The following is a 57671-nucleotide window of genomic DNA, read 5'->3' as shown; positions in this document are numbered from 1 at the left end:
CTGCTGCGGCTGAAAGACCGGCTGCCGTCCCTGGCGGATGTCTTCTCGTCCTTGGCTTGAGCGGAACCGTTACCTGGAACAGGCGTCTTTTCTTGGGTGCGGCGTCATACCGATGCCGGGACCGAAAAGGAGAGGGGTCATGGGTTTGTTCAAATTCATCAAGGAGGCGGGAGCCAAGATTTTCGGCGGAAGCGCCGAGGCGGCGACTCCGGATAAGTTGAAGCAGGAGGTTCAAGGCCAGGGCTTCGATGCCGGCAAACTCGGCATCGATGTCGATGGAGATAAGGTGAAATTGTCCGGTCAGGCCGTAAGCCAGGATGAGGCCGAGCGGATCATTCTCGCTCTCGGCAATACCTTCGGCGTCGCCGAGGTCGACACCACGGGTCTCCAGATTCAACAGCCTGAAAAGCAATCCGTCATGTATACGGTCGTGAAGGGCGATACCCTTTGGACCATCGCCGAGAAGCATTACGGCAAGGGCAAGGGCGCCAAATACACGGAGATCGTGAAAGCGAATTCTCCGCCCGTGAAAAATCCGGACATGATTCAACCCGGTTGGGTTCTGCGTATTCCGGATCTTCCGTAAGCCATTCGATTGCGAGCCTCCGTGCCAAGCCGATATGCTCTCTTATTGAAGGAACGCATTTTCTCTTCGCAGAACTGGAAATCCAATTTTGCGGAAAATGCTTTAGACAACGGAGCACGGAGGTTCTCCCATGAATGGTTCAGCACCCATCGTCGATCTCAGCCGGGACGACATCAAGCAGGGGCTCAGCGACGGCTCCATTCTGCTGGTCGATGTCCGCGAGCCGCAGGAATTCGCGGCCGGCCATATTCCAGGGGCGGTTTCTCACCCCCTCTCGACCTTCGACCCGGCATCACTGCCGACAGGCAAGCGAATCGTTTTCTCCTGTGCCGCAGGGGTCAGGTCTGCCCGGGCAGCCGAGTTTGCCCAGGCGGCCGGACGCGACATCCGGGAGCATTACAAAGGCGGCTTCAAGGATTGGATCGGTGCCGGCGAGCCCGTGGAATAGGCCCGCTCCCCCTCCGTTATCCCATCACAGAGATGTGTTTGCCCCCTGATTGCGGGGTCAGGAAAAAATATGCGCTAATGTTCGTTCGCCGATGATGGGCCGAGGGAAGCCTTCCATCGGACCAACAAGGGGAAGATACCATATGAAGCGTACCGTTTTCGTCGCCAGCCTCCTGGCGCTTGGAGTGACTGCGGCGATCGCACAAGCCAATGTCATCGAGCAACGTCAGAAGCTCATGAAGGACAATGGCGAACACTCACGCGTGATCGGCGCCATGCTGCGCGGCCAGGCTCCGTTCGACCTTGCGCAGGTGCAAACCGCACTCAAGGCCTATTCTCACAATGCAAAGGAAGCGCCCTCTCTCTTCCCGGAGAATTCGAAGTCCGGCGGCAACACCAAGGTTCTGCCAGCGGTCTGGGAGAGCAAGGCCGATTTCAATGCCATTTTCGTCAAGTTCGAGCAGGACGCGCAGGCCGCGCTGACTTCGATCAAGGACGAGGCGACCTTCAAGGCCGAGATGCCGAAGGTTCTTCAAAACTGCGGCACCTGCCATAAAACCTTCCGCCAGCCGGTCGGGTAGGGGTTTTGTCGGAGAGCGGTGCGGGCGGCTTGATAAAGCCGCCCGTTTTGTTGTGAGGGGGGAGAGAATGCGAAAAACGGTTGTGGTGCTCCTGGGGCTGGTAGTGCTCGGAGCCTTGGGTTTCTTCGCTCTCACCTCTCCGACCGCGTGGCGCGTCATCCATGGCGAGACGGCTGCCACTCCCGGCACGCCGGCTGCCTTTGCACACAACCCCGATCCTGAGAAGGGCCGCATCCTGTTCCTCGCGGGCGGTTGCTCATCCTGCCACGCAACACCGGGCCAGGACGACAAGACGCGGATGGGCGGTGGTTATGCTCTGAAATCGCCTTTCGGCACGTTCCACGTCCCCAATATTTCACCGCACAAGCAGGATGGAATCGGAGCCTGGAGCACGGCGGATTTCGTGCGCGCCATGCGCGAGGGTGTGTCGCCGGATGAGCAGCACCTTTATCCGGCTTTTCCCTATTCGTCCTATCAGCGCATGTCCGCTGCGGACCTTTCCGATCTCTTCGCGTTCCTGATGACGCTGCCGCCGGTCGAAGGACGTGCGCCTCCGCATGAGCTGCCTTTTCCCTTCAATATCCGCCGCGGCATCGGCCTCTGGAAGCTGGCCTTCCTCGACGGGCGCGTGTTCGTTCCCGATCCCGACCGGTCGACGACCTGGAACCGTGGTGCCTATCTGGTTGAAGGACCCGGCCATTGCGCCGAGTGCCACAGCGAGCGCAATCTCGCGGGCGCCATCATTCCTGACCGTCGCTTCGCCGGAGGGCCTAATCCTGAAGGAAAGGGCACTGTCCCCAACATCACGCCGAGCCCGAGCGGGATCGGCGGCTGGTCGGCCGCCGAGCTGGTGACGCTTCTCACGACAGGGGAGACGCCAACTTTCGACACGGTCGGCGGGCCGATGGGCGCGGTGGTTCACAACATTGCGCAACTGCCGGAATCCGACCGTCAGGCCATGGCGGAATACATCCTCTCCCTGCCTCCGCGGCAGGCCTATAAGAAGCCGCAAGAGAAATAGATTTCAATATAACGTTATATATATTAAAGGCAGTTTTCTTCACTCACGTAAGAGTAAGAGATTGCCACCGTGAATCATGCCAACATCGATATTAAGGCAATTCTGTTGGAGCATGGTCTCGACATGGCAGGCTCCTTCGAGACCTGTTTTACCTGGGAGCAGCCTGTCAGAATCTATCCGGCCGTCGAGCTGATGAATGTTTTCATGGGCGCCTATTCTTATGCGGCGCCCCGTGCCAGCCTCGCCTATGCTTCGATCGGGCGATATTGCTCGATCGGCAATGAAGTGCTCATGCGGGGGAGCGCTCATCCTACCCAATGGCTGACCACTCACCCTTTATCCTACCAGAACATCTACCGGACATTCGCGGATTACCAGCCACCATTTCAATTCGATGGCTACAGCAAAATCACCCAGGTTGGACATGATGTCTGGATCGGAAACCGGGCCGTCCTCCTTCCTGGCGTCAAGATCGGCCACGGGGCGGTGATCGGTGCGGGGACGGTGGTCGCCAAGGATGTTCCCGACTACGCGGTGGTCGTCGGTAATCCCGGGCGGGTCGTGAAATACCGCTTTGACGAAAAAACCATCGCCCGGCTCCTAAAAGCGCAGTGGTGGCAATACGACATGCCCAAGATGATGGCTGCTCATGCAAGCCTTCCGCTCAATGATCCGCTGGCGATGCTGGATCTTCTCGAAAGCCAAACCATCCCGTTCGTTCGCTTCGATCTCCTTCGAAAGCAGATCGTTTCAGATTCCAAAGGCGTTCAGCTCCGGACACTGCAGCCAGCAAGCGCGCAAGAAGTGTCAAGCAAAGAAGGCGCCGACTTGTCCGAAAATGCGGCGTAAGAGCCGGACGCGTCGAGGCAGCGAGAGGCGCTAATCCATCACGGCCGCTTTCAGGATGCAGACCATGGTTGCGTGACCAGGCGTATCGCCGACCGCGCGGATCGTGTGACGGCGATCGCAGCGATAGCGCAGGGTCTCGCCGGCTTTGGCGCGCTGGACCACATCGCCCACTTCGACCTCGAACTCGCCTTCGAGGACTGAAAGGCACTCGACGGAACCACGCTGGTGGCCGTCCGAGTCGAGGACGCCACCCGGCTCCGCCTGCACATCATACCATTGCAGCCATTCGATGGTCTTGAGCCAGCCGATGATCGCCAGCCGGACCTTGCCATCCTCGGACAGCAGGATGGGCGTATCGGCCCGGGTCGATTTCTCGATGAACGGCTCCTCGTCGCTCGTGGCGAGCACACGCTCGATGGAGACGTCGAGGGCCTGACTCAGGCGCCAGATGGTGGCAAGCGTTGGGTTGGTCTCGTTTCTCTCGATCTGGCTGATGATCGATTTCGCCACGCCGGACTGCTCTGCCAGTTCCGAAAGGGACAGGTTATAGGCCTTGCGCAGCCGCTGGATCGTCTTGCCCATATGGCCGGAGAGAACCTGTGCGCCTGCGTCCAGTTCCCGGTGACGCTCTTTGCCTTCAACGCCCATCTGACTCGCCTCTGTTCTGAAAGACAGAACGTTCGTTCCACAAAACGGTTGTGGGGTAACAGAGGAGATGGGTCAAGCAGGCGCGCCGTCCAAGCCCGTCTTTCGACAAAAAGAACAGGGAGGTCCGGCCTAGCGCATCGTGCGGAAAAGTGGACCCGGTTTTCTGCTCAGAACGATGCGCTCATCCAACGAGAGAGCATCGGATTGATCCCAAAAATGGAGTCCACTTTTGGGTCCGATACTCTAGCCGCCGGGCCTCTGGGCGGCGGTTTCGAGTTCCTTGGCACGGGCCAGACCGAGTCGGCGCTCCCGCCAGATGATGAAAAGCCCCGTGGCAGCAACGATGGCGGCGCCGATCATGACGGCAAAGGTCGGCAGGTCGCCGAAGACGAACCAGCCGAGCAGGAGTGCCCAGATCATCGTGGTGTATTCGAAGGGCGCCAGGATCGAGGTGTCGGCATAGCGATAGCTCTGGGTGATCAGAATCTGCCCGATGCCGCCCAGGGTGCCGACCAGCATGAAGAACAGAAGGTCCGTGAGGGGCGGGATCTTCCAGCCGAAGGGGATGGTCAGCAGAGACAGGGCCGACGCCAGGACGAAGAAGTAAAAGACGATGGCGCCCGTCCGCTCGGTCATGGTCAGGCGGCGCACCTGGATGGTCGCGCCCGCGGAACACAAGGCTCCGACCAGAGCGAAGAGGGCCCCGATGGTCGGTCCGGCATCCATGCCTCCGCTGAAGGTGCCGAACTTCAGATAGGGCGAGAGCATGATCAGGACGCCGATGAAGCCGATTCCGACGGCGGACCAGCGATAGGCGCGAACCTTCTCCTTCAGGAGGAGAGCGGCCAGGATGACGACGATGAGGGGCGATGCGTAGCCGATGGCGATGGTGTCGTGCAGAGGAAGATAGGAGAGGGCGGCGAAGCCGAGATACATGCCCGAGGTGCCGATCAGGCCGCGCAGGAAGTGGCCGGGCACGTTGTCGGTGCGCACCGCATTGATGAGATCGCCCTGCCAGGACAACCAGATCAGGAGCGGGATCATCGCGAAGATCGAGCGGAAGAACACGATCTCTCCGACAGGGTAGAGCGCGGTCAACGTCTTCAATCCGGCCGACATGAGCGTGAAGACGAAGGCGGAGAGGACTTTGAGGGAAATCCCCAGGAGAGGTTTCACGATGGGAAAGATTTCATAGGCTTTGAGTCGCGTCGATGATGATTGCAGCCAACCACGAGCAGGCGTCCGCGTGAACCCCTCTTTTGGAGAAAATGCCTGCGTCTGGTGCATGCTTGCGGCGTGGGCTGTCACATTTTCGCAAGAAGAGCGTCACAGGGGTGAGATGCGAATCCGGTTTGGCTTTGGCGATCCTCCAAGAAAGGACGCTGCATGGCCCAGGATCTTGCCGCCATCCGCGTGCGTACATTGTTTCTGTCGGATACCCATCTCGGTACCAAGGGCTGCCAAGCCGGCCAGCTTCTCGATTTTCTGAAGCATTATGATGCCGATACCATCTATCTCGTCGGCGACATCGTCGATGGCTGGCGGCTGAAATCCGGATGGTACTGGCCGCAGGCCCATAACGACGTGGTCCAGAAACTCCTGCGCAAGGTGCGCAAGGGAACGCGCCTGATCTACATTCCCGGCAATCACGACGAGTTCCTGCGGGACTATCTCGGCGTCCATCTCGGCGGGATCGAGCTGGCCGATTCCGCACTGCATGAGGCTGCCGACGGCAAGCGCTACCTCGTCATGCACGGAGATCAGTTCGATCTCGTGGTCCGCCATGCGCGCTGGCTCGCGCTTCTCGGCGACGGCGCCTATACGGCGGCGCTCTTCGTCAATACCCACCTCAACATCGTGCGCCGCAAGCTCGGGCTGACCTATTGGTCGCTTTCCTCCTGGGCCAAACTGAAGGTGAAGAACGCGGTGAACTACATCAGCCGCTTCGAAGAGCTTCTGGCGGCGGAGGCCAAGCGGCAGGAGGCCGACGGCGTCATCTGCGGCCATATCCACCATGCCGCCATGCATGATCTTCTGGGCGTGCGCTACGTGAATACGGGTGATTGGGTGGAATCCTGCACCGCCATCGTCGAGCATTACGACGGCACATTGCAGATGGTCCGCTGGACCGAGGCCATCCCTGAGAAAATACCTCAGCTTCCTGATGCCTCTTCGCTCACCGTCAGGGCGGCCTGATGCGCCTTCTGATCGCAACCGACGCCTGGCGGCCTCAGATCAACGGGGTCGTGCGCTCGCTCGAACATATGGTGGCGGAGGCGCCCGCCTTCGGCGCCGAGGTCGCGCTCCTGACGCCGGAGCGGTTTCGCTCCTTTCCGATGCCGACCTATCCCGAAATCCGCCTGTCCTTGGCGATGCCGGACCGGGTTGCCCGCCTCATGGAAGACGCTCGGCCGACCCATGTCCATATCGCCACCGAGGGGCCGATAGGCCTTGCGGTGCGAGGCCTCTGCCGGAAGCAGGGCAGGGCCTTCACCACAAGCTATCACACCCGTTTTCCGGAATATGTGTCCGCTCGCCTGCCCATTCCCGAGAGCTGGACCTACAGCGCGCTCCGACGGTTCCATAATGGCGGGCGGGCCGTCATGGTCAGCACGATGTCCCTGGAAATCGCGCTGCGGGATCACGGATTCCGGAACATCGTGCGTTGGACCCGGGGCGTCGATACGCATCTCTTCCGGCCGCGTGGCGAGAGGGTTCTCGATGGGCGCTCGCCGGTTTTCCTGTTCGTCGGACGCATCGCGGTCGAGAAGAACCTGGAGGCTTTCCTCTCCCTCGATCTTCCAGGTACGAAGGTCGTCGTTGGCGATGGGCCGGCGAGGGCCGAACTGCAGCGGAAATACCCGCAAACGCTGTTTACTGGGTCTCTCATCGGCGAACCTCTGGCGCGGGCCTATGCCTCCGCCGACGTGTTCGTTTTTCCGAGCCTCACCGATACGTTCGGCGTCGTTCTGATCGAGGCTCTGGCGTCTGGACTGCCCATCGCGGCCTTCCCTGTCATGGGTCCGATCGATGTCGTCGGCTCGGCGGGATGTGGGGTGCTGAGCTGGGACCTGCGCGAGGCTGCCATGGCCGCTCTTGAGATTTCTAGGGATCGGTGCCGCGCTTATGGCGAGACATTCACCTGGCGGGAAAGCGCGCGCCAGTTCTTTTCCAATATTGCGGCGGCCAGCGACAACGCCTGACTACAAAGCGGCTAGAGCGTGATCCGGGAAAGACCGGGCTTTAGTTGAGGAAGGGGGAGGCGGCTCTCGCCTGTACGAAATCCACCACGTCGCGAGAAGGCGGCTCCTTGTCCGCCAAAGGCTGCTCGGGATCGCAGAGATCCATCATGGCGTGGATACGCTCTTCCAGGTAACGCAAAGTCTTGAGAATGCGCGCGATGCGCCGGGCAGTCTCTTCCGGGCCGGAATCGGGCGCGGCGACCGGGGCGTCCCGTTCCTCCGGCTGGCATAGACCGATATCGGCCTTTGTCTCTCCAATGGCGCTGGCCATATCCAGCAGGCTGGCCCGGATCTGGTCCATGGTGCGGGCGGCTTTTTCCTCGACAAGTTTCTTCTCGAGTCCCGCTACCGCAGCCAGGACGGCTTCCGTATCCGCATTGCGGTTACGTTTGGCATATTCGCGCAGGAACCAGCGGCCGCGTGCGGTCTCCATCACGGCGGCTTCGATGGCGCCATAGTCCATGTGATTGAAGGTGACGAGCGTCTCTTCATCCGGCATGGTGGACTCCGTCGATGCCTGGGTTTCCCGATTCCGATGGGACCACTGTGTCGAAAGCCGTAGACAGCTCAAGACTTTCCCTTACGTTATCAACGACGACTTTACGCCGTGCCCTCATCCCTTTTGGCTCTCTCGATCCCTTTCCGCTGGCTGTTCCGGTGATGTCCACTTCTAGGGCTTTGGGAATCCGTCTGTCCGCATTGCATGCTGCAAGCTTCTTCAGTCACGGCTTCTATCTGCCGTTCTTCCCGATCTGGTTGCAGAGCAAGGCGCTGAGCCCGGCCATCATCGGCATTGTCGTCGCCATTCCAATCATTGTGAGGATTGTCGCTACGGCGCCTCTCTTAAGCCTCGCCGACAGGTCCTTCGGCCCGCGGCGGCTGCTTCTGGCAAGTCATCTGGGGCAAATGGCGGGCTTTCCCCTGCTCATGCTGGCACAGGACAGCCTCACCATCATCGGCCTGGTGGCGCTCGTCGCCATCGCCCAGGCGGCGGTCATCCCCGGCAACGATCTCGTGACGACGGCAGCGGTGCAGCGCCACCCGGGCCTGAATTACGGCCGCATCCGGGGCTTTGGCTCCATCTCGTTCTTCATCGCCAATATCGCGGCCGGCTATCTTGTCGGCGCGTTCGGTGCGGGCATCGTTCTGGTGGCGCTGACCCTCATTCCCATTCTCGGCATCATCGCGACACTGATCGCGGTTCCGGATGGCGGAGCCGACATCCCCGAGAAGGCGGAGGACGGAAGCCCGGCCGCGAAGGCTCTTCCGAAGGTACTCTGGATCGTCATGATCGCGGCGGCGATGATTCAGGGCAGCCATGGCGCTCTCAACGCCTTCGCCAGCATCTATTGGCAGTCGCAGGGATTTGCGGATTCGGTCATCGGCTATTTCTGGGCAGCCGGCGTGATCGCTGAAATCATGGTCTTCATCTTCTTAGGAAAGGCCGTCGGGCGCGGATCGGGGCTCGGCTTGCTCATGATCGGAGCTTCTGCCGCAGTGATCCGCTTCACCGTTCTTTCCCTGCATCCGGGAACGGCAGTCACCTTCGTGCTGCAGACCATGCACAGCCTGACGTTCGGGGCATCGCATCTGGGGGCCATGGCGGCGCTTACCGCTCTTGCTCCGCTCCATGCGCGGGGACGGGCCCAGGGCATTTACGGATCGCTTGCGGCCCTGTTCACGGCTGCATCCACCATCGCGAGCGGCGTGATCTATAAGGAATCAGGTGCTGCCGTCTTTGCGGCGATGGCTCCCCTGGGAGCCATCGGTTTTATCCTACTCCTCGCTGCCGCGCGGATGCTGAAAACTCAACCCCAGAGAGCGGGCTCCGGCGGATAGATGATGCTGCCGTCGAATCTCAGGCCGGGTTCCCGATCCAGAGCGAGGAGGAGCGGGCCGTCGAGATCGACGAAACGGGCGCGGGGCGCCAGTACCATGGCGGGGGCCATGGCCAGCGACGTGCCGACCATGCAGCCAATCATGATGGAGAAGCCCCGGGCCTCGGCCGCATCGGCGAGCGCCAGGGCCTCGGTCAATCCGCCCGTCTTGTCGAGCTTGATGTTGACGGCGTCGTAGAGCCCGACCAACCGGTCGAGGCTCGCCCGGTCATGCACGCTCTCGTCGGCGCAGATCGGCACCGGGCGGGAGATCTTGCCCAGGTAACCGTCGTTCTTGGCAGGGAGGGGCTGTTCCACAAGGGCGAAGCCAGCATCCGCGCAGGCCGCGAAATGGGCGGCGAGGTTGTCCTCCGTCCAGCCTTCATTGGCATCGGCGATCAGCGTCGCATCCGGTACAGCCTTACGAACGGCGGCGATGCGCTCGAGATCGCCGCCCGGAGCTCCGAACTTGACCTTCAGGATCGGCCGGTCGGCCGCCTTCGCCGCCGCTTCAGCCATGGCCTCCGGCGTGTCGAGGCTGATCGTGTAGGCGGTGGTCGCCGGCAGCCAGCGATTGACGCCCGCCGTGAGATGCGCGCGGATGCCGGAGCGCTTGGCGTCGAGGTCCCAGAGCGCGCAGTCAACCGCGTTGCGGGCCGCTCCCGCCGGCATCGCCGCCTGCAGAGCCTCCCGGGTCATTCCGGCCTCGATCTGCGGACGCATGGCCTCGATGGCGGCGGCAACACCTTCGACCGTCTCGCCATAACGGGCATAGGGGACGCATTCCCCATGGCCCGTCGTCCCATCCTCGGCGATTGTCGCTGTAACGACAACGGCTTCCGTGCGGGACCCGCGGGCGATGGTGAACTTTCCGGCGATGGGAAACCGGTCGATCGTGACGGTCAGATGACGCATTCTCTTCCCCAAAATTCTTAACTTCGGCTCGACTTGTGACGCAGCTACACGCTATCACCTAGCGGAATCAATGCCGGAAGGATGATCGTGGCGCAGAGCACCTTGGCTCACGAGCCGCAAGTCGAAATCGAACGTGCCGGGGATAAGGTGACGGCGAGGCTCGCCGGTCACTGGATCGCCGAGCATGCCGCATTGGTTGAAGTCCTGGCGGCGGAAATTTCAGCCGCCGCGGACCACCACCGCATGATCATCGATCTCAGCAAGGTAGGACGCCTCGACACCCTCGGAGCTTGGGTTCTCGACCGGACGAGGCACGAGCTGGGAGAGCGCGGGCTGGCGGTCGACTTCGCCAATGCCTCAGCCGAACAGCAGATTCTGCTGGATGAGGTCGCCTATCGTGGCTTCCAGGAAACGAAGGCCGTCAAGCATTCGAAATTCGTCGATTTCCTGGTCGATATGGGAAAGACCGTCTACGGCGCCGGGCGCGATCTCATCGACGGCGTGGCTTTCCTGGGCGAACTGGTTTCGGCTCTCATCCGCGTCATGATCCATCCGCGCCGGTTCCGGGGGACGGCCGTCATCAACCAGATGGAGCAGATCGCCTATCGCGGCGTTCCCATCATCGTTCTGATCTCGTTCCTGGTCGGCTGCATCATTGCGCAACAGGGCATTTTCCAGCTCCAGCGCTTCGGCGCGACGCCTTTCGTCGTCGACCTGACCGGCATTCTGGTCCTGCGCGAACTGGGCGTTCTTCTGACCTCCATCATGGTCGCGGGCCGGTCCGGGTCCGCCTTTACGGCCGAGATCGGCTCCATGAAGATGCGGGAGGAGATCGATGCCCTGCGGGTCATGGGGCTCGATCCGATCGAGGTCCTGATCATCCCCCGCATTCTCGCTCTCCTGATCGGGCTGCCGCTTCTGACCTTCATCGCCTCGATCGCCGCCCTGTCCGGCGGCGGAATCACGGCCTGGCTCTATGGCGACATCAGTCCGGATGTCTTCCTCTCCCGCCTGCGAGCCGCCGTGGGGATGAACACGTTTCTCGTCGGTCTCATCAAGGCGCCGTTCATGGCACTGGTCATCGGCATCATCGCCACCCTGGAGGGCCTGGCAGTGGCCGGATCCGCCGAATCCCTCGGCAGGCATGTGACGTCCTCGGTGGTGAAGGCAATTTTCATGGTCATCGTGCTCGATGGCCTCTTCGCTATGTTCTTCGCGGCAATCAGGTATTAGGCGATGCTCGAGAGACGCCATCCCATCCCCGTCAAGGACCGCGAAGTGGTGATCCGCGTACGCGACATCGAGGTCGGCTTCGGGGAAAAGACCATCCTGAAAGGCCTCGATCTCGACGTTTATCGGGGCGAAATCCTTGGTTTCGTGGGCGCCTCGGGACAGGGCAAGTCGGTCCTGACCCGGGCGATTCTCGGCCTCGTGCCGAAGCGGGCGGGCACCATCGAGGTGCTGGGGCAGAATCTGGACGAATTGTCGCCTTCCGAGCGGCGGCTCTTGGAGCGACGCTGGGGTGTTCTCTTTCAGCAGGGCGCCTTGTTCTCGGCGCTGACGGTGAAACAGAACGTGCAGGTGCCGATGCGGGAGTTTCTGGATCTGTCGGAACGGCTGCTGGACGAACTCGCCATGCTCAAGATCGAGATGGTCGGCCTGAAACCCGATGCGGCGGACAAGCTGCCCTCCGAGCTGTCCGGCGGCATGATCAAGCGCGCGGCGCTGGCCCGCGCCCTGGCGCTTGATCCGGACATTCTCTTCCTCGACGAGCCGACCTCGGGCCTCGACCCCATCGGTGCCGGAGAATTCGATGAGCTTATCGCTACGTTACAGCGGACTTTGGGGCTTACCGTATTCATGGTAACCCATGATTTGGATAGCCTTCACACGGTCTGCGACCGAATCGCGGCCCTTGGAGAGGGTAAAATTCTGGCGGAAGGGCCTATCGAGGCGATGCTCGCATCGGATCATCCTTGGCTCCGCGCCTATTTTCACGGGAAACGGGCTCGCGCGGTCTCGGCCGGTGGCGCGTAAGGTTTGTGATGGAAACGCGTGCGAATTACGCTTTGATCGGGTTGTTCACGCTGGCGGTGATCGCGGCGGGCTTCGGTTTTGTCTACTGGTTCTCCGGTGGCGATCGCGGACAGGCGCGCCAGGCCATCCGCATCGTGTTTTCCGGCTCCGTGTCCGGCCTGTCGAAAGGTTCGACCGTTTCCTTCAACGGTCTGCGCGTCGGCGAGGTGACCGATATCAACCTTCTCCCCGAGGACCCGCGCCGCGTCGTCGCCATCGCTCAGGTTGAGAACGGCACCCCCATCCGCACCGACACCCGGGCCCGCCTCGAATATCAAGGTCTCACAGGCGTCGCGACCATCGCATTGTCCGGTGGTGAACCCAACGCCCCTCAGCTTGTTGCCGGTCCGGGGCAGCCCTTGCCGACGATCTTCGCCGATCGATCCGATTTCCAGGATCTCATCGAGACGGCCCGCAACATCGCCCGGCGCGCGGATGACGTGCTGGAGCGGGTCGGCCGCGTGATTTCGGAGAACGAGGGCTCCATCAACCGCACGGTGCAGAACGTCGAGCGCTTCTCGCAGGCCCTTGGCGAGAACGCCGAAGGCATCGACCGCTTCCTCGCGCAGGTCGGGCAGGCGGCCGAGAAGGTCGGTCCGCTGGCCGAAAAGCTCGAAACCCTCGCGACCAATCTCGACGAAATGGTGCGCTCCGTGGACCGCCAGCGCGTTTCGCGCATCGTCGAGAATGTGGACAATTTCACGCAAGGCCTCAGCGAAAGCCGTAAGGACATCAACGACGCGCTCCGCGATGCGGCGGCCCTCGTTGCCCGCCTCAACGAGGCGGCGCCGAAACTCGATACGGCTCTGGATGACATCAATAAGCTCGCCAAGGCGGTCGATCCGGTCAAGATCGGGCGCACGGTCGACAACGTGGATACCTTTACCCAGACCCTCAGCCGCCGCAGCCCCGATGTGGACAAGGCGATCACGGAGGCGCGTTCCATCACCGAGAAGCTCAACAAGTCGGCCGACCGCATCGACGCCGTGCTGGTTGCCGCGGAGAAGTTCCTCGGTTCCGCCTCCGGCGAAGAGGGCAAGAGCGCGTTCGAGACGATCAAGGAGGCGGCCACTTCCGTCCGTATCCTGGCCGACAATCTCAACGAGCGCACCACGGGTGTTCTCACCGGCCTGGGACGATTCTCGGAGACGGGCCTGCGCGAATACGAAGCCTTGGCGGTGGAGGGCCGGAAGGCGCTCAACGACATCAGCCGCGCGGTCCGAAGCCTGGAGCGCAATCCACAGCAGATTATATTCGGTGGCCGCCCGTCCATACCCGAATACAATGGGCGCCGTTAAGCTTTAAAGATGTGTAGGTCCTCCGTGTTCCCCACCCCCATCGATCGGGCCAGACCACTTCTGCGCCTTACGCCGGCACTGCTTCTCACGATGCTTGCCGGTGCCTGCGCCGCGGGACCGCCCCCGACGACGTACGACCTGTCGGCGCCGACTTCCCGCATCCATGGTGCCTCGGGCGTGCAGGTGCTGGTCAACGAGCCCGCCGCTCTTCAGGCTCTCTCGACCCAGCAGATCATCGTGAAGGACGCTTCGGGCGCGATCTCTTTCCTGGGCAACGGCCAATGGTCCGACAACCTGCCCCGGCTGATCCAGACGCGCCTGATCAATACCTTCGAGAATTCCTCGCAGATACGCGGCGTTTCGCGGCCGAGCAGCGGCGCGGTGGGCGATGTGCAGCTCATTTCCGAACTCCGCAACTTCGAAATCGCGACGCCGAGCAATGAGGCCGTCGTGGAGATCGCAGCCAAGATCGTGAACGATGCGAACGGGCGTATCCTCAATGGACGGATTTTCCGCGCTCGCGTTCCCGCTGCGGCCGTCGATGCGGCCAACGCCGCCCGCGCTCTCGACGAGGCTCTGTCCGTCGTGATGCTGGATATCGTGCGCTGGGTCAGCGGGAACAGGCTTCCGAGGCGGGAAGAGGTGAGCCAGGCGGCCAATCAGCCTCCGACCTGAAACCAAGCCCCCTGATCGAAGTTACGCTTCTCTGTCATGGCCGGCCTTGAGCCGGCCATCGATGTTTCAGAGTGGCGTGCAGGCACGCTGGGAGCAGCCGGCACCAACTGAAAAAMGCGGCCTTTGGGGCCGCGTTTTTCAGTTGGTGCCTGGCTCTGTTCCGGTTCAGTCGAACCGGCCGCTGGCATGGGCCAGCATGGTGTAGACCTTGCCGGTCTCCGAGGTCAGGTAGGTCTTGGTCAGCATGGAGTCCCTGTCGTCGCGGGAAACCTCGGCGAGCAGGCGCTCGAATTCTTCCACATAGCGGTCGACCGTCTGCTTGAACTCCGCGTCGCGCCCATACTTGCGGCGGATCTCGTCGAAGGTCTGCTGGCCCTGGATCGTGTAGAGGCGGCGGGTGAACACGTTGTGTTCGCCGCGCTTGTAACGGTCCCAGAGCTCGACGGCCGCGTCGTGATCGATCATCCGGGCGATGTCGACGGAGATCGAATCGAGGGATTCGAGGCTGTTGACCCGTGAACGATCGGGGCGGGACGGCGCGCGGGCATGTTCCGCTTCCTCATCGCGCGAGGCGCGGTTCAGAAGATCCGACAGCCAGCCACCGCCACGACCGGCTTCCCGGGCCGGTTCCTCGCGACGGAGGACCGGGCGCTCGGCCGCAGGCGGAGCCTGGCGAACCGGAGCCGGAGCGGGCGCAGGGGGCGCAACCGGGGCAGGGGCCGGAGCGGCTTTCGGCTCGACATGGCGCGCTACGGTCGGTGCCGGAGTCGGCGCGGGAAGCGTCGGTGCCGGAGCGGGACGCTGCTCGACAACCGCCGCGACCGCCGCGACAGCCGCCTCGTTGACCCGGCGGGGTTGAGCGGCCGGGACCGTATCGACCACGCGGTTCGAGCGCGAGACAAGAGCGGAGAGCTCGTTGAGTGCCTTGATCTGGTCGGCGACGACCCGGCGCATATTGGCCGTGGTCTCCTGCGTCTCCTGCGGCAGCTCGACGACCCCGCGACGGAGTTCCGCCCGCGTCGTCTCAAGTTCGCGCTGGATCTGGCCGGTCATGCCGCGCAATTCGCCCATGGTATCGCGGAACTTCGTGGTGGCGGCGTTCAACGCCGCTGCCATCTCGGTGGCGGCTTGCTCATAGGCCGTGCGCAGGGCGGCTGCAGTCCGCTCGCCTTCCGCTCCCGTCGAGGTGCGGATGCGTTCGAACTGCTCTCCGATGGCATGGCTCGTCGCCTGGGCGGAATCGGCCAGCACGGAGCCGATCTGGCGGGCCTTGGCCTCGGCGTTCTGCAGGGACCCTTCCACCATGCCGGTAAAGGTGCGCGTAACAGATTCCAGATCCTCCGACCGGCTGTTGATGCGGCCGAGAAGGTCGTTGAGGGCCTCCTCGCGGCCGGAGAGGGCCGAGCTGATGCGGGTTTCCGCACGCTCCAGTGAGCTTGCCGCGTCGGTCAGGGTCGTGAGTTGCTCGCGGATGCCGTCGGTCAGCGCACGGCCGCGCTCCTCGAGGGCGAAGGCCAGTTCGGTGGCCTGCTGGATCGCGCCGGACGACACGGAGCGAAGGGCCTCGACCTGATCGGCGACCTGATCGGAGGCGCGGCCTGTCTGGGCTGCGATTTCCGACAGAAGGCCTTCGATCTGCTGGACCCGGCCGGCAAGGCCGTCCTCGATGGCGCCGAGATTGCCGCTGGCGCTCGTTGCGACCTGCTGAAGCAGGCGATTGGCGTCCTGCAGCCGGCCGAGCACTTCGGAAAGCTCGCCGCGCAGGCGCTCGTTGGTGCCGACGAGTGTGGAGACGGTGCGCTCCGTCCCTTCGTCGATGGCGACGCGCATGACCTCGGTGGACTGCATGTAGGACGAGGTCAGCTCCATGGTGCGCTCCTGGAGGGAGGCCAGCATGGTGGTGCTGCGATCCTGCAGGCTATTGATCACCGCATTGCTGCGCTCTTCCAGATTGCGCAGAGTCGTGTCGCTGATGGTAGCGACCTCGCGGCCGATCAGGCTGCCGCGCTCGCCGAGGCTCTCCACGAGGGAGGTGCCCTGCGTATCGAAGATGTCGCGGATCTCGCCGATGCGGTTGCCGAGTGAACCGAGCACGGTCTGGCCCTTCTCCTCGATTGCTTCGGCAACGCCGGAGAGGCGGTTGACGACGCGATCCTCGAAGAGGGCGACCCGCTGATCGAGGGTCGTGGCGATTTCCTCCGCGCGGCTGCCGAGGGTCGCGTTGATCTCCGTGGCACGGCTGCCGAGGGTACGGTCGATCTCGAAGGCGCGGGCGCCGAGGGTTTCCGTGATCTCGCCGGCGCGGCTGCCGAGGGCCTGTTCGATTTCGGCGGCGCGGGTGCCGAGCGCTTCGCTGATTTCGCCGGCCTTGGCCGAGAGCGTCTCGGCGATCGTTCCGCTCTTGACGGTGATGACTTGGCTGATTTCGTCCACGCGGGCCTGGAGGGCGCTCGCCACGTCGCGGCCGCCTTCGGCCATGACCCGGGCCATCTCGCCGGTCCGTACCACGAGCGCCTCGTTGAGGGCCGAGGAGCGGGTGCCGAGGGCTTGGTCGACACGCTCGACGATGGTGTCGAAATTCGCAGTGATCTCCGACGTGCGACGGGTAGCATGCTCTTCGAGAGCCGTGAGCTGGGTTTCGATGGCGCCGGTCGCTTCGCGGGCGCGTTCGGCGAAGGACTCCGCCATCGTGCGGCCCTGCACGGTGATGAGGCGATCCATCTCCTCGAAGCGGCCGCTGATCGTTTCCGTCAGGCTGCCCACATCGCGGGAGATGCGCTCTGCCAATTCGCCGCCGCGGCCCATGACATCCTCGAAGGCGGTAAGGCGGGAACCGAGGGTTTCCTCCATCTCGCGGCTGCGGGTCTCGACAGTCTGGGACAGGGTTTCAGCCGTCCGGTTGAGAGCCTCGTTGACGCGCGCGCCCTGAGTGGCGATGGCGAGGACGATGTCCTTGCCGGTGCCGGCCAGGCGTGTCTGCGCCTCGTCCGCATGGTGGGTGAGGGTTTCCGAAAACTGCTGGCCACGGGTTTCGAATGCCGACTGGAACTCGTCGACCTTCGCGCCCATGAGGGAGGTGATCCGCTCGCCCATCTCCGAGAGGCTGCCTTCAAGAGCCTGGCCCTGAACGGTGACGGTCTCGCTGACGCGCTGGCTGGCGGTCTCAAGGCGGGCGGCAAGGTCTTCGACCCGGCTGCCGATGGCTTCGTCCGCAAGACGGACGGCACCCTCGAGCTGCTCGCGCACTTCACCGCCGCGCTGGGAGATTTCACGGGTGACATCGGCCGCAGTGGTCGCGAGACGCTTGCGGAACTCGCCGCCGCGCACGACGATCTCATCGACGACCTCGGCGCCGGTTGCGGCCAGCTGTTCGCGCAGAGTGCCGCCCCGTGTCGTCAGATCCTCGATGAAGGATGTCGCCGTGTTGGCGAATTCGTTGCGCAGGCTGCTTCCGTTGGTGGCCAGCTCCTCGATGATCGAGGAGCCGGTGGAGGCCAGCTGTTCGCGCACGGTGCTGCCGCGCAGGACGATCTCTTCGCCGACGGCCGTGCCGGCCGCCGCGATCTGATCACGCATTTCCGTGGTGCGGGCCGAAATGTCGTCGGCGATGACGCCGCCGGTTGCAGCAAGCTTCTCGGTGATCTCGCTGCCGCGCTGGGCGAAGCTTTCCTCAAGGGTGCGGGCGGTGTGCTCGAAAGCCTCACGCACGTCGTTGCCCTGCTGGGCAAGGGCGTCGATCACGCCGCGGCCGGTTTCGGCGAGCGTGCGCGTGACCTGGCTCGCGCCGTCCTGGAGATGGCGGGTCAGCACGTCGCCGGTCCGCTCGAAAGCGCCGGTGATGTCCTGCGCCTTGCCCTCGAGGGCGGTTGTGATGTGGGTACCGACTTCGGCGATGCCGGACTTGATGTCCTCGCTCGCGCCGGAGAGGCGATCGACCAGCTCGACGCCGCGGCTCGCCATTTCCTCGACCACACGCTCGCCGGCGCGGCCGAGGGCCTGCGTAATCTGCTCGCCGCGCTCTTCGAGCGAACCGGTGACGCGGTCGCCAGCGCCGTGAACGGCGGAAACGACCCGCTCGGCCGCCGCATCGAGGTCCTGCGTGAGATTCTGATGAGTGCCGGTAATCGCGCTGCGAACGCGCTCGGCATTGGTGACGATGGCCTCGCGCTGCGTGACGAGTTCGTCGATCAGGGAGCGGATGCGGATCTCGTTATCCGTATAGGCGCGCTCGAGGGTGGAGATTTCGCTGCGGACCAGGGTCTCCAACTCGCCAGCACGGGCAAGGGCGCGCTCGACACCGTCGCCGACGGCAGCCACTTCGCGGCGCACGGCCTGGGAGACGGAAAGCACCGCATCGGTGGAGAAATTTTCGGGCTGAGCCAGACGCACGGCGACTTCGCCTATCGCGCGGGCGACCTGCTTCATCTCCTGCGAGCGAACCGTGAGCATGGCCGCAATGAAGAAGAGGAGGATCGGAGCCACCAGCACGACAGCGGCGATGGAGAGCTGCGCCATGGTGTAGGCGGCGAGCAAATGCTCGACCGTGGTGATGCCCTGCGAATAGACAAGGAAGCCTGCACCGCCGAGCCAGAGGAGGGAGGCGAGGGTGGCGATGGTGTAGGGGCGCCGGGATGAACGGACTTGAAGCGCCTGAAGCATCACGCCGACATTCTGCCGGTCGTCGTTGGCGACGGCGTTCCGGTCGGGGGCGACAAAGCCGGAACGGGACGTCTCGTCCTGCTTGGCGTCGCGGGAATCGGAACGGCTCATCGGGATTTCGGCATCGAGGTCGGCGAAGGGACCGCGTGTGAAATCGTGGTCGTCGATGTCTGGAAGCTTGGGATCGCGTGCGGGCGTGGATTCATCCGACTGGTCGACCGATAGCGACGGAAGTGCATCGTCCAGGTTCAATGCCTGTTCGACAGCCGACAAGGCCGCCTCTGCCGGGTCTTTCATCTTCTTCTTCTCGGTCGCCATGATCGCCCTCGTGACGCAACAGAATGGTGGGTAAGGCTGCTGCATTCGCCAGTAACAACGCAGATGCACAGACTTTATCCGAGCCGCAAAACCGCCTTTCGGTACTTACGTTCGGTAACCTGCCATTTACCAAGTAAGTCTAGCGGCCGGACGAGGGGATGGAAACCCAATGTCCCGTGCAACTTGCTAACGTCGTTAACGGCTCAGTAACCAGCAGTGCGGGGTAAATTGCGGCAGGAAAACGGCAGGGCGCCACGATCGTCTCTCGTCTTCCTGCCCATGCTTGATTAAGTATGCGCCGAGAGGCAGAGGTCAGCAATGGTCAAGATCACATACATCGATCCTGAAGGGACGGCCCGCACCGTCGAAGCCGAAGAGGGCTCGACGGTCATGGAGGCCGCGGTCAGGAACGGCATTCCCGGCATCGAGGCCGAATGCGGCGGAGCCTGCTCCTGCGCCACATGTCACGTTTATGTGGACGAGGAGTGGGAGGATGCCGCCGGCTCGCCGCAGCCGATGGAAGAGGACATGCTCGATTTCGCCTACGATGTTCGTCCGAACTCGCGCCTGTCGTGCCAGATCCGGGTCAGGTTCGAACTCGACGGCCTCGTAGTTCGCACTCCCACACGGCAGGGTTGAAGAAAGCCCATATTATGGTCTGATGGAAGTTAAGGCCGCGCCGGGAATTCCCGTCCGGCCTCTTTTCCTAGGATTTTCGGCCACCATTTAATCCGCAAACGTTCAAGAGGGGCACATCCATGTTCAAGACGATCCTCGTTCCCGTCGATCTGGCAGAGGTCGAAGCCGCCAAGCCTGCCATCGACAGGGCCGTCGAGCTGGCCCAGGTCTGGGACGGCACCGTCCGTCTAATCTACGTGCGCTCGATCGTGCCTGTGACCTACATGGAATTCATGCCGCCGACCTTCGACGAGGAGCAGCAGGGAGAGGCGGAAAAGAAGCTGGCCGATCTCGCCGCGAAAGTGAAGCTCCCGGCCGAGCGCGTCTCGGCGGTGGTGCGTTTCGGCTCGACCTATACCGAAGTGCTGGACGAGGCCGAAAAGACCGGGGCCGATCTCATCGTCATCGGCTCGCACCGGCCGAGCATGGCAACCTACCTCCTCGGCTCGAATGCCTCCACCATCGTGCGCCATGCCAAATGCTCTGTGCTGGTGGTGCGGGCCTAAGATTCGTTCGGCAAGAGTTCCACGGGTGGCGCTTCGGGGCGGAAGGAGCGGGGTTTGTTGAGCCTTACCATCGGCTCCAACTGCCAGACGCCTACCGCGGCGAAGAGTCCTCCCATCAGTGCAATGCTCGTCGCATCCATCTGGAGGGCGCGCCAGATCAGATAGGCCATGGCGATGAGGGAGCCGAGGGCGAAGGTCGCAGTCGTGATCCATATCAGCCACGGCTTGCCTGCCACGAACCGTGCATCCGGATTGGCGCGGGCGATGGCCTCGAACAGCGCCTGCGCGAAGGCCCGATATTCCCGGGGTAGGGATTCCGCCTCCACGAGGTTCTTCCAGTTCAGCGATGTGAAGGTGAAGGTCTTGCCGTCCTTCATCCGGATCCTGGTCCGGAACGCTTTCTGCGCGAACCGCCCCGGCTCATAGGTCATCCGTACCGTTTCGACCGCCCCGAGCCTGACCTCATGGACCTTGCGGCCGGAATCGACGATCAGCCTGTCGCCCTTGAGGGTGAACTTGATCGGCCCGCCGACCGGGCGGGGGCTATGCTCGTAGATTTGGGCCATTCCTTAGCGTACCAATTCCCGCATCGCCTGATCGATGCCTTCGAGAGTGAGCGGATACATGCGGTCGGAGAAGATCTGCCGCATGAGCGCGATGGATTGCGTATAGCCCCAATGGGGCCGAGGCACCGGGTTCAGCCAGATCGCCTTGGGAAAATGATGGACGATCCGCTCCATCCAGACCCGGCCGGGCTCCTCGTTCCAATGCTCCACAGAGCCGCCCGACATCGCGATCTCGTAGGGACTCATGGAGGCATCGCCGACGAACACGATCCGATAATCGGAAGGGTAGGTGCGAATGACGTCCAGCGTCGGGATCTTCTCGTCGAAGCGGCGGCGGTTTTCCTTCCACACATGCTCATAGACGCAGTTGTGGAAATAGAAATGCTCGAAATGCTTGAATTCGAGCCTCGCTGCCGAAAACAGCTCCTCCGCCGCCTGGATATGCCAGTCCATGGACCCGCCCACATCCAGGAAAAGCAGCACCTTCACCGCGTTGCGGCGCTCCGGTCGCAGGCGGACATCGAGATAGCCCTTGTTGGCGGTCTCGTGGATCGTCTCGTCGAGATCGAGTTCCTCCACCGCCCCCGTACGGGCGAAACGGCGCAGGCGGCGGAGCGCAATGCGCATGTTGCGCACACCGAGCTCGACATCGTCGTCGAAATCCTTGAACTCGCGCTTGTCCCACACCTTCACCGCCCGGGAATTGCGGCTCTTGTCCTGGCCGATGCGGATGCCTTCCGGGTTGTAGCCATAGGCGCCGTAGGGCGAGGTGCCGGCGGTGCCGATCCACTTGTTGCCGCCCTGATGGCGGCCCTGCTGCTCCTTGAGCCGTTCCTTCAGCGTCTCCCAGAGCTTGTCCCAGCCCAGCGCCTCGATCTGGCGCTTCTCTTCGTCGGTGAGATGGCGCTCGGCAAGCTTGCGCAGCCATTCCTCCGGAATCCCGGCCTTATCGACGGCCTGGCCCAGGCTTTCAAGTCCCTTGAAGACATGGCCGAAGACTTGATCGAAACGGTCGAAATGGCGCTCGTCCTTCACAAGGCAGGCGCGGGACAGGTAGTAGAACTCCTCCACCTTCTTGTCGGCGAGATCCTCGTCCAGCGCTTCGAGAAAGGACAGGTATTCCCGCAAGGATACGGGAATTTTGGCCGCGCGCAGCTCTGTGAAGAAGGTGAGGAACATCGCGCCAGTGTCCGGCAACATCCATTTAGGTCAAGCGCAATCGGCGAGGGGCTTACGAACCAGTCCGCGTCGCGGGTTCGCTGGCCGCAGGCTCATCGACGGCAGGGGGCGGGGGCTTTCCCACGGTCCGTCTGGCCCGGAATTCGGTGCGGCCCGGATCGCGCTTGGCGCTGCTTTCCTTGCTGCTTTCCTTGAGGATGGTCCTGAACTCGTCCCGCCGCTCATGGATCGAGGCGATGACGAGGCCCATGGGAACGCCGATATCGGCTAGCACCGCCTCGCTCAATTGCAGGGAGGCTTCGATGGTCTCGGGCACGGCATCGTCCACGCCGAGCTTGTAGAGTTCCGCCGCATGGCGTGCGTCCCGGGCGCGGGAGACGATGGTGATGTCGGAGCGCTCCTTGCGGGCGGCACTGACGACGGCCTCGATGGAGCTGCGCGTGTCGAGCGTGATGACGAGGGCCAGAGCCCGGTCGATGCCGCAGGCGCGCAGGAATTCGGGATATGAGCCGTCTCCGAAAAACACCGGTTTGCCGGCCCGGCGCTCGGCAGCGACGCGGGCTGGGTCCAGGTCGATTGCGAGATAGGGCACCTTGTGCCGCTCCAGCATGTCGCCGACGAGCTGCCCGACGCGCCCGTAGCCTGCGATGATGACGCGGCCGATCTCGTCCGGCGGCGGGGACACCGCGACGATGGGATCCAGCGGGCGGCGCTTTTCGAGCCTGCGGCTCAGCCGCCGCCCGAGCCGGGCGAGGAGCGGGATGACGACCATGGTCAGGGTGATGACCAGCAGCAGGTTCAGGCCGATGCCGGTCGGCACGAGGCCGGCGATCATGGCGCTGCCGATGATGACGAGGCCGAATTCGCCGCTGGGGCCGAGCAGCAGGCTGGTCTCGGCCGCGTCCGACGCGCTCAAGCCGAAGGGCCGTCCGAGGATGAAGATGATTGCGCCCTTGATCACGATCACGATGGTCGCGGCTGCGAGGATCAGGGCCGGCGCTTCCAGAAGGCGCGAGAAATCGAGATTCATGCCCACCGAGACGAAGAACACGCCGAGCAGCAGCCCCTTGAACGGCTGGATCGTCACGTCGACGGCGCGGCGATATTCGGTCTCGGACAAAAGGACGCCGGCGATGAAGGCGCCGAGCGCCATGGACAATCCGCTGACCGCCGCGATCAGGCTGGTGACGAGCACCACGAGAAGGCACGCCGCCATGAAGAGTTCGGGGCTCTTGGTGGCCGAGACGAGCTGGAAGAAGGGTCGCAGCACGACCCGCCCCAGCCCGACCAGAACCGCGAGCGCCAGGACCGCCTGCAATAGCGCCCAGGCGAAGGAGGCCATGGTGACCTCGGGCTGACCGGTATCGAGCACGGCGATGGTGAACAGGATGGGAGCTACCGCGAGATCCTGAAACAGGAGCGCCGAGAAACTGGCGCGCCCGGCGGGCGTGTTCAGCCGTTTCTGCTCCGCCAGCACCGGGATGACGATGGCGGTGGATGACAGGGCAAAGGCGAGGCCGACGACGGCCGCTCCCGTGATCGTGCCGACGAGATGCAACGCAAGGGCGCCGAGGACCACCGCGCAGATGGCCACCTGCAGGGAGCCGAAGCCGAAAACGAGCCGCCTGAGCGTGCGCAGGCGCTGCCAGGACAATTCGATGCCGATGGTGAAGAGCAGGAACACCACGCCGAACTCGGCCAGGTGCGACGCATCCTCCTTGTTGGTGAAGGTGATCCAGTTCACCCAAGGGTGCGCGGGAACGAAGCGCCCGAGCCCATAGGGTCCGAGCAACGCACCCGCAGCGAGATATCCGAGGACCGGGCTGATCCTCAGTCTATGGAAAAGGGGAACGACGATGCCTGCCGTTGCGAGAAAAAGAATAGGTTCCTGATATGAATTTAGATTTATCGCGACTGCCATAAGCTCCGTCCGGTTCAGGCCATCATGGGGATAGGAACGGCCCGAGCGCAAGGTTGAATTCTGTGCATGTTGAAAAGCTTAGCTTCATATCGATGCACAGAGGATAAACTGCGGCAGAAGGCGGCGAGGGTGCGGCCTTTTTCAACACGTGCGCCGTTCTTCCGGCGTCTGTGTCATCCCGGCGAGCCAAAGGCGAGGGAAGGGGATCCACCTCCAGCATGGCACTGATGGATTCCCTTCTCCTCCGCTGCGCTCCGGTCGGGAATGACAGTGGAACACTGGGAAAAGGAGCGACTCCGAAGCGGCTGTTCAAAAGAAGTCAAAGAGCCAGCGCCTTCGGGCTCGGGACCGCAAAAGGCCCCAAGCCTGGAAGGTGATCGAGGGTGGCGCGACGTGCGGTCCGGCTCGATGATGGAAGGGAGAGGGGGAAGAGCCGGAGGGCACCTCGCGCACGGTTTGTTTAGGCGGACAGGCGGCGCTGGCTCAGCGATTGCCCGCAACGGACACCGCTTTCAGAGAAGCGGGCGGTCGCGGACCAACCGTGACGCCAGGGCTTGAGCCTGGGCCTCCCGCCGGAGAAGGCTGCGTAAACCCCACCCGCGAGACCGTGCCCGACCCCACAATCACGACGCCTCGCGAGCGCGCCCCTCGGTGGGCCGGGACAGCACCAACATGGCTCAGATTGGGAATAATGTCAAGAACAAAAAAAGAACATGCTCTTAGGGACTGGGAATGCATGCAAGGCGCGGTCAGCAGCTCTCGGAGGATTTGCTCTACTTCCGTTCATGACCCATAGCTGCCGTTTAGGCTCCCGAATTCGACATCAAACGTTCACAGGTTCAAGGTTTCACCCGATGGCCCACCTGGGCATTGGAGGGGTGAACCGGGGCGGACGGATCTTAGGCTGGAATGCGCTGACTTGTCTTTCGCTCTGACTTGGCCGGGCCGCCCCTGGATCCGTGCTGCGACCCGCGGCGCCGATTGGCAGCTCAGGGCCCAGGTGCAGTTCCTGTTCCCGAAATGACCGCCGCAGCAGGGGAGACATTTACCCCGAGCTTGGCCGCGAACGGGCAGTTGAGGCCAACTGCCCGCTGCGCGTGTCGCCTAGTTGCCCGGCTTGTTCCGCACCGCCTGCTCAACCTGCCGCTTCACGGCCTCCAGGTTGAAGGATGCCGGGTCCTGCATCGGCGGATAGTCGATCGCCGTTGCCGCCAGCTTTGCGACCTCCTGCTGGACGGAGACGAAGCGCCAGAACTCGCGAGCGTAGAAGTCGTTCATGTAGCCGCCACCGAGATCGTTGAGGCTTTGGCCGCCGATCGACGGCGTGCGCTCGAACGGATCCTGACGAATGTTGACCATGACCGGCATGTCCGTCGTGACCTTCGGTCCGGGCCAGCCCTCCGGCTGCTGGAAGAACTGGAACTTGAAGTCGTCGATGCGGATCGCCCCGAGCTGCGGCCCGCCGAAGTAGAAGAACTCATGCCGCGCCGACGGCCCATTACCTTGCAACAGCGCGAGCTGGTTGTAGCCGTCGAGATGGTTCTTGTAGCTGCGGTCGCCGAGCTGAACGCCTTTCAGGAGCTGGTCGGTGATGTCCGGGTTGCCGGCGGCGGCGAGCAGTGTCGGGAACCAGTCGAGCGCCGAGAAGATGCCGTTCTCGACCGTGCCGGGCTTGACCTTGCCGGGCCAGCGGATGATCGTCGGGACGCGGAAGCCTCCTTCATAAACTGTACCTTTGGTGGCCTTAAACGGGGTCATGCCGCCGTCGGGCCAGGTGAACACTTCGGCTCCGTTGTCGGTGGTGAACACGACGATCGTATTGTCGGCCTGGCCCGCATCCTCCACGCATTTCAGCAAGGCACCGACATTGTCGTCGAGCTGCGCCATACCGGCTTCCTCAAGCCCGTAGTTGCTCTGGCTGTTCATCAGGGCCTGATATTTAGGCGACAGGAACGTCCAGACGTGCATGCGGGTCGTGTTGTGCCAGACGAAGAACGGCTTCCTGTCGGTCTTGGCCTTGTCCATGAAGTCGCACGACGCCTTGGCCAGCACCTCGTCGAAGGTGGTCATGTCGTACTTCGCCTTCGGCGTGATGTCGTGCATGTTCGGGACGTTGGTCATGTTGGGATAGGGCGCGAGCGGTCCCTCGTCGACGATCCGCTGCTTGCCGATCCGCCCCCAACGCGGCTGCTCGGTCTGATCGTCCGTGTCGGTCGCATAGGTGTGCAGCAGGTTGCGCGGGCCGACCTTGTCGCGATAGGACTGGTCGTCCGGGAACGAATACCAATAGGGGTCCGACATCGCGTCGAGGTGGTACAGGTAGCCGAAGAACTCGTCGAAGCCGTGCAGCGTCGGCAGATACTTGTTGAGGTCGCCGAGATGGTTCTTGCCGAATTGGCCGGTGGCGTAGCCCTGCACCTTGAGGGCAGAGGCGATCGTCGCGGCCTTGTCCGGCATACCGACATCAGCGCCCGCTTGGCCGACGGTGGTGAGCCCGGTGCGCAGCGGTATCTCGCCAGTGATAAAGCTCGCCCGACCCGCCGTGCAGCTCGCCTCGGCGTAGTAGTCGGTGAACATCATGCCCTGCGACGCCAGCCGATCGAGGTTCGGCGTCTTGCCGGACATGATGCCCCGGTGATAGGCGCCGATGTTGAACCAGCCGATGTCGTCGCCCATGATGACAAGGATGTTCGGCCGTGCCGGCGCTTGCGCAGCGGCTGGCGTCACGGCGGCGGCAGAGACGAGCGCGGTGGCGCCCAACAGGACGGCCCGTGAGGCATTGCGCGCGTTGACCATTGCCGCCTCGAGCCAAGATCGTTCACTTGTTGAAGCCACGGGGAACTCGGTCGTTGGAATTGGCAGGCGCATGACATTCTCCCTCGGTCAGGTCTCCGGCGTTCTTGACCTAATGCGGCAATGTTCCACCGTGCTCAGCGAAGGATTCGCGAGATGGGCGAGTCCCGCTGGATGCGGCCTGAACCGCTCGCTCGCATTTCCGATATGGCTGGATCGGGGTTTCTATAGGACAATTGGCTGACGATTTGGGATAGCACTCGGAGTTGACGTCCTGAGAGGTCGTCATGTCCGGAGGGCGATGGGACTTGCCGGAGGTAGGACTCGCCGGTCGAGCGGACCTGCAATCTCGTGTAGCGGGCCTTGCGTCGCCAAGGGGTGGCTTCGAAGGCGTGAGGATGCGCGCTTCCCTCCCCCTGTGGGGAGGGATTGAGGGTGGGGGGGTCTGAGCTGTGAATTCTCAGAATGTAGTGCCGACACCCCCACCTCCAGCTCCTCCCCACAAGGGGGAGGAGAGCAGGTTGGCGCCAAACACCTCTCCCTGGATCTCGGGAACACACGAGATCCAGGGAGAGGTCGAGCGAAGCGCGGGAATGACGGTCTGTGGCCTTACCCCAGCGTTGCCAGGGCCTGCGAGAGGTCCGCCACCAGATCGTCCGGATGCTCGATGCCGATGGAGACGCGGATGGTCGCGTCGCTCACGCCGAGGCGGTCGCGGGTGGCTTTCGGCACGCCGGAATGGGTGGTCGAGGCGGGGTGGGAGATCAGCGATTCCGTTCCGCCGAGACTCACCGCCAGCTTGAACACCTGGAGCGCATTGAGCACCTTGAACGCTTCGGCCTCGCCGCCCTCCACATCGAAGGAGAAGGTCGAGCCCGGCGCGGCGCATTGCGCCTCGTAGACCCGTTTCGCCGCCGAGCCCTCGGGCAGATAAGCGAGGTGGTGCACCTTCGTGATCTTGGGGTGCTCGCTCAGGAACTTGGCGACAATCTCGCCGTTGCGGTTCGCCGCGCTCATGCGTAGCGCCAGCGTCTCCAGCGAACGGCCGATCATCCAGCAGGAATGCGGATCGAGCTGCGTGCCGATGGCCGAGCGCAGGAGGCGGACCGGCTTCATCAGCTCCTTCGAGCCGAGCGCCGCGCCCGCGATGAGGTCGGAATGGCCGCCGACATACTTCGTCAGCGAATAGAGCGAGATGTCGGCGCCGTGCTGGAGCGGCTTCTGGTAGAGCGGGCCGAGCAGGGTGTTGTCGCACAGGATGATCGGGCGATGCCCGTCCTGGGCCACGCCGATCTCCTCCGCGACGCGGCGGATCAGGGCGATGTCGACGAGGGTGTTGAGCGGGTTCGAGGGCGATTCGATGAGGATCACCGAAACCCGGCCCTTGCCCTGCGCCTCCTTGGCGGCGGCACGGATGCTTGCCTCGTCGACTCCGTCGCCGAAGCCGGCGGAGTGGATGCCGAGATTGGCCAGCGTCTTGGAGATCAGCGTCTCGGTGCCGCCGTAAAGCGGCTGCGAGTGCAGAATTACGTCGCCCGGCCGGGCGAAGGCCAGGATCGCCGTCGAGATCGCCGACATGCCGGAGGAGAAAAGAAGGCCAGCCTCCGTCTCCTCGAAGATGGCGAGACGGTCCTCGACGATTTCGGCATTGGGATGGTTGAAGCGGGAATAGACCAGGCCCGCGGTCTCGCCCTTCGGCGGCTCGCGGCGGCCGGCCACGTAATCGAAGAATTCCTTGCCGTGCTCGGCGCTGGTGAACACGAAGGTGGAGGTGAGGAACACCGGAGGCTTCACCGCGCCTTCCGAGAGGGTCGGATCGTAGCCGTAGCCGAGCATCAGCGTTTCAGGCTTCAGCTTGTGATTCCCGATGCGATCCTTGTGATAGCGCTTGTAAGCCATAGAAGGTCTCCCAATGATGAGCTTCCTTCGAGCTTATCAGCTCTCGGAACGCAAGGCTCTTCTCAAACCGATGTCTTTTCGCGGTTGTGTTGCCGCGCATCCCCTGCCGAGACCGGAGGCGCGGTCTGCGGCAGGAAAAGCACGGGCCAGCGCCTGTCCGCAGGCGTGCTGAGCCGCGAATCCACCGTCACCACACGCCACAGGCTCTGGTCGCGGGGACTGACCCAGGCAATGCCGCGATAGGGCGTTTGCAGGGCCAGCACCGCGATCCGCAGATCGACGCCCATCATGTCGAGGTATTTCAGGTGGAGGGCCGTCAGGCGGTGGAGCGCTGTCACGCTGTCCTGATCGAGAAGCCTGGGCTTTGCCTTCTTCGCCTTGTCGCCTTCCAACTCCAGTACGATTCTCGGCATCCAGCCATGGACGCCCAGTCTCGAATCTTTCGGCATGCTTCGGGTCGTGCCGCCGACGAAGGCGAACACGCAGGCCGAGGCGCATCTTCCCGGCTCGATCTCGACCTCGCCGTTGCGGATGACGGCACGTCCCACAACCGTATTGACCTTCAGGTTTCGCAGAATGCCTCCCAACTGGAGCGCAGCCCCCATGCTGCCGCCCGGCGAGTCGAACACGAAATAGATGTTCTTCTTGAAGCGGCCGCGCCAGACGAAATCGTAATAGGCTTTGATCGTCTCGTCGCCAAAAGAGCCTGACGCCTGCACGATGCTGCAATCCGCGCAGATCGAGGAAGCATCCAGGGCGACGAACGTCATGTCCTGCCGGGATTCCTCCTTGGGTTTCTGGGCCAAGGCAAGGCCGGGGGCGAAGATCAGTGACAGGGTAGCCAGGGTCGCGAACAGCAAATTGGGCATCGGGCATTGTCTCGGGTTTCCGCCATGCTCTCCCAATTGCCGCAAAATTGAAAGGGAGTTTCATTTTGCTTGAAGCGACTTGTCTCAATCGCTCTCTTTCCGCATCTTCATGGACAACGCAGAAAGGAACAGCGATGCGCTTTGCCGGCACCGACACGTATGTTGCGACCGAGGATCTGACGGTCGCCGTCAATGCCGCCATCATTCTGGAGCGTCCGCTTCTGGTGAAGGGGGAGCCGGGCACCGGCAAATCGGTCCTGGCCGAGGAGATCGCCAAGTCCTTGGGCGCGCCGCTCCTGACCTGGCATATCAAATCGACCACGAAGGCCCAGCAGGGGCTTTACGAATACGATGCCGTGTCCCGCCTGCGCGACAGCCAGCTCGGCGATCCGCGCGTGTCGGATATCCGTCACTATATCAAGCGGGGCAAGCTGTGGGAGGCCTTCACCTCGGAAACACGGCCCGTTCTGCTGATCGACGAGATCGACAAGGCCGATATCGAGTTCCCGAACGATCTCCTGCTCGAGCTCGACCGCATGGAATTCCATGTCTACGAGACCGGCGAGGCCGTGCGGGCGGCGCGGCGTCCCATCGTGGTCATCACCTCCAACAACGAGAAGGAGCTGCCGGATGCCTTCCTGCGCCGCTGCTTCTTCCACTACATCAAGTTTCCCGATGCCGAGACCATGGGGCGGATCGTCGAGGTTCATTATCCCGGCCTCAAGCGCCGCCTCATCGAGGAGGCGTTGAAGATCTTCTTCGACCTGCGCGAGGCGCCCGGTCTGAAGAAGAAGCCTTCCACCTCCGAGCTTCTCGACTGGCTCAAGCTTCTCGTCTCCGAGGATATCGGGCCCGAGCAGCTGCGCGAGCGCGATACCCGCAAGCTCATTCCGCCGCTCCATGGCGCGCTTCTCAAGAACGAGCAGGATGTCAGCCTCTTCGAGAAGCTCGCCTTCATCGCACGCCGGGAGGGTCGATAAGCGCATCATGCTCCGCCTTTTTCTCCTCAGACACGCGAAATCCTCCTGGCCGACAGGCATGCTCGACGTGGACCGGCCGCTCGCGCCGCGCGGGCGCAAGGCGGCGGTTCTGATGGGGGACTACCTCAAGGATGAGGGGCTTCTGCCCGATCTCGCTCTGGTCTCCCCGGCGAAGAGAACGGAAGAGACCTGGGACCTCGTCCAGCCCGCTCTCGGCGAAGTCGACAGCCGCCGCGAGCCGCGGATCTACGAGGCACCGGCCGGGCGTCTCCTCCTGGTCCTGCAGGAGGTGAACCCCAAGAAGCGCAATCTTCTGATGATCGGCCACAATCCGGGCTTCGAGGATCTCGCCAAACTGCTCATCGGCGATGGCGATCCGGAAGACTTCCGCCGCCTCGCCAAGAAATACCCGTCCGCCGGCCTCGCCGTCATCGACTTTCCCCATGAGAGCTGGGCGCAGGTCAAGGCGCGGAGTGGCCGGCTCGAGCGCTTCGTCACCCCCAAATCCCTCGGCGCGGCGGGGGAGGACGATTAGGCGGACGCCAAGGCCTCGATCACCGCCGAACGCTCACGCTTCCCGGCCCTTCTTCCGGTTCTTCTTCGGTGAGGAGCCCTTGCGGCACTTTGATCACACGGTCGTGTCGGGCCCTGTTGCATCCGCCGGGTCGCTCCAGGTGTATCGTCATTAGCGCTGGGCATCGATCGTGATGGGAGGTGGCCATGGTCAAGCCGCGCGAGGGCGTCATCCGCCGGCATTCGTTTGCCATCCGGATCACCCATTGGATCAACGTGCTGTGCCTGCTGATCCTTCTGATGAGCGGCCTCCAGATCTTCAATGCCCATCCCGCGCTCTATTGGGGGCAGGCTTCCGTCTTCGACGACCCGGTCCTGGCGCTGATGGCGGACGATCGGGGCGAGCGCGGCCTTGTCGGCATCACCAGGATCTTCGATCGCAACTTCGATACCACGGGAATCCTCGGAGCCTCCGTCGGGGCCGACGGGATCATGGATGAGCGCGGTTTTCCGAGCTGGATAACCCTGCCGAGCTATCAGGATCTGGCGACGGGGCGCCGGTGGCATTTCTTCTTCGCCTGGCTACTGGTCGTAAATGGGCTCGTTTATCTGCTCTACACCCTGTCGAGCGGCCATGCGCGCCGGGATCTTCTGCCGAACCGGTCCCAGCTGAGGCATATCGGGCAATCGATCTGGGATCACATGCGCCTACGCTTCCCCACGGGGGAGGAGGCAAGGCATTACAATGTCCTCCAGAAGATCGCCTATCTGACGGTCGTCTTCGTCCTCATTCCGCTGATGGTGCTGACCGGCCTCACCATGTCACCGGGAGTCGATGCTGCCGTTCCCCAACTCGTGACCATCTTCGGCGGCCGGCAATCCGCGCGCACGATCCACTTCATCGTCGCCTCGAGTCTGGTGCTTTTCGTCTTCGTCCATGTGCTCATGGTCGTGCTGTCGGGACCCTGGAACAATCTGCGCTCGATGATCACCGGCACCTATGTTCTCCCGGGAGGCTCCCTTGAGAAACGGCCCTGATCGACGCGGATTCCTGAAATGCACCGCCGCCATGGCGGGCACCCTGGCGCTCGGCGGATGCGACCGCCTGTCGGAGGCGCCCTGGTTCCGGCAGCTCCTGGACAGCGCCGAGAATGCGACACGGACGACCCAGAGATTCATCCTGGGCTCGGGGCCTCTCGCCCGCGAATATACGGAGGCGGATCTCTCGCCGGTGTTCAAGGCGAACGGCAGCGTCTCCGTCGGTGATCCCGATTACCGGAGGCACGCGGAGAACGCCTTCGCCGACTGGCGGATGCCGGTCACCGGGCTGGTGGAGAGGCCTCAGTTATTCTCCCTTGCCGACCTCCGGGCGATGCCCGCCAGAACCCAGATCACCCGCCACGACTGCGTCGAGGGCTGGAGCTGCATCGGCAAGTGGAAGGGCGTGCCTCTCAGTCAGGTGCTGGACAAGGTCGGCCTGCAACCGAGGGCCCGATATGTCGTGTTCTATTGCGCGGATACGCTGGAGGAGACCGAGGATGGAACGGGGCAATATTACGAGAGCATCGGCTTCGAGGATGCGTTCCATCCCCAGACGATCCTCGCCTACGACATGAACGGCCGTCCGCTCCCGATCCCGCACGGAGCACCGCTGCGCCTGCGGGTCGAGCGTCAGCTCGGGTACAAGATGGCCAAGTACATCATGCGGATCGAGCTCGTGGAAAACCTGGGGGCCATCGGCCAGGGCCGCGGCGGCTTTTGGGAAGATCGCGGCTACGAGTGGTATGCCGGGATATGACGGCGATGGGTTTGCCGTCGCCCGCCGATTTTCCGCGCCGGACGATGCTTTCTCTTTTGATGAGAGCATCGTGTGGCCGCAAAACCGGGTCCACTTTTCCGCACGATGCGCTAGGCCTGCGCGAGATTGAGCTGCCAGGACACACCGTACTTATCCGCGACCCAGCCGAACTTTTCACTGAACGGATATTTGTCGAGGGGCATGTAAACCTGCCCACCCTCCGACAATTTGCGGAACAACTCGTCGATCTCCGCCTCGGATTCGCAATTGACGAAAAGCGACATGGCGGGCGTGAACGTGAAATTGTGCTTTACGCTGCTGTCGATGCACATGAAATTCTGCCCATCGAGAGCGAAGGTGGCATGCATCACCGATCCCTCGGCACCGGCCTCTCCCGCCCCGTAGCGTTTGATGCTCGTGACGCTCGAATTCTTGAACAACGAAGAATAGAAATTCATCGCTTTTTCGGCCGTGCCCTCGAACATCAAAAAGGTCGTGATTTTCTGAGCCATATCCTCAGGTCCTTTCGTGCTGTGGAAGAAGGCTCATACGACTTGAATGAGCCAGATGATGCGCAGGCGCTCGGAGACGGCGGCTCATGGTCCGAACAGCCGAATGGAATCGACACTTTGAGGAGCTCGCTCCAGGCGAAGACCGTTTCGGGCCCGCTTCCGAAGAGCTTTCGTCATCCGCAATGAGTACTCCGCCGTTTCCCGATTGTCCCGGAACGCTAAGCCATCCTCCTATTGGATCAAGCTGAAATGACCATCTCATCACAGGCTTGAAATCCGATGGCCACTACTCGGCGCGCCGGAAAGACCTACTTCCCAACCGGTGAGATCGTCGTCGCGACCGATTGACCGGCTGGTCAGGAAAGAGGTTCGCCATGGACGTTGTCGATATTCCGCCCGCCGCTCCGACAATGCCTCGCAAGGAGCCGCCGCATCCCGACATGATCTGGATTCCGGGCGGCATGTTCCGCATGGGATCGGACCGGCACTATCCCGAGGAGGCGCCGGTCCATAGAGTGACGGTCGACGGTTTCTGGATGGACCGGATGCCGATCACCAACCGCCAGTTCCGCGCCTTCGTCGAAGCCACCGGCCACGTCACCGTGGCGGAGACTAGGCCCGACCCGAAGGACTATCCCGGCGCGCTGCCGCATATGCTCAAGGCCGGCTCGTTGGTGTTCAGCCCGCCGGATTATCCGGTTCCCTTGAACCATTTCAGCCAATGGTGGGCCTTCGTCCTCAAGGCGAACTGGCGCCATCCCTACGGCCCCGGCTCGTCGATCAAGGGGCTCGACGACCATCCAGTCGTTCATGTCGCCTATCAGGACGCCGAGGCCTATGCCCGCTGGGCCGGCAAGGATTTGCCGACGGAGGCCGAGTGGGAATTCGCCGCCCGCGGCGGCCTCGACGGCGCCGAATATGCCTGGGGCGATGACTTCACCCCTCAGGGCCGCCACATGGCCAATACCTGGCAGGGCGCCTTTCCGTTCCAGAACACGCGACAGGACGGCTATGAGCGCACGTCGCCGGTAAGCGCTTTCCCGCCGAACGGCTATGGCCTCCACGACATGATCGGCAATGTCTGGGAGTGGACGAGCGATTTCTACGCCCCCAATCATCCGGCCGATGCAGCCAAGCCCTGCTGCATTCCGGAAAACCCGCGCGGGGGTAGGGAAGATCGGAGCTACGACCCCTGTCAGCCGGAGATCCGGATCCCCCGCCGGGTGCTGAAGGGCGGCTCGCATCTCTGCGCGCCGAACTATTGTCGCCGCTACCGTCCCGCCGCCCGGCATGCGCAACCTGTCGATACTTCCACGAGCCATGTGGGATTCCGCTGCATGATCCGGCCGGAACGCAACGCGTAGAGAGCAGCCTCAGCCATGAAGGGAGGACGTCATGAGGGAAGCCCGCGATGCCGACAGAATCCACAATGGCGATCAAGCTCCGTAGGCACCCGTCGGGCGCCTGAACCGGCGCGCCCTGCTCCTTGCGGGCACGGCGCTCGCCGCATCCCTGGGGTCGGGGACGCGCATCGCGACAGCGCAGACGCAGCAACCTCAGCCACAGGCGCAACCGCCGGCGACGGGACGGCGGCCTAATATCCTGGTCATCTACGGCGACGATATCGGCCAATCCAATGTCAGCGCCTACACCTTCGGCCTGATGGGCTATCGGACGCCCAATATCGACCGCATCGCCCGCGAAGGCATGATGTTCACCGACTACTATGCCGAGCAGAGCTGTACGGCCGGACGTTCGTCCTTCATCACGGGGCAGACGACCTTGCGCACCGGCCTTTCCAAGGTCGGGCTCCCGGGCGCCGATCTCGGCCTGCGCTTTGAGGACATCACGATTGCGGAAGCCCTCAAGCCGCTCGGCTATGCCACCGGTCAATTCGGCAAGAACCATCTCGGCGACAAGAACGAGTTTCTGCCGACCGTGCACGGTTTCGACGAGTTCTTCGGCAATCTCTATCACCTGAACGCCGAGGAGGAGCCGGAAAACCCCGACTACCCGAAGGATCCGCAATTCCGCGCACGGTTCGGGCCACGAGGCGTGCTACGCTGCCGTGCTTCGGACACTGACGATCCGACTGTCGACCCACGCTTCGGTCGCGTCGGCAGACAGACCATCGAAGATACGGGCCCGCTGACCATCAAGCGGATGGAGACGATCGACGACGAAACCTCCCATGCGGCGGTCGATTTCATCCAGCGGCAGGTGAAGGCCAATAAACCGTTCTTCTGTTGGTTCAATTCCACACGCATGCATCTCTATACGCATGTACGGCCTGAGTATCTCGGACGAAGCGGCATCAGCGAATATTCCGATGGCATGCTCGAGCATGACGGTCATGTCGGGTTGTTGCTCAAGACGCTCGACGATCTCGGAATCGCGAACGACACCATCGTTCTCTACTCGACGGATAACGGTCCGCACATGAATTCCTGGCCGGATGGGGCCATGACGCCGTTCCGCTCGGAGAAGAACACCAACTGGGAGGGAGCTTTCCGTGTCCCGGCGATGATCCGGTGGCCGGGACGCATCAAGCCGGGGGAGATTTCGAACGAAATCGTCAGTGGTCTCGACTGGTTCCCGACGTTGCTCGCAGCCGCGGGCGATACGGGAGTGAAGGAGCGCCTGCTCCAGGGCTGGCAATTGGGCGGGCGAACCTACAAGGTTCATCTCGATGGATATAACCAGCTTCCCTATCTGGGCGGCGAAGACAGCAAATCTCCCCGCAAGGGTTTCTTCTATTTCGATGATGATGGCCAACTCGTTGGAGTTCGCTACGAAAACTGGAAACAGGTATTCTGCGAACAGAAGACGCCAGGGACGCTGGATATCTGGGGGGAGCCGTTCACGTGCCGGAGGGTCCCAAAATTGTTCAATCTCCGGATGGACCCGTACGAGCGGGCGGATATCACGTCGAACACCTATTGGGATTGGACCATTCGCCATGCGTTCTTGGGTGTGCCGACGCAGGCGCTCGTGGCTCAGTTCCTCGAGACGTTCCGGGAATTCCCGCCCCGGCAGAAGCCATCGAGCTTCGGCATAGACCGGATCATGGAAGAGTTGCAGACTCCGCAGAGCAACTGAATGAAGCCTGGACGCCAGCCGACAGACGCCGGCTGGTGGCACCTCCGGCCGAGAACGATACGAGACGTCACACGGGAATGACGCCTCTCTGCCATTCCCGCATATCGCTGATCGCGGACCGATCTCCCCTTCGCGCCGACGGGCCCTAAAGCCTCGGACCTAAAAATGGATTCCACTTTTAGGATCATCCGATGCTGTCTCTTTTGGTGAGAGCATCCTGTGGCCGCAAAACCGGGGCCACTTTTGCGCACGATGCTCTAGATGAACCTTCGGCGATGACCATCGTTGTGCCCGAAACATCATCGAGACTGCCCTGCATTCTCAGGGGCCTATCCGGATCATGCTGCCTCATACGCTCATCGCGCTCCTGCTGGCAGGCAGCGCCCTTTCGATCGATAAGCTGAACCTGGGCGGCGAGGGCCTGACGCAGGCTGATCGCGAGGGGCAGGCAGCGGCCGCCCAATATCAATCCGAAGTCCGTGCGGTGACCAACTGGCGGACCGAGACCGTCGATGCCCTGGAGCCGAAGCCCGTCGCCATCCTGGCAGCCCTGTTCAAGGCCGACCGTCCGATCGTCACGCGCTGCGTCAGGCTCAACAATTACTGGTGCATCAAGAGCGCCCGGTGGGACGGCGAGATCGGAAAGGACGACGAGGGCCATGTGGGCTTCGTCTCCGCGGACCGGGGAGCGGACGCCGCTGCGACGCTGCTGCGGCGCTACTATCTGGAATTCAACCGCAAATCCGCCCTCGACATCGTACGCCGCTGGGCGCCGGCCGAATGCAACGTCGCGACCGGAATCGGCGGTCTCGCGATTCTCGCGGTCAAAGGCATCGGCGGCACGGTCCGGGCACGCTGGCTTGCCTCGCATCGAGGCGTGAAGCTGACGGCGCAGGGGCCCTCCGGCAAGCCGGGCCGCGTCTCCATCGCCATGACCCCGAAGTCGACGCCGTCCCGCATACCGCTGTCCCGTGTTCCGGAATATCATGTGCCGGATATTGCCGTCGGCATGGGGGAGAGACCGAAGCCGAAAGCCAAGCCGGAACAGCCCCGAAGAGTGGCGGCTGCAAAGCCGGCTCCTCAACCCAAGTTGAAATTGGCCTCGGCGGCAAAGCCCCCGGCCGCGACGGCCTGTGCTCCCGACGAGCAGCGCCTGCGCAATTACGCTGCCCGGATGGTCGAAGAACTCGGCATCGGACCGAATGACGATCTCAAGCTTTTCCTGGAAAACGGAACGCCGCTGCCCAATCTGATTCCCGTGATGCTGGCCATGTCGTCCTTCGAGCTGGGCATGCTGCGCGCTAGCCCCGATCTGGTCGAGCGGGCCGTCCAGCGGGCGGTTGCGAAGGCTCAGGTCGACGCCCAGTTCAGCGGCAAGTCGAATGTCGCGGAGGAGAGGCCGACACGAGTCGCACGGTGACGATGTCTTGCGCGTCGCGGCTTCGCGCCCCACCTTCCAGCTTGGCTTGAGAGAACCGGGTTCAGCTTCGTGTCTGTGATCACCAACATCGCCTCCCGCGCCGGATCGGCCGCGCAATCGCTCTGGGAGGCCTCGGGCCAGCTCGTCCAGCCTTCGCTCCGCCTCGGCGTCACCGGCCTTGCCCGTTCCGGCAAGACGGTCTTCACCACGGCACTCGTGCATCATCTCACGCGCGGGACCAATCTTCCGGCGTTCCGCGCCTCCGCCGAGGGGCGGATCAGGCGGGCGCATCTGGCCCATCAGCCCGACGATACGGTGCCGCGCTTTCCTTACGAGGAGCACATGGCGGCCCTGACAGGGGACCGGCGCTGGCCGCAATCCACCAACCGGATCAGCGAGTTGCGCGTCGATGTTGAATATGAACGCAAGTCCGGATGGCGGACGGGGCCTGCCTCGCTTGCCCTCGACATCGTCGATTATCCCGGCGAGTGGCTGCTCGATCTCGCGCTTCTCGATGCCGGTTATGCGGAATGGTCGCGCCAGACCATCGAGGCGAGCCGCAGGCGGGACAGGGCCGTTGTGGCAAGCGTCTGGCATGAAAGCCTGAAGACGTTCGACCCCTCGGGTCCCGCCGACGAGATGCTCGCCGCCAGGGCGAGCGAGGCGTTCAAGGCCTATCTTCTGGCATTGCGGGCAAGCGAGGAATCCGTCGCGACGACGCCGCCCGGCCGCTTCCTCATGCCCGGAGACCTTGCCGGTTCGCCTGCGCTCACCTTCGCGCCGCTCGACCTGGCACCGGGCCAGCCTATCGCGCCGGGCAGCTTCGCCGCGCTCATGGAGAGGCGCTTCGAAGCCTATAAATCCCATGTGGTGAAGCCGTTCTTCCGCGAGCATTTCCAGCGCATCGACCGGCAGATCGTGCTCGTGGACGTGCTCGCCGCCATCGATGCGGGGCCCGCAGCCCTGGCCGAGCTGGAAGAGGCGCTCGATCAGGTGCTGATGGCGTTCCGCACCGGCCGCAACACGTTGCTCTCGCGCCTGTTCTCGCCCCGTGCGGACCGAGTGCTTTTCGCCGCAACGAAGGCCGACCATATCCATCATACGGATCACGACCGGCTTGACGCGATCCTGCGCCTGCTCGTCAACCGCGCCGCCCGGCGCACGGAAGCGGCGGGCGCAAGGGTCGGCACCGTGGCCCTGGCCTCCGTGCGCGCCACCCGCGAGACGACCGTCCGCGAAGGCCGCGAGACCCTGCGCGCCGTCGCAGGCGTGCCGGAAGCAGGCGAGAGGGTCGGGGACGAACTCTTCGACGGCGAGGCGGAGGCCGCAATCTTCCCGGGTGAGTTGCCGGAGACGGCGGAGGCCGTTTTCCAGGGGGCGGTGCCCCCCGGCTCCCTGCGCTTCCCCCGCTTCCGGCCGCCCAAGCTGCCGGTCGACGCCGCCGGGCGGATGGCGAAGATGCCCCATATCCGCCTCGACCGCGCCCTCGAATTCCTCCTGGGAGATCGTTTCGCATGAGCCGCCAACCTCGCGCCTATCGCCTCGACGATCCCAACGTGACAAACGGCTCCGTCGTGGTGACGGACGAGGCTTTCGATGCCATCGAGGCCGCCGACGGCGTTGTCGTGCCCATGGGAGAGAAGCGCCGCGCGCCCTGGCTCGGCATCCTGCTCTCGGCCCTGTCCGGGCTCATCGTGCTCGGCCTCGGGCTCGTCGTCGAGAAACTGATCGTCGACCTCTACACCATCGCGCCCTGGCTCGGCTGGGTCGCTCTCGGCCTTGCGGCTCTGGCGGCGCTCGCCTTTTTCGCCCTCATCGGCCGCGAGGTCAGGGGCATCTGGCGGGAGCAGAAGATCGAGCGACTGCGGGAGGCGGCCATCGATGCCCTTGCGGTCAAGGACCACAAGGCCGCCAAGGCCGTCGTGTCCGAGCTTCTGAACCTTTACGGCTCTCGGGCGAGCGCCGTTCAGGGCAGCGCCCGCCTGATGAATCTCATGGAGGAGATCATCGACGCGGATGATCGCCTCGCCATCGCCGAGCGCGAGCTTCTCAGCCCCCTCGATGCCCAGGCCAAGCGCGCCATCGCGAGCGCGGCCAAGCAGGTATCCCTGGTCACGGCGGTAAGCCCCCGCGCCATCGTCGACGTGGCCTTCGTGATCTTCGCGGCGGTGCGTCTCCTGCGGACGCTGGCGCGCATCTATGGCGGCAGGCCCGGCCTGTTCGGCTTCCTGCGCCTCGCCAAGGCCGCCTTCAATCATCTCGCCGTCACCGGCGGCATGGCGGTGGGCGACAGCCTGATGCAGCAGATTCTGGGCCTCGGCCTTGCCGCCCGGATCTCGGCCAAGCTGGGGGAGGGAGTGCTGAACGGGCTGATGACCGCCCGATTCGGCCTTGCCGCGCTCTCCGTCTGCCGTCCGCTGCCCTTCGTGCGGGAGGAGCCTCCCAAGATCGGCGATGTGGCAGGAGAATTGATCAGCCGGACCGAGGCGGCCGCTCTCTAAAGCCTCGGACCTAAAAGTGGACTCCACTTTTAGGATCATCCGATGCTTTCTCCTTGGGTGAGAGCTCGTGCGGCCGCAAAACCGGGGCCACTTTTGCGCACGATGCTCTAGGGGCATGACCTTAATGGACAACCGGTTTTCCCTGTCCCGATCATGCTCTGACTGCCGGTAAAGGCTTCGCCGTGGCGTTTTTCGACGCAATCCGCCGGAAGGCGACCGGCTCCGATTTTGCGGAGCGCAACATCCGCGCCTAGACTTCACATTCTGTCCAATCTCCCGGCGACAAGGAGGTCCGCCCATGGTGTCCGTGACTGTCGAGTTGCGCAATGTAGAGGGTACCCAGGCTGCAATGGGATGGGCCGGCGGGCATACGATCGTCGTCGACCGGCCGGAAGGGAAGGCAGGAGGCCGAGGACTCGGCTTCAATGGCGCCCAGCTCCTTGCATTGGCGATCGGAGGCTGTTTCTGCAACGACCTGCGATATGTCGCCGATAAGATGGGGGTCGGATTGGGAAAGATTGCCGTCAGCGTCTCGGTCGAGCTGGAGGGCGATCCGTTGTTGACGACGGCCGCGACGATGTCGGTCTCATGCGAGACGCTGGACGGGTCCGATCCTCAGAGAATCATCGACAAAGCCAAGATGAGCTGCATGGTCTCCAACTCGCTCCGGGCTGGCATTCCCGTCACGATTCAATCGTCGGCTTGACCTCATGAGCGGATGCCAGGGCGCCGCATCATAACATCCGCTCTCCCTTTCAGGCACTTGAAAACGTTTCGTTATCCGGTTTTTGGCTCTCAGGGCACAAATCCGCGTCATGGCTTTCTTCCGTCAAAAGTTGACGAAGGCGGCGCATTCCCGCACAAGGGCGCGCCTTCAGGCGCGGAAGGGAGCGTGGCGCGCCGTCTGACCCCGTTCATGCCGCGATGCTCTTCAATTCCTTTGTTTTCCTCTTTGCCTTCCTGCCGGCCGCGCTTCTGATCCACTGGCTCGTGGAGCGGTTCAAGCCAGAATGGCGACTGCCGCTGTTGCTGATCCTGTCGCTGGGCTTCTACGGCTACTGGGACTGGCGCTTCGCGCCGCTGCTGGTGCTCTCGATCCTGGTCAACTGGCTCGCGGCCCGCTCCTTCATCCATTCGGGGCGGGATATTTTGATCCCGCTCGCCATCGCGGCCAATCTCGTCGTCCTGGCAATCTTCAAGTATTTCAACTTCTTCGCCGATCTGGCTAACCTGATCCCCGGCCTCTCCGCGCCGAAATACGATATCGCGCTGCCGCTCGGCATCTCGTTCTTCACCTTTCACCACATCATGTACCTGACGGATCTGAAGGCCGGCAAAGCGCCGCGCTTCGATCTCGTCCGCTACGGCCTCTACATCGCCTTTTTCCCGCAGGTTCTCGCCGGTCCGCTGGTGCGCTGGAGCGAGATCATGCACCAGTTCGAGGAGCGGCCCTATCAGCGCTCCGACGCGGCGGAGCGGTTTGCGCGCGGTCTGATGCTGCTGGTCATCGGCTTGGCCAAGAAGGTCTTTTTCGGCGACCAGCTCGCCGAATACGCCAACCCGATCTTCCAGTCGGCGGCAGCCGGCCACGCCATCGGCATGGGCGAGGCCTGGCAGGCGGCGCTCGGCTTCACCTTCCAGGTCTATTTCGACTTCTCCGGCTATACCGACATGGCCCTGGGGCTGGCGCTCCTGTTCGGCATTGTGCTGCCGCAGAACTTCGATGTGCCCTACAAGGCGGTGTCGCTGCAGGATTTCTGGCGGCGCTGGCACATGACCCTGTCGCGTTTCCTGCGCGATTATCTCTACATCGCCATGGGCGGCAGCCGCAAAGGCCTGGCGATCCAGATCGCGGCCCTGACCGCCACCATGACGCTCGGTGGCCTCTGGCATGGCGCAGGCTGGACCTATCTGGCCTGGGGTGCCTCGCACGGCGTCGGCCTTGCCGCCAATACGCTCTGGAGGAAGGCGGGTTACTCGATGCCGAACCCGCTCGGCTGGTTCTGCACCTTCAGCTTCTTCGTGCTGACCATCATCATCTTCCGGTCGCAGGATTTCAGCGCGGCCTGGCGCATCTATGAGGGCATGCTCGGGCTCGGGGCCGAGGGCTACACCATGAAATGGCGTGCAATCGCCCTGGGAGCGGCCATCGCCCTCATCGGGCCGACCGCCTGGACGATGGTCCACAAGCTGCCGCCGTGGCGCTCGATCGCGGTCGCCTTTGCCATTCTCTTCGTGATCGTGTTGTTCAAGATCGGCGACGATGTAAATTATGAATTCATCTATTTCCAGTTCTGAAGCCACATCCAAGGCCTCTTCCGAAACCTCCTGGTGGCGCTTCGCCGTCATGCTCGTCGTCACGACGGTGGTCGCGGTCGTCGCGATCATCGCGGCCGCCTACGCCATCGATCCATACGATACCGGCCGCTCACCCCTGTTCGTCCGTGAAGGCGTCAGGCCGCAGGGACCGCGGACCGCCAATGCCAGCCGTGGCCGCGATCCCTCGTTCAACGGAGCGATCTTCGGCAATTCACAGATCCAGCTTCTCTCTCCCGAGCGCCTGAAGAGCAGGACCGGAATCGATTTCCTGCAGCTCGCCGTCCCGGCCACGGGGCCGAAGGAGCATTTCACGCTTATCGACTGGTTCCTGAAGCATCGCCGGGGGCCGGTGAAGGCGCTCGTCGTCGACGCCGACGAGACCTGGTGCACTTCCGATCCGGCCATGCCGAATGCCAAGCCGTTCCCGTTCTGGCTCTATGCCGGCAATCCCCTGGAATATGCCAAGGGCTTGATGCGCTACGACATTCTGGAGGAATTGCCCCGGCGGCTGGGCTACGTCTTCGGCAAGAAGGCCGAACGCGCCCGCGAGGACGGCTACTGGGATTACGAGCCCAACTATCTCAACCTCGGCTATGACACCAGGCCGGAAATCCGGGCACGGCTCGAAAAGCCATATTATGCGACCGAGCCGAAATTCGAGCGCGATCCTAAGGAGGGGCAGCGCAAATTCCCGGTCGCGGACAGGTTCAGGCAGCTTGCCGCCTCCCTGCCGGCGGAGACCGCGCTCATCGTCGTCCATCCGCCGCGCTACAAGAATTATCTCCCGCCCGCGGGGACGGAGGAGGGCTATCTCGATCAGGCCTGTAAGACGGCGGTGAAGGCAGCCGTGAAGGACCACGCCAAAAGCGCGATCGTCGATTGGCGAATCGACCGGCCCGAGAATCACAATCCAGATTACTTTTTCGACCTGAGCCATTACCGGCAACCGCTCGCCATGGCCGTCGAGGCGGATATCGTCAAGGCGCTCGAACGCCTGCGCTAATTCCTATCGGCTGCGGCAAATCGTGCCGTCCCGGACTGTTTTCTCTCCTTTGCGGGAGAGGGGGGCGAAGCGGCCTGCGGCGTCTTAGACAAAACGGTAACACGCTTGCGCGTTGTCGCGGGCTCCGCTTGCCTATATAGGGGCGCCACAGTTCATCGGGGATAGAACGGCCCAACATGACGAACATTCTAATCGATGAGGGTTATCGACCGACTGAAGACGAGCCCTTCATGAATGAACGGCAAAGGGAATATTTCAGGCGCAAGCTCATCCGGTGGAAAGGCGATATCTTAAGGGAGGCTCAGGAAACCCTGGCAACCCTGCAGAGCGAGAACGAGAACCATCCCGACCTCGCCGATCGGGCCTCTTCGGAGACCGACCGCGCCATCGAGCTTCGCGCCCGCGACCGTCAGCGCAAACTCATTTCCAAGATCGATGCCGCGCTCGCGCGGATCGATGACGGAAGCTACGGGTATTGCGAGGAAACGGGCGATCCGATTTCCCTCAAGCGCCTGGAAGCACGCCCCATCGCAACCCTGTCGCTGGAAGCGCAGGAGCGCCACGAGCGCAACGAGCGGGTCTATCGGGACGACTGACGTCTTTACTCCTGAAAAGAAAAAGGGCTCCGCTTGCGGAGCCCTTTTCGTTTGAGGCTGGCTTTGCCGGGGCGTCAGCCCTTGTTGCCCGGATCGCGGGGCCGCCCGAGAAGCCGGGCGAATTCCGCCTCGATCTCCTCGACGGAGAAGGGGTCGCCGGCTTTCTGCGCCGGATGTGGCGGAGCAGGCGGCGGCGGAGGAGGCACGGGCTGCGGCGTGGCCGTTGCCGGACGAGCGGGCTCCGGGGCAGGGCGCATGGGCAGCTCGGCGGGTTCTTCCTCCTGGACCTCCTCCACGACCTCAGGGGGCGGGCTGGGAGCGATATCCTGTTCCGCGGCGGGGGGCGGGGGAACGAGGAGCTCGTCCTCGTCGACCTCAATATTCTCGGAGGCGGCGACCGGAGTCGGCGGCGGAGGCGCAACCGGCTGCGCCGGGCGCTTCAAGGCTTCCTCGAGCTGCTTGGCCATATCGGAGAGGATGGCGGCGTCCGGGGTCTTTGCCTCGGCGGGGGCCGGCTGGGAGGCGCGCACGATTTCGGGAGCCGGGGGAGCCGTCGCCGGGGGCGGGGGAGGAGCTGTCGGCGTCGGCCGCGACTGGAAAGGCGGCGGCGCATAGGTCGGACGCGGCTCCGGACGGACCGGCGGAGCGGACTCAGGCGTGGCCGGAGCGCGCAGGAAGCTTGCCGGTTGTTGCTCGGGCCGCAGAGGTTCGACCGACGGCGCTGCCGTCACGGTCACGAGATCGGGCTTCAGCATCGGCTCGGGCCGCGCCGGGGCCGGCGCACTCACCGAGGCGACCGCCGAAAGCTCCTGATCCACGTCGGAATCCTCGGAAGGGCGCTTGATGAAGCTGCCGAGCTGGGCGGCAAGCTGCGTCTCGATGGAGGGGCGCCCCGAAGGCTCGACCTGCGGACGCGGGGCTTGGTCGAAGGCCGGCTCGAAACGCTCCGGGCCCGCCTCCGCGGGCGCCGCGGGGAGGCGCGCGCCCGCGACGCGGACGATGTTGGTTTCGATCACCACATCGTTGAGGCCGCCGATGAGCAGGAGATGTTCGACATTGTCCCGGCGCAGCAGGACGAGCTGGCGTTGCCGGTCGAGATCGTAGATGTCGATGACGCCGAGACGCGGCTGCCGGCTACGGCCCCGGTCGTGGCCGGGCATCATGAGGCGGCCGCCTGTCAATTTGCGGAGAACCAAGCCGAAGAGCGCAACCAATACGAGGATGATCGCGAATGCGATGACGTATTGGGCCGCCCGTGACGCTTCGATACCAAAAAGAGATGACACGATGAACTCTCAAGCGTTGGAGAGACCTTTTCAGGCCCTGTTCTTGACGCTGCTTGTACCACATCGGGCTCTAAAGCGAGCGACAGGGTTAATAGATGGTTAACGGCCCTTGCTTCGCGACAAGAGATGCTGCATTCGAAATGGTCTCAAAAAGGGCCGAAACCATTGCAAAGGCTTTCCTTTCTACAGGTAAATGTGTCCGGATCGTGCCAAAGTTCGAGGCCATGGCGCCTGTGGAGCCCTCCGCCTCTTGTGCGCCTCCTCGCCGCGGCCTTAGAGGTCAGTCAATAAATTCCGTTTAGCATGATCCGAAAGAACGTGTGACCGGTGCGCGCCTGCTGCCTGATGATGCGGGGCCTCACCGCCATTCCTTGGGGATACTGAAATTCCATGGCTCACGAGGGCGATACGCCAAAGAGCGCAACGATCGACCGGTCCGATCGTCCCGGCCATATCGGGCTGGTCCTGCTGCTTGCCAGCATTCTGGTCGGCGCGATCCTGAGCCTGCGCTTTCTCGACAGCGATCAGGCTCAGCCCTTGATCCTGGGTCTCCTGGCGTTTTTTGCCATGGCGGGGGTGTTTTTTCTCTTCGCCGTCGCGATCGGCTTCATCCAGTTCTCCGGCCACGCCGCCCGCAATGACATCACGAAGATCATGGCCGACACCTCGGGCGAGGGCCTGATCGTGATCGAGGACGATGGTCGGGTCATCTATGCCAACGAGGCCTATCTGCTCCTTGCCGGATCGAGTGGCGGCGACGTGCGGGCCGTCGAGCGCCTGTTCACCGGTGCGCCGGAGGTGTCGGAGGCAATCTATCGTCTGGCCCAGGCCTCCCGCGAGTATCGGGCCGGGACGGAGGAAATCCGCCTGTCGCCGTCCCTCGACGGATCGCAGGAATTCGGCTGGTATCGCGTCCGCGTGCGGCCCCTGCCGCGTCCGGGCGGTCATCAGGCCGCCCTGTGGACCATCGCCGACGTGACCCATGAGCGCGAGCGGCAGGAAAACGTCTTCCAGGAACTGCAGCACGCCATCGACTATCTCGATCACGCGCCGGCAGGCTTCCTCTCCATCGATCCCCATGGGTCGATCATCTATCTCAACGCCACTTTGGCCTCCTGGCTCGATTATGATCTCGCCCAGGTCGGATCGGGCGGCCTGAGCCTTGCCGATATCGTGCCGCGCAACGTGGTGGCGATGATGGCCTCGTTCTCCGGAGAACCGGGCAGCGTCCGCACCGAGACTTTCGATCTAGATTTGCGCCGCCGCAACGGCCAGTTCCTGCCGGTGCGGCTCTATCATCGCATCGCCTTCGGGCAGGACGGCACCATGGGCCCCTCCCGCACCCTGGTGCTCAATCGCTCGCCCGGCCTCGATGTGGACGAGGGGCAGCGCGCCGCCGAGGTACGCTTTGCCCGCTTCTTCAACAACACGCCGATCGCCATCGCGACGGTAAACCGGGCCGGCCGCGTCATCCAGGCGAATGCCCCCTTCACCAAGCTGTTCGGCACCCTGCCGCGCACAGGTGAAGGCGGGGAGGGGCCCTCCATCTTCGAGGCGTTCCGGGAAGGCGAGGGCGCGCAGGTCGAGGCCGCCCTCAAGGTGGCAGCCCAGAACCGCAGCGACATCCAGCCCCTGGAGCTTCATACGGCTGGCGAGAAAGGCGGCTCGGTCCGTGTCTGGGTGACGCCTGTCGGCGAGACCGGCTCGGAGGGCGAAAGCGCCATTCTCTACGCCCTCGACACCACGGATTTCCGGAAAGTGGAGGAGCAGCTTGCCCAATCGCAGAAGATGAACGCGGTCGGACAGCTGGCGGGCGGCGTGGCGCACGATTTCAACAACGTGCTCCAGGCCATCATCGGCTACAGTGACCTCCTGCTCGCCAATCACCGGCCGACGGATCCGTCCTTCCAGGACATCATGCAGATCAAGCAGAACGCGAACCGGGCGGCGAGCCTGGTGCGCCAGCTGCTTGCCTTCTCGCGCAGGCAGACCCTGCGGCCGGAAGTGCTCAACCTCAACGACCGGCTCTACGATCTGTCCATGCTTCTGAAACGCCTTCTCGGGGAGCGGGTGGAGCTGGACCTCAGCCATGGCCGCGATCTGTGGTTCGTGAAGGCCGACGTGAACCAGTTCGAGCAGGTGATCGTAAATCTCGCGGTCAACGCCCGTGACGCCATGCCCGACGGCGGCAAGCTCGCGATCCGGACCGCGAACGTGCTGGCGCCCGAGGCGGAGCGCCTCAACGTGAGCGGCATGCCGCCTGCCGAATACGTGGCAATCTCGGTTTCCGATACCGGTACCGGCATGAGCGCGGAGGTTCTCGACAAGATCTTCGAGCCCTTCTTTACCACCAAGGAAGTGGGCAAGGGCACCGGCCTCGGCCTGTCGACCGTCTTCGGCATCATCAAGCAATCCGGTGGTTTCATCGACGTGGATTCGCAAGTCGGCCAAGGCACGACCTTCCGCATCTATCTGCCGCGCTATATCCCCGAGGCCCAGGAAGTGCCGGAGGAAGCCAAGGCCGAGGAGGCCAGGAAGCCGGCCGCCGACATGACCGGCCAGGGAACGATCCTCCTGGTGGAGGACGAGGATCCGGTCCGCGCCGTGAATGCCCGCGCGCTCACGGCCCGCGGCTATACGGTGCTGGAGGCCGCCTCCGGCGTCGAGGCGCTGCAGGTCATCGAGGAGCGGGGAGCGCCCGTCGACCTCGTCGTCTCCGACGTGGTGATGCCGGAGATGGACGGGCCGACCCTGCTGGGGGAACTGCGCAAGCTCTATCCCGATCTGCAGGTGATCTTCGTGTCGGGCTATGCCGAGGATGCCTTCCGGAAGAACCTGCCAGAAGGCGAGGAGTTCAACTTCCTGCCCAAGCCCTTCAGCCTGCGCCAGCTGGTCGAAACGGTGAAGCAGGCGATGGGTCGCTAGCGCATTGGGTCATCCGATGCGCTCCTTCAGGAGCGCATCGTCCGGCGCGGCCCAGAGCCTGTCGCATAGGGCAAAGTCGACCTTGCCCTATGCGATATTTCAGATGACGAGGAAGTCGCCGGCAAGGAGCTGGTTTCCTCCTTCGGCGAAATTCACTGTTGCAAGCAGCACCGGGGCAGAGGTGGTTCCGGTGCCGTCGGCATCGAAGAAGAGCTGCCGCGTGTCCTGCACGAAAATGAACTGGGCGGTGGCAATATTGGCTGTGGCCGGGCCGGTCGCCAGATTCCTGACTTCGTTGGCCGAGACGCCCAGGCCGATATTGAACACGTCGTTGTCGATCAGCAGCCGATCGCCGTCCGTCGTCCGGAAGACGGAATTGATCGTATCCGGCCCATTGTTGAGTTCGAGTTGCAGCAACTCCTGACCGAATGAAATGCCCGAAAGCGTATCGTTTCCGGCGCCTCCCTTGAGGATCGTCGTGGTTCCTGCCCCAGCGCCGGTAAGCGTGTCGTTGCCGCCGCCCCCATCCGCGGTCCCGCCATCCTTTGCGGTCAACGTATCGGCGAAGTTCGAGCCGATGACGCTCTCGACCGATATAAAAGTATCGCCGGTCGCCGCGCCGCTCGAGGTATTTGTCTGAAGGTTGACGGTGATTCCCGCTGTCGCATCGGAATAGTCCACGGTGTCGGTTCCGGCGCCGCCGTTCACGGTGTCCGCATTGGTGTCCGCGCCCGGTGCGATGATGTCGTTGCCGGCACCGCCGCTGAGCGAATCCGCGCCTGTGCCGCCGTTCAGCGCATCGTTGCCGTCTCCTCCATCGAGAGAGTCGTTGCCGGCACCGCCAAACAGCGCGTCGTCGCCCGCGCCGCCGAAGAGTGAATCGTCGCCGTTGCCGCCGTTCAACACATCGTTGCCGATTCCGCCGTCCAGGAAATCGTTGCCGTCGCCTCCGTTCAGGGCATCGTTGCCGGCGCCGCCAAACAAAGCGTCGTCGCCCAAGCCGCCGTTCAGCACATCGTCGCCGGTCCCGCCGTCCAGGCGATCATTCCCCGCTCCTCCATCGAGGCGATCGTTACCGGAACCTCCGAAGAGCCGATCGTTTCCCGTGCCGCCATCGAGCCTGTCGTTGCCGATTCCTCCGTCCAGAGAATCGTTTCCCGCTCCTCCAAACAGCGTGTCGTTGCCCGCATCGCCGAAGAGCCGATCGTTGCCGAGACCGCCATCCAGGCGGTCGTTCCCTGAGCCGCCGAAGATCCGGTCATTCCCAGCGAGTCCGAACAGCGAGTCATTGCCTCCAAGTCCGGAAATGAAATCGTTACCGACCGTGCCGAAAAGTACGTTCCGCTGATTGTTTCCGATGATTGTCGCCATGGCGTTTTCTCCTGGAGTCGATGTCCTGTCTCCAAACGATTGAAAAGGGCGCAGGAAAACGGAATGCAGTCTGCTCAGTATCTACTTTCCACGGAGCAAGAGATAATGATCTTCCGGGTTGCCCCGATGAGGGTGGTGTGAGCAAATAGTGACATCAATAGGAAACTTTATTGGTCGAGCGATGCATAAATTCAGCATTTGATCGTTGGAATTATCTATTTAATTTCAATTTTTGTGCTTCTTTGAAAATCGCTGCGCTCAAATACACAAGCTTAGCATTGATAGACGTCGACGGGCTTTTCCGAATATTGACGGCGTAGGATCGAAATGGGGCGGTGTCGTCTTGAGTTTCCAATTTTTCAGGTCTCAAGGCGGTTTTCGGATCTCAAGGGAGGGGAATTTGGTCTCCTTTGTCCCTCTGCCACTATCCACAAGGCGAACAAAAAAGGAACTTGCGTCCGAGAACAAAAAGGGTACATATATCGCCTCAACACCGCGTTGAGATTCAATAGCCCTCCGTGCCATAAGGATGCTTGGTCATGTCGCAGTCTTCTTTGAGACTGGTGGAAAGCTCATCAATGGATAAAGACAAGTCGAAAGCTCTCGACGCAGCGCTCTCTCAGATCGAACGCGCCTTCGGCAAGGGCTCGATCATGCGGCTCGGCAAGGGCCAGCAGCCAGTTGAAATCGAAACCATCTCGACGGGATCGCTCGGCCTCGATATCGCGCTTGGCGTCGGCGGCCTGCCGCGCGGCCGCGTCATCGAGATCTACGGACCGGAATCGTCGGGCAAGACGACGCTGGCCCTCCACACCATCGCCGAAGCCCAGAAGAAGGGTGGCGTCTGCGCCTTCGTGGATGCGGAGCATGCTCTGGATCCGGTTTATGCCCGCAAGCTCGGCGTCAATCTGGACGATCTCCTGATCTCCCAGCCCGACACGGGCGAGCAGGCGCTTGAGATCGCCGACACGCTGGTACGCTCCGGCGCGATCGACGTGCTGGTCGTCGACTCGGTGGCGGCGCTCACCCCGAAGGCCGAGCTCGACGGTGAGATGGGCGACGTTCAGCCGGGTCTCCAGGCCCGCCTCATGAGCCAGGCCCTGCGCAAGCTCACCGGTTCGATCTCGCGCTCGAATACGATGGTGATCTTCATCAATCAGATCCGCATGAAGATCGGCGTGATGTACGGAAGCCCTGAGACGACGACGGGCGGCAACGCGCTGAAGTTCTACGCCTCCGTGCGCCTCGACATCCGCCGCGTCTCGACCCTGAAGGACCGGGACGATCCGATCGGCAACTCGGTGCGCGTCAAGGTCGTCAAGAACAAGGTCGCGCCGCCCTTCAAGCAGGTCGAGTTCGACATCATGTTCGGCGAGGGCGTCTCGAAGGTGGGCGAGCTCATCGATCTCGGCGTCAAGGCCGGCATCGTCGAGAAGTCGGGCGCCTGGTTCTCTTACGACAGCCAGCGCCTCGGCCAGGGCCGCGAGAACTCGAAGCAGTTCCTGCGCGACAACCCCGAGGTCGCCAACAAGATCGAAGCCCTCATCCGCCAGAATGCCGGCCTGCTCGCCGACCGCATCCTGGAGCAGGCAACCCCGACCGCGGAAGACCTCGACGAAGGCACCGCCGATTAAGGTTTTGCTCTCCTTCAAGGGCAAATAGCAGGCCGTCGCGAGAGATCGCGGCGGTCTTTCCTTTTTCATGGTTCCCGCTTCACCTCCCTCGGGGAGGTGAAGGTGCAGCCTATTCCCTGCAGCCGCGGCAACCCCTAAATCAGTCTCAGGTCGTCCGTCATGGCGCCGCTTCTTCGCGAACCCGCTATGAAGAGTGAAACGCCGCCTCGACAGCGCCTCAGGCTGCGTCTAAAACCTGCCTCCACAACCCTTTTCGGGCCTTCGGCCCCTATCCGAGCTTAGAGTTTCATGAGCGGCGTCAACGAAATCCGGTCGGCCTTCCTCGATTACTTCGCCAAGAACGGCCATGAGGTCGTGCCTTCGAGCCCCCTCGTGCCGCGCAACGACCCGACCCTGATGTTCACGAATGCCGGCATGGTGCAGTTCAAGAATGTCTTCACCGGCGCCGAGAAGCGGCCCTATACCCGCGCGGCCTCCGCTCAGAAGAGCGTGCGCGCGGGCGGCAAGCATAACGACCTCGACAATGTCGGCTACACCGCCCGGCATCACACCTTCTTCGAGATGTTGGGGAATTTCTCCTTCGGCGATTACTTCAAGGAGCATGCCATCGAGCTTGCCTGGAATCTGATCACCAAGGAGTTCAACGTCACCAAGGACCGGCTTCTCGTCACCGTCTATCACGACGACGACGAGGCGGCGGATCTGTGGAAGAAGATCGCCGGGTTCTCGGATTCCAAGATCATCCGCATCCCGACCTCGGACAATTTCTGGCAGATGGGCGATACCGGCCCCTGCGGCCCGTGCTCGGAAATCTTCATCGACCAGGGCGACGCGCTCTGGGGCGGCCCGCCCGGCAGCCCGGACGAGGATGGCGACCGGTTCCTGGAATTCTGGAACCTCGTCTTCATGCAATACGAGCAGATCGAGCCCGGCAAGCGCATCGCGCTGCCCAAGCCCTCCATCGATACGGGCATGGGCCTGGAGCGCATGGCAGCGATCCTGCAGGGTGTGCACTCGAACTACGACACGGACCTGTTCCGCGCCCTGATCGAGGCGGTGGCGCATGCGACCGGCGTGGCGCCGGAAGGCGAGCGCAAGGCCTCGCACCGGGTCATCGCCGATCACCTGCGCGCCTCGTCCTTCCTGGTGGCCGACGGCGTGCTGCCGTCGAACGAGGGCCGCGGCTACGTGCTTCGCCGCATCATGCGCCGCGCTATGCGCCATGCTCAGCTGCTCGGCTCCCACGACCCGCTGATGTATCGCCTCGTGCCCACGCTCGTGCGCGAGATGGGGCAGGCATATCCGGAACTGGTGCGGGCCGAGGCGCTGATCACCGAGACGCTGAAGCTCGAGGAGTCCCGCTTCCGCAAGACCCTGGAGCGCGGCCTCTCGATCCTCGACGAGGAAACCCGTGACCTGACGAAGGGACAGAACCTTTCCGGCGAGACGGCCTTCACGCTCTACGACACCTACGGCTTCCCGCTCGACCTGACGCAGGACGCCCTGAAGCCGCGCGGCATCGGTGTCGATACGGATGCCTTCAAGACGGCCATGGAGCGCCAGCGCGAGAAGGCTCGCGCGGCTTGGTCCGGCTCGGGCGAGGCGGCGACCGAGACCGTGTGGTTCGGCGTCAAGGAGCGCATCGGCGCGACCGACTTCCTCGGCTACGATACCGAGACCGCCGAGGGGCTGGTTCTCGCGCTGCTCAAGGACGGCAAGGAAGTGAGTGAGCTCAAGCCCGGCGAGACCGGCCTCGTGGTGCTCAACCAGACGCCGTTCTACGGCGAATCCGGCGGTCAGGTCGGCGATACCGGCATCATGCAGGGCGAGGGCGCGCGGGTGCGCGTCACCGGCACCGAGAAGAAGCTTGGCGACCTGTTTGTCCATCACGTGCTCGTCGAGCACGGCACGCTCAAGCTCAATCAGTCGCTCGAGCTGATCGTCGATCACGAGCGCCGCTCCGCCGTGCGGTCCAACCATTCCGCCACCCACCTCCTGCACGAGGCGCTGCGGCAGGTGCTGGGCGATCACGTGGCGCAGAAAGGCTCGCTCGTCGCGCCCGACCGCCTGCGCTTCGACTTCAGCCATCCCAAGCCCATGGGCGAGGAAGAGCTGGTCCAAGTGGAGGAGATCGCCAACCGGGTGCTTTTGCAGAACGAGCCGGTCGTGACCAAGCTTATGGGTGTGGAAGAGGCGATCGAGTCCGGCGCGCGTGCGCTCTTCGGCGAGAAATACGGCGATGAGGTGCGCGTGGTCTCCATGGGCAAGGCCGACGGCAACAAGACCTTCTCGGTCGAGCTATGCGGCGGCACCCATGTGAACCGCACCGGCGATATCGGCGTCATCACCGTTGTCTCCGAGGGCGCGGTGGCCGCGGGCGTGCGCCGTCTCGAAGCCATGACGGGCGACGCGGCGCGCCGCCATCTGGCAGGCGAGAGCCGTCGCTTGCGCGAGATCGCGGGCCTGCTCAAGACTCCGGTCGACGAGGCGGCGGACCGTCTCTCCGCGCTTCTCGAAGACAAGCGCAAGCTCGAGCGCGAACTGACGGAGGCGCGCCGCAAGCTCGCCATGGGCGGCGGCTCTAGCGAGGGCGAGCCGGTCCGCGACGTGGGCGGCATCAAGCTCATGGCCCGCGCGGTTTCGGGCGTCGAGATGAAGGATCTCAAGAGCCTCGCGGACGAGGGCAAGAAGCGTCTCGGCTCCGGCGTCGTCGCCATCGTCGGCGTCGCGGAGGACGGCAAGGCGGGCATCGTCGTCGGCGTCACGGAGGATCTGACGGCCAAGGTCGATGCGGTCAGCCTCGTTCGCGCCGGCGCCGAAAAGCTCGGCGGTAAGGGCGGCGGCGGACGGCGCGACATGGCCCAGGCCGGTGGCCCCGACGGAGCGCAGGCGGAGGCCGCTCTCGCGGCGGTCGAGGCGGCGCTCTCCACCGCAGCATAAGGACAGGCGCCGTGTCACGGGAACGTTCACACCCGACACGGCGCCGAGTTTACGAGGTTCTGGAACGGAGCAGCGTGAGCGGCCCGGTCGTTCACGCCGTTCATATTTTTCTCGTCACCCTCATCATCGTCAATGTGACGGCGGTGGTGCTGCAAAGCGTGCCGTCCTTGGAAAGCACCTGGTGGTGGCTTTTCATCGCCATCGAAGTTCTCAGCGGCGTCATCTTCACGGCGGAATATGCGGCCCGCTTCTGGTGCGCGCCGGAGCATGCGCCCTGGCGGCATTTGAAGCCCTGGCATGCGCGGCTCAAATGGGCTCTGCATCCGCAATCGGTCATCGACCTGCTCGCGATCCTGCCGTTCTATCTGGCCTATTGGGATATCGAGAGCCTGCGCGTCTTTCTGCTGCTCAGGCTCTTCCGCTTCTTCAAGCTCGCCCGCTATTCGCCCGGCCTGACGAGCCTGATCGAGGCCATCTATTCCGAGCGGCGCGCCCTGATCGCCTGCGGCGTCATTCTGCTGGGCACGGTGCTCATCGCGGCTTCCGCCATGAACCTTGTCGAGCGGGAGGCGCAGCCCGACAAGTTCGGCACCATTCCCGAGGCCATGTACTGGGCGATTCTCACCCTGACGACGGTGGGCTATGGCGATGTGGTGCCCATCACGCCGCTGGGGCGCGCGATTGCCGGCATCACCGCCGTCGCGGGTCTGGTCATGCTCGCCCTGCCGGTAGGCATCATCGCCAGCGCTTTCTCGCGGGAGATCCACCGACACGACTTCATCATCACCTGGAGCATGGTGGTGCGGGTGCCGCTCTTCGAGGATCTCAGCGCGGAGGAAATCGCATCCGTCATGCACCGCTTGCGGTCCCAGAGCTGCACACCGGGAGAGATCATCGTCCACAAGGGCGAGCTGGCGCATTCCATGTATCTGATCGCCTCCGGCGAGGTGGAGGTGCTGTTGCCCGGTGAGGCCGTACGGCTGGGGCCGGGGGATTTCTTCGGCGAGATCGGCGTGTTGAAGCGCCGTCGCCGGGGCGTGACGGTGAAAGCCGTCACAACCTGCAAGCTGCTCGTGCTCGATGCGGAGGATTTGCATCAATTGATCGACGCCAATCCGACGATGGCGCAGCATATCGATGAGGTGATAGAGGCACGCAAGGACCGGCGGGAGGGCGTTTGAAGAGACCCGCCGCCGTCATTCTGAAGCCGGCCCCCTTGTCATCCCCGGCGGCCGTCAGGCCGGGAAGGGGATCCAGGAGAAACGCCGAGGGTGGTCATGGATTCCCTTCCCCTCCGCTACGCTCCGGACGGGAATGACACCCTCCGCCGCCATCAATCGTGATCCGGGTGCTGGCGAGAAGCCATTTTCGCCAACTCTTCCGGCGTCGCGCTGTCTTCCGTCTCGGGGAGGGTGTGCAGCGTCTCGAACGCGGCGAGGCGGCTTTCCATGCCGTATTGGGTTTCCGGCTGCACACGGCCCGGATCGTCGAGACTTCCGATCGAGACGCTGATGCGGTTGCTCTCCACGTAGCGAAACGACAGCGGCGTCCCGCAATCCCGACAGAACCCGCGCTCGACGGCCTCCGAGCTTTTGAAAATGCCGGGCTCGCTCTTCGTCCACACGAGATCTTTCAAAGGCACACCCGTGAGCGGCGCGAAGTAATTGCCAAAAGCCTTCTGGCACATGCGGCAATGGCAGATGCTGGCGCCTGTCGGCTCCGAGGCAAGCGCATAGCGCACCGCGCCGCATTGGCAGCCGCCGGTGAGGGTGGGTTTGGAGGGCGTGTTCATCCTCGGTCCTTTCTGCGTTCCGCATTCGCCATCACTGACAAAGTCAGTCAGCGCCCCGATGTGGAGTTTATGATTTCACGTATTCTACCCTGGAGGCGTCCAAGCGTATTCTTTCAGCGCGAACCAAAGCCCACCGGGGTCCTCGTCTTTGGCGCCGTTCGCCAGCCACTCGCGCACGACGTTGTCGATGATTTTTTCGGGCGTGAAGCCGTATTGCCGCTGCACGATCCACTCGTGCTCGCCGTCGAGTCCACCGCCGACCACCGGCACAGCGCCGCGTGAGAGCAACTCGGCGACGCAGCGACGCACGTACTCAGTCAGGGCTTCGCCTTCGAAGCCGAAATCGTAACGCCCTCCCGGCACGATTTGCCACATGCCGACCGCGTCGACAGATAGTTCGTTAGCGACCTGTTTGATGTATTCGCTCACGGTTTCGCCGGAGCGCTTGTCACGGGGTTCGTCGGTCATTTTTGATGCACTTTATCGCCATTGCGGACCAGTGGGTTATTACTCCGGATAATATCAAAAGTTACGCCATGTTGCTCACTCCACCGAATTCCGAAAACAGACCCATCTGGTTGTCGATACCAGCGACCTTGATAACCTACGGGAGATTGCACGACTTGGGCGCCCGGAAGGACAGCTTCCAGCAATTCTTTGAATTCTGAGGTTGGTACTGTCCGAGTGCCAATTGTGGCGCGTCCCTCGCGCGCCCCAATCCATTGTCCGTTTGGGACGATAGCATCGCCCGCAGGACGGCAGATAGGCTCTCGTACTTGCAATTCCCGGAGGCGAACGGCGGCTTGCAAGGCATTCGACTCATTCGCCAGGATCTCTCCTTCAACGCCTTCATAGATGCTTGGACTTGGTCGCCAACGAGGATCTCGACTTTGCACTGCTCGGACAAGCGCGCCCGCACGAGCTTCCGATTCCGCAAGGCGTAATTCCTGACCCGGCGTGGTCTCATAGACTCGCCCTTGAATGACGCGGGTGCCGCCGCCCTGTCGGCGCGAGCGTAAATTGACGGTTTCGACACGGGCTTCGCCACCGCTATCGCCTTCTCCCACCCACTGCCCACCATTAGGACTTCCAGCCGGAACGCGCGGCTGATTGGGGTTGAAGAGCTTATGCGCGAGGGCGATGCGCAGGCTGCGGAGTTCAAGTTGAGCGATAGCGAACGCTCTTCGGGCGCCGAGCAATTCGCGGTGAAAGGAAGGCGACAAGGACATAAACTAAAGCGCTTTTGGTTTCAGTGTAGGACATAGCCGGCGTGCCTGATCCAGCCTCGGGCATCTTTTGCAGTGATGGCGTCGAGGGCTGGTTTGAGTTCTGCTTCCAAGGCTTCGAGGCTGCGGGCAGCTCTCGCCTTGAGCCGCTCT

At 63.1% G+C, this 57671-nt stretch carries 49 protein-coding genes (1 of these 49 running past the window's edge); 32 read left to right on the top strand and 17 right to left on the bottom strand.

Going from position 1 to position 57671, the window contains the following annotated elements; all coding sequences use genetic code 11:
* The 6 genes from puuE to AB4Y97_RS10195 all read left to right on the top strand — a co-directional run.
* Positions 1–60: the 3' end of an allantoinase PuuE gene (gene puuE, locus AB4Y97_RS10220; protein WP_441998934.1), read on the top strand. Its footprint begins 1383 nt before the window's first position; only the last 60 of its 1443 coding nucleotides appear in the window; its start codon lies beyond the left edge, outside the window; its stop codon occupies positions 58–60.
* 79 nt (positions 61–139) lie between these two features.
* Positions 140–586 carry a peptidoglycan-binding protein LysM gene (gene lysM / locus AB4Y97_RS10215; RefSeq protein ID WP_441998933.1) on the top strand — a complete coding sequence of 149 codons (447 nt, stop codon included), beginning with the start codon at positions 140–142 and terminating at the stop codon, positions 584–586.
* A gap of 130 nt (positions 587–716) precedes the next feature.
* Entirely contained in the window at positions 717–1034 is a 318-nt protein-coding gene (locus AB4Y97_RS10210) for a rhodanese-like domain-containing protein (protein WP_441998932.1), read from the top strand.
* Positions 1035–1176: 142 nt separating this feature from the next.
* Positions 1177–1614, top strand: coding sequence for a c-type cytochrome (locus tag AB4Y97_RS10205; protein WP_441998931.1), 438 nt, complete (start codon positions 1177–1179; stop codon positions 1612–1614).
* 67 nt (positions 1615–1681) lie between these two features.
* Positions 1682–2635, top strand: a complete 954-nt coding sequence (locus tag AB4Y97_RS10200; protein WP_441998930.1) for a c-type cytochrome — start codon at positions 1682–1684, stop codon at positions 2633–2635.
* A 69-nt stretch (positions 2636–2704) separates the two neighbouring features.
* Entirely contained in the window at positions 2705–3484 is a 780-nt protein-coding gene (locus tag AB4Y97_RS10195; protein ID WP_441998929.1) for a CatB-related O-acetyltransferase, read from the top strand.
* A gap of 30 nt (positions 3485–3514) precedes the next feature.
* On the opposite strand, the gene AB4Y97_RS10190 is transcribed toward AB4Y97_RS10195, so the two are convergent.
* Complete coding sequence (locus AB4Y97_RS10190) at positions 3515–4132, bottom strand: helix-turn-helix domain-containing protein (protein WP_441998928.1); 618 nt, start codon at positions 4130–4132, stop codon at positions 3515–3517.
* A 243-nt stretch (positions 4133–4375) separates the two neighbouring features.
* The gene (locus tag AB4Y97_RS10185) at positions 4376–5308 is read right to left on the bottom strand and encodes a DMT family transporter (protein ID WP_441998927.1); all 933 of its coding nucleotides are present in this window, start codon (positions 5306–5308) and stop codon (positions 4376–4378) included.
* A gap of 210 nt (positions 5309–5518) precedes the next feature.
* Here AB4Y97_RS10185 and AB4Y97_RS10180 point away from each other — a divergent pair, with 210 nt between their 5' ends.
* Together AB4Y97_RS10180 and AB4Y97_RS10175 are read left to right on the top strand one after the other, a co-directional pair.
* Positions 5519–6328: a UDP-2,3-diacylglucosamine diphosphatase gene (locus AB4Y97_RS10180; RefSeq protein WP_441998926.1), complete on the top strand. Its 810-nt coding sequence runs from the start codon at positions 5519–5521 to the stop codon at positions 6326–6328.
* A complete protein-coding gene (locus AB4Y97_RS10175) occupies positions 6328–7335 on the top strand; it encodes a glycosyltransferase family 4 protein (protein WP_441998925.1) in 1008 nt (335 codons plus the stop codon). The genes AB4Y97_RS10180 and AB4Y97_RS10175 overlap by 1 nt, the downstream gene beginning before the upstream one ends.
* 40 nt (positions 7336–7375) lie before the next feature.
* On the opposite strand, the gene AB4Y97_RS10170 is transcribed toward AB4Y97_RS10175, so the two are convergent.
* Positions 7376–7873, bottom strand: coding sequence for a hypothetical protein (locus tag AB4Y97_RS10170; protein ID WP_441999058.1), 498 nt, complete (start codon positions 7871–7873; stop codon positions 7376–7378).
* Between the two features lie 161 nt (positions 7874–8034).
* Between AB4Y97_RS10170 and AB4Y97_RS10165 the strand changes: the two genes are divergently transcribed.
* Entirely contained in the window at positions 8035–9213 is a 1179-nt protein-coding gene (locus tag AB4Y97_RS10165) for an MFS transporter (protein WP_441999050.1), read from the top strand.
* Here the strand turns inward: AB4Y97_RS10165 and dgcA are convergent.
* On the bottom strand, positions 9183–10166 hold the full coding sequence (gene dgcA / locus AB4Y97_RS10160) for an N-acetyl-D-Glu racemase DgcA (RefSeq protein ID WP_441998924.1): 984 nt from the start codon (positions 10164–10166) through the stop codon (positions 9183–9185). The two genes, AB4Y97_RS10165 and dgcA, sit on opposite strands and share 31 nt — an antisense overlap.
* Positions 10167–10247: 81 nt before the next feature.
* Here dgcA and AB4Y97_RS10155 point away from each other — a divergent pair, with 81 nt between their 5' ends.
* From AB4Y97_RS10155 to AB4Y97_RS10140, 4 genes are read left to right on the top strand one after another with little or no spacing between them, the layout of a single operon-like run.
* A complete protein-coding gene (locus AB4Y97_RS10155; protein WP_441998923.1) occupies positions 10248–11399 on the top strand; it encodes an MlaE family lipid ABC transporter permease subunit in 1152 nt (383 codons plus the stop codon).
* Between the two features lie 3 nt (positions 11400–11402).
* Positions 11403–12203: an ABC transporter ATP-binding protein gene (locus AB4Y97_RS10150; protein ID WP_441998922.1), complete on the top strand. Its 801-nt coding sequence runs from the start codon at positions 11403–11405 to the stop codon at positions 12201–12203.
* Positions 12204–12211: 8 nt separating this feature from the next.
* A complete protein-coding gene (locus tag AB4Y97_RS10145; RefSeq protein ID WP_441998921.1) occupies positions 12212–13540 on the top strand; it encodes an MlaD family protein in 1329 nt (442 codons plus the stop codon).
* A gap of 24 nt (positions 13541–13564) precedes the next feature.
* Positions 13565–14215: an ABC-type transport auxiliary lipoprotein family protein gene (locus AB4Y97_RS10140; RefSeq protein ID WP_441998920.1), complete on the top strand. Its 651-nt coding sequence runs from the start codon at positions 13565–13567 to the stop codon at positions 14213–14215.
* 165 nt (positions 14216–14380) lie between these two features.
* Here AB4Y97_RS10140 and AB4Y97_RS10135 read toward each other — a convergent pair whose 3' ends face one another.
* The gene (locus tag AB4Y97_RS10135; protein ID WP_441998919.1) at positions 14381–19192 is read right to left on the bottom strand and encodes a hypothetical protein; all 4812 of its coding nucleotides are present in this window, start codon (positions 19190–19192) and stop codon (positions 14381–14383) included.
* A gap of 318 nt (positions 19193–19510) precedes the next feature.
* Between AB4Y97_RS10135 and AB4Y97_RS10130 the strand changes: the two genes are divergently transcribed.
* A complete protein-coding gene (locus AB4Y97_RS10130) occupies positions 19511–19831 on the top strand; it encodes a 2Fe-2S iron-sulfur cluster-binding protein (RefSeq protein ID WP_441998918.1) in 321 nt (106 codons plus the stop codon).
* Positions 19832–19950: 119 nt separating this feature from the next.
* A complete protein-coding gene (locus AB4Y97_RS10125) occupies positions 19951–20376 on the top strand; it encodes a universal stress protein (RefSeq protein WP_441998917.1) in 426 nt (141 codons plus the stop codon).
* Here AB4Y97_RS10125 and AB4Y97_RS10120 read toward each other — a convergent pair.
* The 6 genes from AB4Y97_RS10120 to AB4Y97_RS10095 form a co-directional block, all read right to left on the bottom strand.
* Positions 20373–20942, bottom strand: a complete 570-nt coding sequence (locus tag AB4Y97_RS10120; RefSeq protein WP_441998916.1) for a hypothetical protein — start codon at positions 20940–20942, stop codon at positions 20373–20375. The two genes, AB4Y97_RS10125 and AB4Y97_RS10120, sit on opposite strands and share 4 nt — an antisense overlap.
* Positions 20943–20945: 3 nt before the next feature.
* Positions 20946–22121, bottom strand: a complete 1176-nt coding sequence (locus tag AB4Y97_RS10115; RefSeq protein WP_441999049.1) for a vWA domain-containing protein — start codon at positions 22119–22121, stop codon at positions 20946–20948.
* A 52-nt stretch (positions 22122–22173) separates the two neighbouring features.
* The gene (locus tag AB4Y97_RS10110; RefSeq protein WP_441998915.1) at positions 22174–24042 is read right to left on the bottom strand and encodes a cation:proton antiporter domain-containing protein; all 1869 of its coding nucleotides are present in this window, start codon (positions 24040–24042) and stop codon (positions 22174–22176) included.
* A 1104-nt stretch (positions 24043–25146) separates the two neighbouring features.
* On the bottom strand, positions 25147–26838 hold the full coding sequence (locus AB4Y97_RS10105) for an arylsulfatase (protein WP_441999048.1): 1692 nt from the start codon (positions 26836–26838) through the stop codon (positions 25147–25149).
* A 606-nt stretch (positions 26839–27444) separates the two neighbouring features.
* Positions 27445–28734, bottom strand: coding sequence for a cystathionine gamma-synthase family protein (locus tag AB4Y97_RS10100; protein WP_441998914.1), 1290 nt, complete (start codon positions 28732–28734; stop codon positions 27445–27447).
* 62 nt (positions 28735–28796) lie between these two features.
* Positions 28797–29603, bottom strand: coding sequence for a hypothetical protein (locus tag AB4Y97_RS10095; RefSeq protein ID WP_441998913.1), 807 nt, complete (start codon positions 29601–29603; stop codon positions 28797–28799).
* A gap of 134 nt (positions 29604–29737) precedes the next feature.
* Between AB4Y97_RS10095 and AB4Y97_RS10090 the strand changes: the two genes are divergently transcribed.
* From AB4Y97_RS10090 to AB4Y97_RS10075, 4 genes are all read left to right on the top strand, one after another.
* Positions 29738–30583, top strand: coding sequence for an AAA family ATPase (locus AB4Y97_RS10090; RefSeq protein WP_441998912.1), 846 nt, complete (start codon positions 29738–29740; stop codon positions 30581–30583).
* 7 nt (positions 30584–30590) lie between these two features.
* The gene (locus AB4Y97_RS10085) at positions 30591–31118 is read left to right on the top strand and encodes a SixA phosphatase family protein (protein ID WP_441998911.1); all 528 of its coding nucleotides are present in this window, start codon (positions 30591–30593) and stop codon (positions 31116–31118) included.
* Between the two features lie 185 nt (positions 31119–31303).
* Positions 31304–32134, top strand: a complete 831-nt coding sequence (locus AB4Y97_RS10080) for a cytochrome b/b6 domain-containing protein (RefSeq protein WP_441998910.1) — start codon at positions 31304–31306, stop codon at positions 32132–32134.
* Positions 32118–32894 carry a molybdopterin-binding protein gene (locus tag AB4Y97_RS10075; protein ID WP_441998909.1) on the top strand — a complete coding sequence of 259 codons (777 nt, stop codon included), beginning with the start codon at positions 32118–32120 and terminating at the stop codon, positions 32892–32894. Before AB4Y97_RS10080 ends, AB4Y97_RS10075 begins: the two co-directional genes overlap by 17 nt.
* A gap of 110 nt (positions 32895–33004) precedes the next feature.
* Here AB4Y97_RS10075 and AB4Y97_RS10070 read toward each other — a convergent pair whose 3' ends face one another.
* Complete coding sequence (locus AB4Y97_RS10070) at positions 33005–33406, bottom strand: VOC family protein (protein WP_441998908.1); 402 nt, start codon at positions 33404–33406, stop codon at positions 33005–33007.
* A 440-nt stretch (positions 33407–33846) separates the two neighbouring features.
* Here AB4Y97_RS10070 and AB4Y97_RS10065 point away from each other — a divergent pair, with 440 nt between their 5' ends.
* The 9 genes from AB4Y97_RS10065 (at position 33847) to dksA (ending at position 44344) form a co-directional block, all read left to right on the top strand.
* Positions 33847–34770 carry a formylglycine-generating enzyme family protein gene (locus tag AB4Y97_RS10065; RefSeq protein WP_441999047.1) on the top strand — a complete coding sequence of 308 codons (924 nt, stop codon included), beginning with the start codon at positions 33847–33849 and terminating at the stop codon, positions 34768–34770.
* A gap of 115 nt (positions 34771–34885) precedes the next feature.
* Complete coding sequence (locus AB4Y97_RS10060; RefSeq protein WP_441999046.1) at positions 34886–36505, top strand: arylsulfatase; 1620 nt, start codon at positions 34886–34888, stop codon at positions 36503–36505.
* Positions 36506–36845: 340 nt separating this feature from the next.
* Positions 36846–37925 (top strand): hypothetical protein, encoded by a 1080-nt coding sequence (locus AB4Y97_RS10055; protein WP_441998907.1) that lies wholly within the window; start codon positions 36846–36848, stop codon positions 37923–37925.
* A gap of 69 nt (positions 37926–37994) precedes the next feature.
* Positions 37995–39443 carry a YcjX family protein gene (locus AB4Y97_RS10050; protein ID WP_441998906.1) on the top strand — a complete coding sequence of 483 codons (1449 nt, stop codon included), beginning with the start codon at positions 37995–37997 and terminating at the stop codon, positions 39441–39443.
* Positions 39440–40426 (top strand): YcjF family protein, encoded by a 987-nt coding sequence (locus tag AB4Y97_RS10045; RefSeq protein WP_441998905.1) that lies wholly within the window; start codon positions 39440–39442, stop codon positions 40424–40426. The genes AB4Y97_RS10050 and AB4Y97_RS10045 overlap by 4 nt, the downstream gene beginning before the upstream one ends.
* 298 nt (positions 40427–40724) lie before the next feature.
* Positions 40725–41132 (top strand): OsmC family protein, encoded by a 408-nt coding sequence (locus AB4Y97_RS10040; RefSeq protein WP_441998904.1) that lies wholly within the window; start codon positions 40725–40727, stop codon positions 41130–41132.
* A 218-nt stretch (positions 41133–41350) separates the two neighbouring features.
* Positions 41351–42724: an MBOAT family O-acyltransferase gene (locus AB4Y97_RS10035; protein WP_441998903.1), complete on the top strand. Its 1374-nt coding sequence runs from the start codon at positions 41351–41353 to the stop codon at positions 42722–42724.
* Positions 42699–43748, top strand: a complete 1050-nt coding sequence (locus AB4Y97_RS10030) for a hypothetical protein (protein WP_441998902.1) — start codon at positions 42699–42701, stop codon at positions 43746–43748. Before AB4Y97_RS10035 ends, AB4Y97_RS10030 begins: the two co-directional genes overlap by 26 nt.
* A 176-nt stretch (positions 43749–43924) precedes the next feature.
* Positions 43925–44344, top strand: coding sequence for an RNA polymerase-binding protein DksA (dksA, locus tag AB4Y97_RS10025; RefSeq protein ID WP_441998901.1), 420 nt, complete (start codon positions 43925–43927; stop codon positions 44342–44344).
* 74 nt (positions 44345–44418) lie between these two features.
* Here the strand turns inward: dksA and AB4Y97_RS10020 are convergent, their stop codons facing one another.
* A complete protein-coding gene (locus AB4Y97_RS10020; protein WP_441998900.1) occupies positions 44419–45630 on the bottom strand; it encodes a hypothetical protein in 1212 nt (403 codons plus the stop codon).
* A gap of 390 nt (positions 45631–46020) precedes the next feature.
* Here AB4Y97_RS10020 and cckA point away from each other — a divergent pair, with 390 nt between their 5' ends.
* On the top strand, positions 46021–48555 hold the full coding sequence (gene cckA / locus AB4Y97_RS10015; protein ID WP_441998899.1) for a cell cycle histidine kinase CckA: 2535 nt from the start codon (positions 46021–46023) through the stop codon (positions 48553–48555).
* Positions 48556–48654: 99 nt separating this feature from the next.
* Here the strand turns inward: cckA and AB4Y97_RS10010 are convergent, their stop codons facing one another.
* The gene (locus tag AB4Y97_RS10010; protein ID WP_441998898.1) at positions 48655–49926 is read right to left on the bottom strand and encodes a calcium-binding protein; all 1272 of its coding nucleotides are present in this window, start codon (positions 49924–49926) and stop codon (positions 48655–48657) included.
* Positions 49927–50465: 539 nt separating this feature from the next.
* Here AB4Y97_RS10010 and recA point away from each other — a divergent pair.
* From recA to AB4Y97_RS09995, 3 genes are all read left to right on the top strand, one after another.
* A complete protein-coding gene (recA, locus tag AB4Y97_RS10005; protein ID WP_441998897.1) occupies positions 50466–51560 on the top strand; it encodes a recombinase RecA in 1095 nt (364 codons plus the stop codon).
* Between the two features lie 288 nt (positions 51561–51848).
* Entirely contained in the window at positions 51849–54500 is a 2652-nt protein-coding gene (gene alaS, locus AB4Y97_RS10000) for an alanine--tRNA ligase (protein WP_441998896.1), read from the top strand.
* Positions 54501–54574: 74 nt separating this feature from the next.
* Positions 54575–55681: a cyclic nucleotide-gated ion channel gene (locus AB4Y97_RS09995; RefSeq protein ID WP_441998895.1), complete on the top strand. Its 1107-nt coding sequence runs from the start codon at positions 54575–54577 to the stop codon at positions 55679–55681.
* Positions 55682–55833: 152 nt separating this feature from the next.
* Here AB4Y97_RS09995 and AB4Y97_RS09990 read toward each other — a convergent pair whose 3' ends face one another.
* The 3 genes from AB4Y97_RS09990 to AB4Y97_RS09980 form a co-directional block, all read right to left on the bottom strand.
* The gene (locus AB4Y97_RS09990; RefSeq protein WP_441998894.1) at positions 55834–56292 is read right to left on the bottom strand and encodes a GFA family protein; all 459 of its coding nucleotides are present in this window, start codon (positions 56290–56292) and stop codon (positions 55834–55836) included.
* Positions 56293–56376: 84 nt separating this feature from the next.
* Complete coding sequence (locus AB4Y97_RS09985; RefSeq protein WP_441998893.1) at positions 56377–56760, bottom strand: hypothetical protein; 384 nt, start codon at positions 56758–56760, stop codon at positions 56377–56379.
* Positions 56757–57521, bottom strand: coding sequence for a hypothetical protein (locus AB4Y97_RS09980; protein ID WP_441998892.1), 765 nt, complete (start codon positions 57519–57521; stop codon positions 56757–56759). Before AB4Y97_RS09980 ends, AB4Y97_RS09985 begins: the two co-directional genes overlap by 4 nt.
* Positions 57522–57671 lie beyond the last annotated feature (150 nt).

Origin of the sequence: Microvirga sp. 2TAF3 (genome assembly GCF_052114965.1) — a bacterium.
Classification (GTDB): Bacteria; Pseudomonadota; Alphaproteobacteria; order Rhizobiales; family Beijerinckiaceae; genus Microvirga.
This window is presented reverse-complemented; position numbering and strand designations above follow the sequence as displayed.

Excerpts from the sequence above, each read along its gene's own strand:
- AB4Y97_RS10030 (WP_441998902.1), top strand. The coding sequence starts at position 42,699 with ATGAATTCATCTATTTCCAGTTCTGAAGCCACATCCAAGGCCTCTTCC.
- AB4Y97_RS10170 (WP_441999058.1), bottom strand. The coding sequence starts at position 7,873 with ATGCCGGATGAAGAGACGCTCGTCACCTTCAATCACATGGACTATGGC.
- cckA (WP_441998899.1), top strand. The coding sequence starts at position 46,021 with ATGGCTCACGAGGGCGATACGCCAAAGAGCGCAACGATCGACCGGTCC.
- AB4Y97_RS10180 (WP_441998926.1), top strand. The coding sequence starts at position 5,519 with ATGGCCCAGGATCTTGCCGCCATCCGCGTGCGTACATTGTTTCTGTCG.
- dksA (WP_441998901.1), top strand. The coding sequence starts at position 43,925 with ATGACGAACATTCTAATCGATGAGGGTTATCGACCGACTGAAGACGAG.
- AB4Y97_RS10210 (WP_441998932.1), top strand. The coding sequence starts at position 717 with ATGAATGGTTCAGCACCCATCGTCGATCTCAGCCGGGACGACATCAAG.
- AB4Y97_RS09985 (WP_441998893.1), bottom strand. The coding sequence starts at position 56,760 with ATGACCGACGAACCCCGTGACAAGCGCTCCGGCGAAACCGTGAGCGAA.
- AB4Y97_RS09990 (WP_441998894.1), bottom strand. The coding sequence starts at position 56,292 with ATGAACACGCCCTCCAAACCCACCCTCACCGGCGGCTGCCAATGCGGC.
- AB4Y97_RS10155 (WP_441998923.1), top strand. The coding sequence starts at position 10,248 with ATGATCGTGGCGCAGAGCACCTTGGCTCACGAGCCGCAAGTCGAAATC.
- AB4Y97_RS10115 (WP_441999049.1), bottom strand. The coding sequence starts at position 22,121 with ATGTTCCTCACCTTCTTCACAGAGCTGCGCGCGGCCAAAATTCCCGTA.
- AB4Y97_RS10100 (WP_441998914.1), bottom strand. The coding sequence starts at position 28,734 with ATGGCTTACAAGCGCTATCACAAGGATCGCATCGGGAATCACAAGCTG.
- AB4Y97_RS10145 (WP_441998921.1), top strand. The coding sequence starts at position 12,212 with ATGGAAACGCGTGCGAATTACGCTTTGATCGGGTTGTTCACGCTGGCG.
- AB4Y97_RS10035 (WP_441998903.1), top strand. The coding sequence starts at position 41,351 with ATGCTCTTCAATTCCTTTGTTTTCCTCTTTGCCTTCCTGCCGGCCGCG.
- AB4Y97_RS10125 (WP_441998917.1), top strand. The coding sequence starts at position 19,951 with ATGTTCAAGACGATCCTCGTTCCCGTCGATCTGGCAGAGGTCGAAGCC.
- AB4Y97_RS10120 (WP_441998916.1), bottom strand. The coding sequence starts at position 20,942 with ATGGCCCAAATCTACGAGCATAGCCCCCGCCCGGTCGGCGGGCCGATC.
- AB4Y97_RS10205 (WP_441998931.1), top strand. The coding sequence starts at position 1,177 with ATGAAGCGTACCGTTTTCGTCGCCAGCCTCCTGGCGCTTGGAGTGACT.
- AB4Y97_RS10165 (WP_441999050.1), top strand. The coding sequence starts at position 8,035 with ATGTCCACTTCTAGGGCTTTGGGAATCCGTCTGTCCGCATTGCATGCT.
- AB4Y97_RS10080 (WP_441998910.1), top strand. The coding sequence starts at position 31,304 with ATGGTCAAGCCGCGCGAGGGCGTCATCCGCCGGCATTCGTTTGCCATC.
- AB4Y97_RS10105 (WP_441999048.1), bottom strand. The coding sequence starts at position 26,838 with ATGGTCAACGCGCGCAATGCCTCACGGGCCGTCCTGTTGGGCGCCACC.
- AB4Y97_RS10175 (WP_441998925.1), top strand. The coding sequence starts at position 6,328 with ATGCGCCTTCTGATCGCAACCGACGCCTGGCGGCCTCAGATCAACGGG.
- AB4Y97_RS10200 (WP_441998930.1), top strand. The coding sequence starts at position 1,682 with ATGCGAAAAACGGTTGTGGTGCTCCTGGGGCTGGTAGTGCTCGGAGCC.
- AB4Y97_RS10090 (WP_441998912.1), top strand. The coding sequence starts at position 29,738 with ATGCGCTTTGCCGGCACCGACACGTATGTTGCGACCGAGGATCTGACG.
- AB4Y97_RS10130 (WP_441998918.1), top strand. The coding sequence starts at position 19,511 with ATGGTCAAGATCACATACATCGATCCTGAAGGGACGGCCCGCACCGTC.
- AB4Y97_RS10045 (WP_441998905.1), top strand. The coding sequence starts at position 39,440 with ATGAGCCGCCAACCTCGCGCCTATCGCCTCGACGATCCCAACGTGACA.
- AB4Y97_RS10110 (WP_441998915.1), bottom strand. The coding sequence starts at position 24,042 with ATGGCAGTCGCGATAAATCTAAATTCATATCAGGAACCTATTCTTTTT.
- dgcA (WP_441998924.1), bottom strand. The coding sequence starts at position 10,166 with ATGCGTCATCTGACCGTCACGATCGACCGGTTTCCCATCGCCGGAAAG.
- AB4Y97_RS10085 (WP_441998911.1), top strand. The coding sequence starts at position 30,591 with ATGCTCCGCCTTTTTCTCCTCAGACACGCGAAATCCTCCTGGCCGACA.
- AB4Y97_RS10065 (WP_441999047.1), top strand. The coding sequence starts at position 33,847 with ATGATCTGGATTCCGGGCGGCATGTTCCGCATGGGATCGGACCGGCAC.
- alaS (WP_441998896.1), top strand. The coding sequence starts at position 51,849 with ATGAGCGGCGTCAACGAAATCCGGTCGGCCTTCCTCGATTACTTCGCC.
- recA (WP_441998897.1), top strand. The coding sequence starts at position 50,466 with ATGTCGCAGTCTTCTTTGAGACTGGTGGAAAGCTCATCAATGGATAAA.
- AB4Y97_RS10010 (WP_441998898.1), bottom strand. The coding sequence starts at position 49,926 with ATGGCGACAATCATCGGAAACAATCAGCGGAACGTACTTTTCGGCACG.
- AB4Y97_RS10040 (WP_441998904.1), top strand. The coding sequence starts at position 40,725 with ATGGTGTCCGTGACTGTCGAGTTGCGCAATGTAGAGGGTACCCAGGCT.
- lysM (WP_441998933.1), top strand. The coding sequence starts at position 140 with ATGGGTTTGTTCAAATTCATCAAGGAGGCGGGAGCCAAGATTTTCGGC.
- AB4Y97_RS10135 (WP_441998919.1), bottom strand. The coding sequence starts at position 19,192 with ATGGCGACCGAGAAGAAGAAGATGAAAGACCCGGCAGAGGCGGCCTTG.
- AB4Y97_RS10095 (WP_441998913.1), bottom strand. The coding sequence starts at position 29,603 with ATGCCCAATTTGCTGTTCGCGACCCTGGCTACCCTGTCACTGATCTTC.
- AB4Y97_RS09980 (WP_441998892.1), bottom strand. The coding sequence starts at position 57,521 with ATGTCCTTGTCGCCTTCCTTTCACCGCGAATTGCTCGGCGCCCGAAGA.
- AB4Y97_RS10150 (WP_441998922.1), top strand. The coding sequence starts at position 11,403 with ATGCTCGAGAGACGCCATCCCATCCCCGTCAAGGACCGCGAAGTGGTG.
- AB4Y97_RS10055 (WP_441998907.1), top strand. The coding sequence starts at position 36,846 with ATGCTGCCTCATACGCTCATCGCGCTCCTGCTGGCAGGCAGCGCCCTT.
- AB4Y97_RS10070 (WP_441998908.1), bottom strand. The coding sequence starts at position 33,406 with ATGGCTCAGAAAATCACGACCTTTTTGATGTTCGAGGGCACGGCCGAA.
- AB4Y97_RS10190 (WP_441998928.1), bottom strand. The coding sequence starts at position 4,132 with ATGGGCGTTGAAGGCAAAGAGCGTCACCGGGAACTGGACGCAGGCGCA.